Annotated in this window: 61 protein-coding genes and 1 pseudogene (2 of these 62 cut by a window edge); 20 read left to right on the top strand and 42 right to left on the bottom strand. The window is 61.4% G+C overall.

Annotation, left to right across the window (positions count from 1 at the left end; genetic code table 11):
* Together C8J36_RS10275 and C8J36_RS10280 are read left to right on the top strand one after the other, a co-directional pair.
* Positions 1-110: the 3' portion of an acetyl-CoA C-acetyltransferase gene (locus C8J36_RS10275; protein WP_062595171.1), read on the top strand. The gene continues 1,099 nt to the left of window position 1, outside the view; 110 of the gene's 1,209 nt are visible here — the last part of the coding sequence; the start codon falls outside the window, past its left edge; the stop codon is at positions 108-110.
* 13 nt (positions 111-123) lie between these two features.
* Positions 124-2,337, top strand: a complete 2,214-nt coding sequence (locus tag C8J36_RS10280) for an FAD-dependent oxidoreductase (RefSeq protein ID WP_132534545.1) — start codon at positions 124-126, stop codon at positions 2,335-2,337.
* Between the two features lie 180 nt (positions 2,338-2,517).
* On the opposite strand, the gene C8J36_RS10285 is transcribed toward C8J36_RS10280, so the two are convergent.
* The 4 genes from C8J36_RS10285 to C8J36_RS10300 all read right to left on the bottom strand — a co-directional run bounded on the left by C8J36_RS10285 (position 2,518) and on the right by C8J36_RS10300 (position 6,798).
* A complete protein-coding gene (locus tag C8J36_RS10285) occupies positions 2,518-3,576 on the bottom strand; it encodes a Tim44 domain-containing protein (protein WP_132534547.1) in 1,059 nt (352 codons plus the stop codon).
* 186 nt (positions 3,577-3,762) lie between these two features.
* On the bottom strand, positions 3,763-4,794 hold the full coding sequence (locus C8J36_RS10290) for a glycerophosphodiester phosphodiesterase family protein (protein WP_132534549.1): 1,032 nt from the start codon (positions 4,792-4,794) through the stop codon (positions 3,763-3,765).
* A gap of 126 nt (positions 4,795-4,920) precedes the next feature.
* Positions 4,921-5,352, bottom strand: coding sequence for a DUF4174 domain-containing protein (locus tag C8J36_RS10295; RefSeq protein WP_132534551.1), 432 nt, complete (start codon positions 5,350-5,352; stop codon positions 4,921-4,923).
* Positions 5,353-5,430: 78 nt separating this feature from the next.
* On the bottom strand, positions 5,431-6,798 hold the full coding sequence (locus tag C8J36_RS10300; RefSeq protein WP_062595176.1) for an Nramp family divalent metal transporter: 1,368 nt from the start codon (positions 6,796-6,798) through the stop codon (positions 5,431-5,433).
* Between the two features lie 260 nt (positions 6,799-7,058).
* On the opposite strand from C8J36_RS10300, the gene mntR reads away from it, so the two are divergent.
* Positions 7,059-7,508, top strand: coding sequence for a manganese-binding transcriptional regulator MntR (gene mntR / locus C8J36_RS10305; protein ID WP_062595177.1), 450 nt, complete (start codon positions 7,059-7,061; stop codon positions 7,506-7,508).
* 70 nt (positions 7,509-7,578) lie between these two features.
* Here the strand turns inward: mntR and C8J36_RS10310 are convergent, their stop codons facing one another.
* A complete protein-coding gene (locus tag C8J36_RS10310) occupies positions 7,579-8,673 on the bottom strand; it encodes a calcium:proton antiporter (protein WP_245506519.1) in 1,095 nt (364 codons plus the stop codon).
* A gap of 235 nt (positions 8,674-8,908) precedes the next feature.
* Here C8J36_RS10310 and C8J36_RS10315 point away from each other — a divergent pair, with 235 nt between their 5' ends.
* The 3 genes from C8J36_RS10315 to C8J36_RS10325 all read left to right on the top strand — a co-directional run bounded on the left by C8J36_RS10315 (position 8,909) and on the right by C8J36_RS10325 (position 10,867).
* The gene (locus C8J36_RS10315; RefSeq protein WP_062595179.1) at positions 8,909-9,568 is read left to right on the top strand and encodes a helix-turn-helix transcriptional regulator; all 660 of its coding nucleotides are present in this window, start codon (positions 8,909-8,911) and stop codon (positions 9,566-9,568) included.
* Between the two features lie 13 nt (positions 9,569-9,581).
* The gene (locus C8J36_RS10320) at positions 9,582-10,346 is read left to right on the top strand and encodes a hypothetical protein (protein WP_132534554.1); all 765 of its coding nucleotides are present in this window, start codon (positions 9,582-9,584) and stop codon (positions 10,344-10,346) included.
* Positions 10,347-10,456: 110 nt separating this feature from the next.
* Complete coding sequence (locus C8J36_RS10325) at positions 10,457-10,867, top strand: tellurite resistance TerB family protein (RefSeq protein ID WP_132534556.1); 411 nt, start codon at positions 10,457-10,459, stop codon at positions 10,865-10,867.
* Positions 10,868-10,886: 19 nt separating this feature from the next.
* Here the strand turns inward: C8J36_RS10325 and C8J36_RS10330 are convergent, their stop codons facing one another.
* Entirely contained in the window at positions 10,887-11,762 is an 876-nt protein-coding gene (locus C8J36_RS10330; protein WP_132534964.1) for a transporter substrate-binding domain-containing protein, read from the bottom strand.
* Between the two features lie 68 nt (positions 11,763-11,830).
* On the opposite strand from C8J36_RS10330, the gene C8J36_RS10335 reads away from it, so the two are divergent.
* The 4 genes from C8J36_RS10335 (at position 11,831) to C8J36_RS10350 (ending at position 17,909) form a co-directional block, all read left to right on the top strand.
* Positions 11,831-13,753: a glycosyltransferase family 2 protein gene (locus C8J36_RS10335; protein WP_132534558.1), complete on the top strand. Its 1,923-nt coding sequence runs from the start codon at positions 11,831-11,833 to the stop codon at positions 13,751-13,753.
* Between the two features lie 123 nt (positions 13,754-13,876).
* Positions 13,877-15,415 (top strand): FGGY-family carbohydrate kinase, encoded by a 1,539-nt coding sequence (locus C8J36_RS10340; protein ID WP_132534560.1) that lies wholly within the window; start codon positions 13,877-13,879, stop codon positions 15,413-15,415.
* A complete protein-coding gene (locus tag C8J36_RS10345; protein WP_062595185.1) occupies positions 15,412-16,188 on the top strand; it encodes a DeoR/GlpR family DNA-binding transcription regulator in 777 nt (258 codons plus the stop codon). Before C8J36_RS10340 ends, C8J36_RS10345 begins: the two co-directional genes overlap by 4 nt.
* A 17-nt stretch (positions 16,189-16,205) precedes the next feature.
* The gene (locus C8J36_RS10350) at positions 16,206-17,909 is read left to right on the top strand and encodes a glycerol-3-phosphate dehydrogenase/oxidase (protein WP_132534966.1); all 1,704 of its coding nucleotides are present in this window, start codon (positions 16,206-16,208) and stop codon (positions 17,907-17,909) included.
* Between the two features lie 278 nt (positions 17,910-18,187).
* Here the strand turns inward: C8J36_RS10350 and C8J36_RS10355 are convergent, their stop codons facing one another.
* Positions 18,188-18,922 carry a class I SAM-dependent methyltransferase gene (locus tag C8J36_RS10355; RefSeq protein WP_132534562.1) on the bottom strand — a complete coding sequence of 245 codons (735 nt, stop codon included), beginning with the start codon at positions 18,920-18,922 and terminating at the stop codon, positions 18,188-18,190.
* Positions 18,923-19,514: 592 nt separating this feature from the next.
* Here C8J36_RS10355 and C8J36_RS10360 point away from each other — a divergent pair.
* Complete coding sequence (locus C8J36_RS10360) at positions 19,515-20,432, top strand: tyrosine-type recombinase/integrase (RefSeq protein WP_132534565.1); 918 nt, start codon at positions 19,515-19,517, stop codon at positions 20,430-20,432.
* Between the two features lie 46 nt (positions 20,433-20,478).
* Here the strand turns inward: C8J36_RS10360 and C8J36_RS10365 are convergent, their stop codons facing one another.
* From C8J36_RS10365 to C8J36_RS10545, 35 genes are all read right to left on the bottom strand, one after another.
* Complete coding sequence (locus C8J36_RS10365) at positions 20,479-21,291, bottom strand: acyltransferase (RefSeq protein ID WP_132534567.1); 813 nt, start codon at positions 21,289-21,291, stop codon at positions 20,479-20,481.
* A 61-nt stretch (positions 21,292-21,352) separates the two neighbouring features.
* Positions 21,353-23,572 (bottom strand): hypothetical protein, encoded by a 2,220-nt coding sequence (locus C8J36_RS10370; protein WP_132534570.1) that lies wholly within the window; start codon positions 23,570-23,572, stop codon positions 21,353-21,355.
* A 29-nt stretch (positions 23,573-23,601) separates the two neighbouring features.
* Positions 23,602-24,054 carry a hypothetical protein gene (locus C8J36_RS10375; RefSeq protein WP_132534573.1) on the bottom strand — a complete coding sequence of 151 codons (453 nt, stop codon included), beginning with the start codon at positions 24,052-24,054 and terminating at the stop codon, positions 23,602-23,604.
* Positions 24,051-24,332 (bottom strand): hypothetical protein, encoded by a 282-nt coding sequence (locus C8J36_RS10380; protein ID WP_132534575.1) that lies wholly within the window; start codon positions 24,330-24,332, stop codon positions 24,051-24,053. Before C8J36_RS10380 ends, C8J36_RS10375 begins: the two co-directional genes overlap by 4 nt.
* Positions 24,333-24,560: 228 nt before the next feature.
* The gene (locus tag C8J36_RS10390) at positions 24,561-25,001 is read right to left on the bottom strand and encodes a hypothetical protein (RefSeq protein WP_132534577.1); all 441 of its coding nucleotides are present in this window, start codon (positions 24,999-25,001) and stop codon (positions 24,561-24,563) included.
* Entirely contained in the window at positions 24,998-25,288 is a 291-nt protein-coding gene (locus C8J36_RS10395) for a hypothetical protein (RefSeq protein ID WP_132534580.1), read from the bottom strand. The genes C8J36_RS10390 and C8J36_RS10395 overlap by 4 nt, the downstream gene beginning before the upstream one ends.
* Positions 25,288-25,764 carry a M15 family metallopeptidase gene (locus C8J36_RS10400; RefSeq protein ID WP_132534582.1) on the bottom strand — a complete coding sequence of 159 codons (477 nt, stop codon included), beginning with the start codon at positions 25,762-25,764 and terminating at the stop codon, positions 25,288-25,290. Before C8J36_RS10400 ends, C8J36_RS10395 begins: the two co-directional genes overlap by 1 nt.
* A gap of 161 nt (positions 25,765-25,925) precedes the next feature.
* On the bottom strand, positions 25,926-26,684 hold the full coding sequence (locus C8J36_RS10405; protein WP_132534585.1) for a hypothetical protein: 759 nt from the start codon (positions 26,682-26,684) through the stop codon (positions 25,926-25,928).
* 11 nt (positions 26,685-26,695) lie between these two features.
* On the bottom strand, positions 26,696-28,861 hold the full coding sequence (locus C8J36_RS10410) for a sialate O-acetylesterase (protein ID WP_132534587.1): 2,166 nt from the start codon (positions 28,859-28,861) through the stop codon (positions 26,696-26,698).
* Between the two features lie 62 nt (positions 28,862-28,923).
* On the bottom strand, positions 28,924-29,325 hold the full coding sequence (locus tag C8J36_RS10415; RefSeq protein ID WP_132534589.1) for a hypothetical protein: 402 nt from the start codon (positions 29,323-29,325) through the stop codon (positions 28,924-28,926).
* Entirely contained in the window at positions 29,325-31,370 is a 2,046-nt protein-coding gene (locus tag C8J36_RS10420; protein ID WP_132534591.1) for a hypothetical protein, read from the bottom strand. The genes C8J36_RS10415 and C8J36_RS10420 overlap by 1 nt, the downstream gene beginning before the upstream one ends.
* Complete coding sequence (locus C8J36_RS10425; protein WP_132534593.1) at positions 31,370-31,750, bottom strand: hypothetical protein; 381 nt, start codon at positions 31,748-31,750, stop codon at positions 31,370-31,372. Before C8J36_RS10425 ends, C8J36_RS10420 begins: the two co-directional genes overlap by 1 nt.
* Positions 31,750-32,322, bottom strand: a complete 573-nt coding sequence (locus C8J36_RS10430) for a hypothetical protein (RefSeq protein WP_132534595.1) — start codon at positions 32,320-32,322, stop codon at positions 31,750-31,752. The genes C8J36_RS10425 and C8J36_RS10430 overlap by 1 nt, the downstream gene beginning before the upstream one ends.
* Positions 32,312-33,001 carry a hypothetical protein gene (locus C8J36_RS10435; protein WP_132534597.1) on the bottom strand — a complete coding sequence of 230 codons (690 nt, stop codon included), beginning with the start codon at positions 32,999-33,001 and terminating at the stop codon, positions 32,312-32,314. The genes C8J36_RS10430 and C8J36_RS10435 overlap by 11 nt, the downstream gene beginning before the upstream one ends.
* Positions 32,998-35,553: a phage tail tape measure protein gene (locus C8J36_RS10440; RefSeq protein WP_132534599.1), complete on the bottom strand. Its 2,556-nt coding sequence runs from the start codon at positions 35,551-35,553 to the stop codon at positions 32,998-33,000. Before C8J36_RS10440 ends, C8J36_RS10435 begins: the two co-directional genes overlap by 4 nt.
* Before the next feature lie 14 nt (positions 35,554-35,567).
* Complete coding sequence (locus C8J36_RS10445; RefSeq protein ID WP_245506520.1) at positions 35,568-35,738, bottom strand: hypothetical protein; 171 nt, start codon at positions 35,736-35,738, stop codon at positions 35,568-35,570.
* A 134-nt stretch (positions 35,739-35,872) separates the two neighbouring features.
* On the bottom strand, positions 35,873-36,217 hold the full coding sequence (locus C8J36_RS10450) for a hypothetical protein (RefSeq protein WP_132534603.1): 345 nt from the start codon (positions 36,215-36,217) through the stop codon (positions 35,873-35,875).
* A complete protein-coding gene (locus C8J36_RS10455; RefSeq protein WP_132534605.1) occupies positions 36,217-36,645 on the bottom strand; it encodes a phage tail tube protein in 429 nt (142 codons plus the stop codon). The genes C8J36_RS10450 and C8J36_RS10455 overlap by 1 nt, the downstream gene beginning before the upstream one ends.
* Positions 36,642-37,031, bottom strand: a complete 390-nt coding sequence (locus C8J36_RS10460) for a DUF3168 domain-containing protein (RefSeq protein WP_165915020.1) — start codon at positions 37,029-37,031, stop codon at positions 36,642-36,644. The genes C8J36_RS10455 and C8J36_RS10460 overlap by 4 nt, the downstream gene beginning before the upstream one ends.
* Positions 37,031-37,483 carry an HK97 gp10 family phage protein gene (locus C8J36_RS10465; RefSeq protein ID WP_132534609.1) on the bottom strand — a complete coding sequence of 151 codons (453 nt, stop codon included), beginning with the start codon at positions 37,481-37,483 and terminating at the stop codon, positions 37,031-37,033. Before C8J36_RS10465 ends, C8J36_RS10460 begins: the two co-directional genes overlap by 1 nt.
* Positions 37,476-37,829 carry a head-tail adaptor protein gene (locus tag C8J36_RS10470; protein ID WP_132534611.1) on the bottom strand — a complete coding sequence of 118 codons (354 nt, stop codon included), beginning with the start codon at positions 37,827-37,829 and terminating at the stop codon, positions 37,476-37,478. Before C8J36_RS10470 ends, C8J36_RS10465 begins: the two co-directional genes overlap by 8 nt.
* Complete coding sequence (locus C8J36_RS10475) at positions 37,829-38,362, bottom strand: head-tail connector protein (RefSeq protein WP_132534613.1); 534 nt, start codon at positions 38,360-38,362, stop codon at positions 37,829-37,831. Before C8J36_RS10475 ends, C8J36_RS10470 begins: the two co-directional genes overlap by 1 nt.
* 49 nt (positions 38,363-38,411) lie before the next feature.
* The gene (locus C8J36_RS10480) at positions 38,412-38,912 is read right to left on the bottom strand and encodes a hypothetical protein (RefSeq protein WP_132534615.1); all 501 of its coding nucleotides are present in this window, start codon (positions 38,910-38,912) and stop codon (positions 38,412-38,414) included.
* A 52-nt stretch (positions 38,913-38,964) separates the two neighbouring features.
* A complete protein-coding gene (locus tag C8J36_RS10485) occupies positions 38,965-39,357 on the bottom strand; it encodes a hypothetical protein (RefSeq protein WP_132534617.1) in 393 nt (130 codons plus the stop codon).
* Positions 39,358-39,429: 72 nt separating this feature from the next.
* Entirely contained in the window at positions 39,430-40,713 is a 1,284-nt protein-coding gene (locus tag C8J36_RS10490) for a phage major capsid protein (RefSeq protein ID WP_132534619.1), read from the bottom strand.
* 99 nt (positions 40,714-40,812) lie between these two features.
* Entirely contained in the window at positions 40,813-41,721 is a 909-nt protein-coding gene (locus C8J36_RS10495; RefSeq protein ID WP_132534621.1) for a S49 family peptidase, read from the bottom strand.
* A complete protein-coding gene (locus C8J36_RS10500) occupies positions 41,718-43,115 on the bottom strand; it encodes a phage portal protein (protein ID WP_132534623.1) in 1,398 nt (465 codons plus the stop codon). Before C8J36_RS10500 ends, C8J36_RS10495 begins: the two co-directional genes overlap by 4 nt.
* The gene (locus C8J36_RS10505; RefSeq protein ID WP_132534625.1) at positions 43,115-44,875 is read right to left on the bottom strand and encodes a terminase TerL endonuclease subunit; all 1,761 of its coding nucleotides are present in this window, start codon (positions 44,873-44,875) and stop codon (positions 43,115-43,117) included. The genes C8J36_RS10500 and C8J36_RS10505 overlap by 1 nt, the downstream gene beginning before the upstream one ends.
* A gap of 4 nt (positions 44,876-44,879) precedes the next feature.
* Positions 44,880-45,497, bottom strand: a complete 618-nt coding sequence (locus C8J36_RS10510) for a phage terminase small subunit P27 family (protein ID WP_132534627.1) — start codon at positions 45,495-45,497, stop codon at positions 44,880-44,882.
* Between the two features lie 748 nt (positions 45,498-46,245).
* Positions 46,246-46,926 carry a transcription termination/antitermination protein NusG gene (locus tag C8J36_RS10515; protein ID WP_165915021.1) on the bottom strand — a complete coding sequence of 227 codons (681 nt, stop codon included), beginning with the start codon at positions 46,924-46,926 and terminating at the stop codon, positions 46,246-46,248.
* Complete coding sequence (locus tag C8J36_RS10520) at positions 46,910-48,169, bottom strand: hypothetical protein (protein WP_132534633.1); 1,260 nt, start codon at positions 48,167-48,169, stop codon at positions 46,910-46,912. Before C8J36_RS10520 ends, C8J36_RS10515 begins: the two co-directional genes overlap by 17 nt.
* Positions 48,166-48,486, bottom strand: a complete 321-nt coding sequence (locus tag C8J36_RS10525; RefSeq protein ID WP_132534635.1) for a hypothetical protein — start codon at positions 48,484-48,486, stop codon at positions 48,166-48,168. The genes C8J36_RS10520 and C8J36_RS10525 overlap by 4 nt, the downstream gene beginning before the upstream one ends.
* Complete coding sequence (locus tag C8J36_RS10530) at positions 48,483-49,892, bottom strand: MT-A70 family methyltransferase (RefSeq protein WP_132534637.1); 1,410 nt, start codon at positions 49,890-49,892, stop codon at positions 48,483-48,485. Before C8J36_RS10530 ends, C8J36_RS10525 begins: the two co-directional genes overlap by 4 nt.
* The gene (locus C8J36_RS10535) at positions 49,889-50,068 is read right to left on the bottom strand and encodes a hypothetical protein (RefSeq protein WP_132534640.1); all 180 of its coding nucleotides are present in this window, start codon (positions 50,066-50,068) and stop codon (positions 49,889-49,891) included. The genes C8J36_RS10530 and C8J36_RS10535 overlap by 4 nt, the downstream gene beginning before the upstream one ends.
* 229 nt (positions 50,069-50,297) lie before the next feature.
* Positions 50,298-50,783, bottom strand: coding sequence for a hypothetical protein (locus C8J36_RS10545; protein ID WP_132534645.1), 486 nt, complete (start codon positions 50,781-50,783; stop codon positions 50,298-50,300).
* A gap of 145 nt (positions 50,784-50,928) precedes the next feature.
* On the opposite strand from C8J36_RS10545, the gene C8J36_RS10550 reads away from it, so the two are divergent.
* The 9 genes and pseudogenes from C8J36_RS10550 to dnaN form a co-directional block, all read left to right on the top strand.
* Positions 50,929-51,186 (top strand): hypothetical protein, encoded by a 258-nt coding sequence (locus tag C8J36_RS10550; RefSeq protein WP_132534647.1) that lies wholly within the window; start codon positions 50,929-50,931, stop codon positions 51,184-51,186.
* 278 nt (positions 51,187-51,464) lie between these two features.
* Positions 51,465-52,106, top strand: a complete 642-nt coding sequence (locus tag C8J36_RS10560) for a LexA family transcriptional regulator (RefSeq protein WP_132534652.1) — start codon at positions 51,465-51,467, stop codon at positions 52,104-52,106.
* Positions 52,107-52,256: 150 nt separating this feature from the next.
* Positions 52,257-52,511, top strand: a complete 255-nt coding sequence (locus C8J36_RS10565; protein WP_207897486.1) for a hypothetical protein — start codon at positions 52,257-52,259, stop codon at positions 52,509-52,511.
* A gap of 72 nt (positions 52,512-52,583) precedes the next feature.
* A complete protein-coding gene (locus C8J36_RS10570; RefSeq protein ID WP_132534657.1) occupies positions 52,584-52,820 on the top strand; it encodes a hypothetical protein in 237 nt (78 codons plus the stop codon).
* Positions 52,820-52,999, top strand: coding sequence for a hypothetical protein (locus C8J36_RS10575; protein ID WP_132534660.1), 180 nt, complete (start codon positions 52,820-52,822; stop codon positions 52,997-52,999). Before C8J36_RS10570 ends, C8J36_RS10575 begins: the two co-directional genes overlap by 1 nt.
* A gap of 20 nt (positions 53,000-53,019) precedes the next feature.
* Positions 53,020-53,208, top strand: a pseudogene (locus tag C8J36_RS10580) (hypothetical protein); the annotation flags it as partial.
* Positions 53,201-53,374: a hypothetical protein gene (locus tag C8J36_RS24900; RefSeq protein WP_165915022.1), complete on the top strand. Its 174-nt coding sequence runs from the start codon at positions 53,201-53,203 to the stop codon at positions 53,372-53,374. The pseudogene C8J36_RS10580 and the gene C8J36_RS24900, both read left to right, overlap by 8 nt.
* Positions 53,374-53,724 (top strand): hypothetical protein, encoded by a 351-nt coding sequence (locus tag C8J36_RS10585; protein ID WP_132534664.1) that lies wholly within the window; start codon positions 53,374-53,376, stop codon positions 53,722-53,724. The genes C8J36_RS24900 and C8J36_RS10585 overlap by 1 nt, the downstream gene beginning before the upstream one ends.
* Positions 53,717-54,779, top strand: the 5' portion of a protein-coding gene (dnaN, locus tag C8J36_RS10590) for a DNA polymerase III subunit beta (RefSeq protein WP_132534666.1). 116 nt of this gene lie beyond the right edge of the window; only the first 1,063 of its 1,179 coding nucleotides appear in the window; the start codon lies at positions 53,717-53,719; the stop codon falls past the right edge of the window. The genes C8J36_RS10585 and dnaN overlap by 8 nt, the downstream gene beginning before the upstream one ends.

The raw sequence follows: 54,779 nt of genomic DNA on the forward strand, positions 1-54,779 counted from the left end.
TCCTCGGCACGGTGCTCGACGAACTGGAGCGCCGCGACCTCAACACAGCCCTCGTCACGCTCTGCATCGGCGCGGGCATGGGCACCGCCACGATCATCGAACGCGTCTGAGGGGGAGACAATCATGACTTACACCAATTTCACCATCGAAACGGACGCCGACGGCATTGCTCTCGTCACCTGGAACATGCCCGACAAGTCGATGAACGTCTTCACCCCCGAGGTCCTCAGGGAACTGACCGCCGTCAACGAGGAGATCGTCAAGGACGAGGCCGTGAAGGGCGTCGTCTTCACCTCGGGCAAATCGGCCTTTTCGGGCGGCGCCGATCTCTCGATGATCAAGGGCATGTTCACCTTTCAGGCGGAAGAAAGAAAGAAGGACCCCGACACGGCGGCCCGGAAGCTGTTCGACCTCTGCGGCGAGATGTCCGGCCTGTTCCGCACGATCGAAACCTCGGGCAAGCCATGGGTTGCCGCCATCAATGGCACCTGCATGGGCGGCGCCTTCGAGCTGGCGCTCGCCTGCCACGGTCGCGTCGCGTCCAATTCCAAGGCGGTGAAGATCGCCCTGCCCGAGGTCAAGGTCGGGATCTTTCCCGGCGCCGGCGGCACGCAGCGCGTGCCGCGCCTGACGAACGCGCAGGATGCGCTGCAGATGATGACGACCGGGCAGACGCTCACCCCGCAACGTGCCAAGGCGATGGGCCTCGTGCACGAGCTTGCGGACCCCCAGGCGCTGATAGATGCCGCCAAGGCGATGATCAAGAACGGGTTGAAGCCGGTCCAGCCCTGGGACGAAAAGGGGTTCAAGGCGCCGGGCGGCTCCATCTGGAGCCCGGCGGGTGCCCAGCTCTGGCCTGCGGCCTCCGGCATTCTGCGCCGCGAGACCTCCGGCAACTACCCAGGTGCGCTCGCCATCGTGAAATGCGTCTATGAAGGCCTCCAGGTTCCCTTCGACACGGGCCTGAGAATCGAGCAGCGCTACTTCACGCAGATCCTGCAGACCACCGAGGCCTTCTCGATGATCCGCTCGCTGTTCATTTCCACGCAGGAACTCGGCAAGGGCGCACGCCGCCCGGCCGGCGTTCCGAAAGCGGATTTCAAGCATGTGGGTGTCGTCGGCGCAGGCTTCATGGGCGCCTCCATCGCCTATGTCACGGCCGCTGCCGGCATTCCCGTCACGCTGATCGACCGCGATATCGAAGCGGCCACAAAGGGTAAGGCGCATTCCGAAGGTCTCGTGAAGGACGGCGTGGCCAAGGGCCGGATGACGCAGGAAAAGGGAGAGCAGCTTCTGGCGCTGATCACCCCGTCGGCCGATTACGCGGACCTGAAGACCGCCGACTTCGTGGTCGAGGCCGTGTTCGAAGACCGCAAGGTCAAGAAGGACGTGATCGAAGCCGTCGAAGCCGTGCTCTCGCCCGATGCGATCTTCGCATCCAACACCTCGACGCTGCCGATCACAGGTCTGGCCGGCAATTCCAAGCGTCCCGCCCAGTTCATCGGCGTCCACTTCTTCTCGCCGGTCGAGAAGATGATGCTGACCGAGGTCATTCTGGGCAAGGAAACCGGCGATGCGGCGCTTGCCCGGGCACTCGATTACGTCGCGGCGATCAAGAAGACCCCGATCGTCGTCAACGACACGCGCGGCTTCTACGTTAACCGCTGCGTCTTCCGCTATATCCACGAAGCCTATGACATGCTGATCGAAGGCGTTCCGGCCGTGATGATCGAGAACGTTGCCAAGATGGCCGGCATGCCGGTCGGCCCGCTGTCGCTCAACGACGAGGTGGCGATCGACCTATCCCAGAAGATCCTGAAGGCGACCGTTGCCGATCTCGGCGAGCAGGCCGTCGATCCGGCGCATCTGTCGCTCGTCAACAAACTGGTCGACGATCTCGACCGGCGCGGACGCAAGAACGGCAGAGGTTTTTACGATTATCCCGCAAAGCCGGCAAAGAAGCACATCTGGGCCGGGCTGAAGGATCTCTATCCGCAGAAGCCGGCGGACGGTATCGACGTGCAGACCCTGAAAGACCGCTTCCTCGTGACCATCGCGCTCGAAGCCGCTCGTACCGTCGAAGAAGGCATCGTCACCGATCCGCGGGAAGCCGATGTCGGCTCCATCCTCGGCTTCGGCTTTGCGCCCTATACGGGGGGAACGCTGTCCTACATCGACGGCATGGGCGCCAAGGCCTTCGTCGCGCTCTGCGAAAAGCTGGCCGCAACCTACGGCGACCACTTCGCGCCCACAGCCCTGCTCAAGGACATGGCGGCCAAGGGCGAGACGTTCTACGGCCGCTTCGATCCCTATGTGAAGATCGCGGCGGCAGCCTGATCGGGCTGACAGCGACCCTTCGCATCGCGCGCAACGCTATCGAACCCCAGGCATCATTACCTGGGGTTTCATCGTTTAGCTGCCTGCGCCGCCGATGCCTCGCAACAGCAGACGGCATGAAAAAGCCGGCGCATCACCTGCGCCGGCTTTCCCTTTATTCAGTTATTCAGTGGATCAGCCTCAAGCTGCCTGGATGGCCGAGACCTGCCACTGCGTGTTGGGGCGGCGGAAGAAGGTCCAGACTTCCGTGGCTTCGGTCGGGCGATCCGGGTCGCCTTCGACGACCTTGCCTGTGTCGCGGTCGCGCGTGACGTCGATGCTCTCGTAGCGCATCGCAACCGTTGCGAACTCGCCGGCGTCCTCTCTCCAGGATTCGGACAGATCGCCCTGGAGAAGACGAACATCGCGAACCTCGTTGCGCAGACCCTTCGTGGCATTCTCGCTCAGTTCTTCGGCGAGCCAGGACATGGCTTCGGGTGTCGTCAGGCGGCGCAGCGCACCATAGTCTTCCGCACCATAGGCTGTCTGAACCTCCTTGAGCATGGTCTCAAAACGTTCCAGATCGGCCTGACCGATGCCGAGTTCGTCCGAGACGGCGGCGGAGCGGGCCTGCTGCGCCTGCGGTGCGGCACCGCCGCCGATCCGCGGGATGGCAAAACCGGGACCGCGCGCGGCCTGTGCACTGCCGCGCTGCGGATCGTTTGCCGCCTCGCGGGCATAGCCGTTATAGCCGTTGTTGTTCGGATTGCCGCCGGCAGCGCCAGTACCGGCACCAGCACGACCGGTCGCGGGCTGCTGCTGGCGATTGCGCAGGAAACGCATCAGCAGCATCGCGGCACCGGCGATCAGCGCCAGCTGCAACAGCATGCCGAGGAAGCCAGCCGCACCGCCAAAGCCATTGCCCATCATCATGCCGAGCAGACCGCCGAGCGCGAGACCGCCGAGCAGCGAACCACCGAAGCCGCCGAAGAAGCCGCCGGGACGACGCGCCGGCGCGGTCTGGGCAGCACCCGGCTGGTTCTGGGCAGCATTCGGGCGCGTCGCCTGCGGCGTCATGGTGCGGTCGATCGGAGCCGTGGTATTCGGCGCCGTGCGGGTGACGGGCGGTGCAGAGAAGGTGCGCGTGCCGCGGCTACCAAAGCCGCCACCTGCTCGGCGCGCTTCGGCAAAATCCGTCGCCGTGATGACGAGCGTCATCGCGACCGCCGACAAAACCGCAAACTTCTTCAATCCTGACATGCCTCATCCCCATTATCGTTCAACCGGGTCGAGAGACCCGCATGCTGGATATATGGGCATAAGCACCGCGTCTTGAAAGGGTTTTGCGCCGCGTTCACGAAAACGGCATCGCCCGTGAGAGGGTTTCCCGTTACGATCCCGGCGTTCGCACGGGGGGCTGCGCCTTTCGTGCCTCCATGCCTTTTGTCAGTTCGTGAGGTCGTAGGGAACGCGGTAACCGTTCGTCTCCAGCCAGGCGATCAGGGCTTTCGGCTCATCCGTCTGAATGATGGTGGCGCCGCGGTCGATCCAGAAGCCCCAGCTTTCCAGCGGCCTGCCCTCGATCACGGCCCGCTCGTCGCCGCGGCCGCCCGCCTGCATGCCCGGCGCCCGGTTGATGATCGTGTAGGTGTTGACCCATTGGTGCCAGTTTCCCCGGATCGCGGCGGCGCGAGCCTTTGCGGAGAAGAGAACGCCGCCATCGGTCGTCTGCGGTGCGTCGTCGGCGTGCCAGTTGACCAGTTCCGCCGCCGGCGCGCCGAAGCTCGCCGTTGCCTTCGCCATGAAATCCGCATCGTGCACGGCGTCGTCCGCCAGGATCGGCAGGAAGGTCACATCGGGACCGATCGCGGTCATCACCGCTTTTGCCTCGGCGATCCGCTTGTCGTTCCAGAGGTTTTCCTTGACGAGGATCTGCTCCGCCATGCCCAGCCGACGGGCGAGCGTGGCGACCTCGGGCAGGATGTCCGGCGTCAGCTTGTTGTCGATGTTGACGAGGATGCGGCCGCGGGTCGCCAGCAGGGCCTCCTCCAGGGTCGGGACCGTCTCCTCCGTCGCGCGACCGTCGGCTTCGACCACGAGGCGGCAGGCCCGGAGCGTCGCCAGCGGCGTCTTGCGGGTTTCGCCGCGACACGTCGTCGTGCGATCGAGAAAGTCGTCATGCATGAGAACGAGCGTGCCGTCGGATGACTTGCGAATGTCGAGCTCGATCATCTCGGCACCGAGCGCGATGGCGTTGCGAATCGCATCGAGCGAGTTCTCCGCCCGGATCATGCGGCCGTTTTCCTTCCAGCCCGTCCGGTGCGCGACCACCATAATGTGGCTGCGCCAGGCGTTGGCATTCTGCAGCCGGTCGAGGATCTGGATGGTCCGCGTATTATCGACCGCCCGAGCGGGCCAGGTGGCGACGACGGCGACGCAGCAGGCGACTGCGGAAAGAAGGACACCGGTCCAGCGCATCGTGCAAGCCCTTTGGACGGTTGCGGGTCCGCTGGGCTTAGAATCCGGCCGTGACAGCGCCGTGAAGCTGCGATGACGGAAGCATGAAGTCTGCCGGGTTGCTGCAGACCGCGCTTGGGCCTCAGTCTATCGGGACGCCTCGTTTGCGCGCATCGGCATGCTGTCGATCAGGCCGAACAGCTGGTCCGGGGCCACGGGTCTGTCGGCGCGGAGCTTGATGCCGCCGTCCTTGCCGATGAGGATCGCGGCGAAGCGGGTGTCCTCCTGGATGCCGGCGTCCTTGCGCAGCTCTGCCGCCGTCACGGTGCCGGCCGCGCCGAAGATGGGCTTCACCGCGTCGCCGTTGACCTCGATGATGACCATGTCACGTTCCGAGAGGGCGGGTCGATCCTCGAGGAGCAGGCGTCTCTGCTCGGCGGCATCGGAATTTCCCGGGTTTGCGAAGACGATCAGGACACGGTTCTTCCAGCCGAAGGTATCTAGACCGGCAGCGACGGCGGGGAACGGGCCACCGGCAACGAAAATGGCAAGCGCTGTTGCCTTCAGAATGCGGATCATCGGGGGATCTCCTTTAAGCGCGGAAACGCCGCGCAGCCGCACGGCGTTCCGTCACATCCCCGTCAGTCGCGGCCCGATTCAGGCGAGAAACGTCTCGTAGAGCAGCTTGAGATTGAGCACGACGATGATGCTGGCGACGATCCAGGCGAGCGCGCCGACCCAGCGAGAGACGACGAAGGTGCCCATCTTCTCGCGGTCGGTGACGAAGCTGACGAGCGGGATGACGGCGAAGGGCAGTTGCATGGAGAGCACGACCTGGCTCAGCACCAGCAGCTCTGCCGTGCCGCTTTCACCATAGAGATAGGTGATGACGACGACCGGCACGATCGCGATGCCGCGGGTGATCAGACGGCGGGCCCAATTGGGGATGGTCAGCCGCAGAAACCCTTCCATGACGATCTGGCCGGCGAGCGTTGCGGTCACCGTCGAATTGAGGCCAGAGGCGAGAAGTGCCACGGCAAAGAGCGTCGAGGCGATGCCGAGACCGAGCAGCGGCGAGAGAAGCTCATAGGCCTGCTCGATTTCCGCGACATCGGTGCGGCCGTTGGCATGAAAGACGGAGGCCGCGACGATGAGGATGGCGGCATTGATGAACAGTGCCAGCATGAGGGCGATCGTGCTGTCGAGCGTTGCCCACTTGATAGCCTCGCGCTTGCCCGGCTCGGTGCGCTCGAACTTGCGCGTCTGGACGATGGACGAGTGGAGGTAGAGATTGTGCGGCATGACGGTCGCGCCGATGATGCCGATGGCGATGTAGAGCATGGCCGGATTGGTGACGACCTCCGTCGATGGCAGGAAGCCCTGGAGAACGGCCGCGACAGGCGGTGCCGCCGCTGCGATCTGGACGACGAAGCAGAGGGCGATGATGCCGAGCAGTGCCATGACGAAGGCTTCCAGGAAGCGAAAGCCCTTCTGCATCAGATAGAGAAGCAGGATCGCGTCGAGAGCGGTGATCAGCGCGCCGGCGATCAGGGGTATGCCGAACAGAAGCTTCAGCGCGATCGCCGTGCCGATGACCTCGGCAAGATCGCAGGCGATGATGGCAAGTTCGCAGGCGATCCAGAGAACGAAGCCGACGGGCTTCGGATAGGCATCGCGACAGGCCTGTGCCAGATCGCGGCCGGTGGCGATGCCGAGACGCGCGGCCAGCGCCTGCAGCAGGATGGCCATGAGATTGGAAAGAAGAATGACCGTGAGCAGCGTGTAGCCGAACTGGGCGCCACCGGCGATGTCGGTCGCCCAGTTGCCCGGGTCCATATAGCCGACGGACACCATGTAGCCCGGACCGACGAAGGCAAGGAACCGCCGGAACCACGTACCGCCTGTGGGCACTGCTATGGTCGAATGCACGTCGGCGAGGCTCTGCCGCCCCTCCTCTTCCGAATGATTGAAACGCCAGCTGGGGCGGGTTTCGCGCTGGTTCAGAAGAATTTCGGGGGTGGCCATCGGGGCAGTCTCCGGATGCGGATCGGCGTCAATAGGCCAAAACTAGGGCAGGCCCCAACATTATGCAATAGGCTATATTTCATCGACCTTGCTTTTTTCCGCAGTGCAGCGTCAGCCTCCGTCGCCCCTCGTCCGGCCGACCCTCGTCCGATTGTGGAGGCGCGCAGAAAGCCATTCGGCAAATGCCGGCTTGCATGCTAGACACGCGAAAACCGGATGCATGTGACGCTTGACATGCGAACTCGAAGGATGAGGAATACGTGGCGCGCAGAACCATTCCCCGCGCGGATCCCCTTCCCGACGCGGACACGCACTCCGAAGGCTTTCGCCAGACGCGGCAGGCGCTGCGCGGCGCCCTTGTCGAGGATTATGTCGAGCTGATTGCCGACCTGATCGATGACGGCAACGAAGCCCGGCAGGTCGATATCGCCGCCCGCCTCGGCGTGGCGCAGCCGACCGTCGCCAAGATGCTGGCGCGGCTTGCGGCCGATGGTCTCGTCTCGCGAAAGCCCTATCGCGGCGTCTTCCTGACGGAGGCCGGGCAGAAGATGGCCGCCGAAAGCCGCGAGCGGCACCAGACCGTGGAACAGTTTCTGCGTTGTCTCGGGGTCAGCCCGGAAACGGCCCGCGTGGATGCCGAAGGCATCGAGCACCATGTCAGCGACGAGACGCTCGCCGCCTTCCGCCGGCTGATCGCCGACCGGTCCTAGGACATTTCCGCGATCTTTGTTTTTGCCGCATGGTCCGACGCCGAAGCGATCCCGCTTCGGCTGGAAGGCTCTAAAGCCCCAGGCAGGACAGCATGATGAAGGTGGCGAACAGCACGAAATGCGTCATGCCCTCGATGGCATTGGTCTCTCCGTCGTTGAGATTGATCGCGGCGACGATCAGCGTGATGGTGATCATCACCGTCTGCACCGGGGTCATCGCCATGATGAAGGGCTGGCCGGTATAGAGGGCGATCGCCTCCATGACCGGAACCGTGAGGATGACCGTGGAGAGCGAGGCGCCGAGCGCGATGTTGACCACCGACTGCATGTGATTGGCGAGCGCCGAGCGCATGGCCGTCATGATCTCGGGCGCGGCCGAAATGGCGGCAACGACGATGGCGGCCAGCACGGGCGGCGCGCCCGTTCCCTCCAGCCCGGTATTCAGCAGCGTCGACATGATTTCGGCGAGAACGCCGATGACGACGATGCCGAAGACGAGAATGCCGATCGAGAGCGTCGTGCTCTGGGGCTCATCGACATGACCGGCAGCACTTTCGCGGCGTGTCTTCGGATAGCTGTAACTGAAGAAATAGCTGTGCGCGCCGACCTGCATGCGCAGGAACACGGTGTAGAGCATGATCATGGCGACGATGGTGAAGGCGGAATAGAAGTGCCATTTCGCCTGCGGAATGAACTCGGGCACGATCATGGAAATGCCCATGGCCGTGAGGATCATCACGCAATAGGTGCGGCTGGAGTCGTCGTTATAGGGCTGTTCGCCATGCTTCAGTCCACCGAGAAGCGCTGCGATGCCGAGAATGCCGTTGATGTCGAGCATGACGGCGGAATAGATCGTGTCGCGCACCAGCGTCGGCGAGCTTTCCGACGAACTCATCATGATCGCGAGAATGACCACTTCGACCAGCACCGCCGACAGCGTCAGGATCATCGTGCCATAGGGATCTCCGACCTTGGTCGCCAGCCGTTCCGCATGGTGCGCGACCCGCATCGATGCAAGGATGATGGCGGCGATGAGGAACACGGCACCGGCGAGAGAGGCGGCCTGCCCCATGCCGATCAGGCTGTGTTCGGCCGAAAAACCGGCGATACCGGCCGCGATCGCAACGAGGATAAGCCACTCTGAGCGGATGAGGGTGGAGAGCACGGCGCCTCGCTCGTCTGGATGCTGGTGAGGCCGGAACGGCCCTTCAATGGTCTGAAAATGCAAGTATAGGTGCCACGACCTGCATTTCAACGAAACCACCCTGCGCAGAGATCAAGGATTATTTTCCTCGCATTCTTTACTTGATGCTGATTTTTGGCTAGTGTCCTTCCGGATAGAGGAGAGGTTCCGCTTCCCCGGATCGAGCATCCGGACCTTTCACCAGGACATCGGGTCGATGCTGTCACATGAGCGTATCTGGCATGCGATAGACGCCTTGGCGGAGCGGCACCAGATGTCGCCCTCGGGACTTGCCCGCCGTGCCGGCCTTGATCCGACATCGTTCAACAAATCCAAGCGCCAGTCCGCCGATGGACGCGAGCGCTGGCCGTCCACCGAATCCATTGCCAAGGTTCTCGACGCCACCGGCTCGACGATCAGTCAGTTCATGGAATTCCTGCGCCCGGAGGGCGACAAGAGAGTAAACGGCGTGGAGACGCTGGCGCCGTCGAGCGCCATTCCGCTTCTCGGCTTTGCCCAGGCGGGTGCCGGCGGCTTTTTCGACGATGGCGGCTTTCCCGCAGGCCAGGGCTGGGATGTGGTCGATTTTCCCGCAGCCGGCACGAAGGCGGGCGTCTATGCGCTGGAAATCCAGGGCGACAGCATGCAGCCGCTTTATCGGGACGGCGACGTTCTGATCGTGGAGCCTGGCGCGCAGGTCCGTCGCGGAGACCGTGTCGTGGTCAAGACCACCGAAGGCGAGGTCATGGCCAAGGTGCTGATGCGCCAGAGCGCGCGCAGCATCGATCTTCACTCCCTCAACCCCGAGCATCCGAACCGCAGCTTCGACCTTTCCGAGGTGGAGTGGATCGCCCGGATCATCTGGGCGAGCCAGTAGGACCGTTTTCCTCATGCACGCTTCCCTGCTCCGCATCGGCGGCCCTACGCTCTGCGTCATCCTGACCATCGGCCTGCTTCTGGCCGGCAAATCGGCCATCACGGGCGTGGAGAGTGCGGCGGTGCCCGACATGGCGCTGGAAACGCCCGACCTCAGCGACGTTCCCACGATCGGCGAAAAGCCCGCCGGGAGCGCAGACGTGCCCGCCGATCCCGGCATGGAGGCGATGCCGTTTTCGCCCGATGCGCCGACGGTGAACGATGGCGTGACCCCGAAGGTCGCTCCGGAACCACCCGCCGTCGATACCGCACCGCTTGCGCCACCAAGTGCTGCGCCCGCCGATCCGGCGCCTTCCCCAGTGCCTCTCACGGAGGCCATTCTTCGGCATCCCGTGGCGCTGTCGGCAGGCCTGATCCAGTTCGACGGACGGACGATCCAGCTTGCGGGCATCAAGCCGAATTCGGCCGACCGGATCTGCACATCGACAAGAGGCGACTGGCCGTGCGGCACCGTCGCCCGCACCGCCTTCCGCAATTTCATCCGCGCACGCGCCTTTACCTGTCAGGTGCCGGCAGGTGACGCGAGCGACACGGTGACGGCAGGCTGCAGGGTCGGCACCGACGATCCTGCGCTCTGGCTTGCCCGCAACGGGTGGGCGGAGGTGGATGGAAACGATCCCGACCTGACCGCAGCCCTGGAAGCGGCCAAGGCGACGGCCAAGGGTTTTTACCGCGCCGGCTCCGAGCCCATTCCACCCGCGCCCGGTCCGGCACCTTGATCTGACGCGCCGGCACGTCTCCTCTCTTTCGGTCGCGGCAGCTTGAGCCGGTGCCTTGCAACGGTGCGCCTGAGACCATACCTGCGGGACGGATGAACCCCGGAGAACGTATGCCCAAAGCTTTGACCCACCAGGAAGCCCTGATCCATGTGATGGTGATGATGTCGGCCGTGGACCGTGCCATGAGCGACGAGGAGATGGAGCGGATCGGCAAGCTCTCCCGCATTCTGCCCGTTTTCGACGATTTCGATCCGGAGAGCCTCGTGCCCGTGGCACGCAGCAGCGCGACCTTGCTCGCGGCGCCGGAAGGGCTCGATATCCTGCTGGAACTGGTGCGCGAGGCCCTGCCACAGCGCTTGTTCGAGACCGCCTACGCGCTGGCCGTCGATATCGCCGCGGTCGATCGCAGCGTCCGAACCGAAGAACTGAGGCTCCTTGCCCTGCTGCGCGACCGGCTCGGCCTCGACAAGCTCGTCTGCGCCGCCATCGAACGCGGTGCTCAGGCCCGCATGCGCCGCTGAAGGGCGCCAGGACATCGGCTCAGTAGATCCCGGTCGGGAAATATCGCAGGTAAATTTCATTCAGGCGCCCGCTGCGCGTCAACTCCAGAAGGGCGTGATCCAGAGCCTGCGTCAGCGCCGGATCGCCTTTCCGGTTCATGATCGCCAGGCCCTCGCCGAGAAAATGTTCGGAGACATAGGCGCCATCGACCAGCCTGCAGCACGCCGCTGCATCGGGGGAAGCGGCCCAGAAGGAAAGCTGCAGGCCGTCGGAGAACACCGCGTTCACATCGCCGGCCTTCAACGACTGAAGCATCGCCGCGCGATCGGGAAAGACCTGCGCGGTGGCCGCCGGGAAGAACGCCTTCAGCATGGCTTCATGGGTCGTGCCCGCGACGACCCCGATCGATTTTGCGAGGACGGCAGACAGTTCGGCCTTTCCGCCGGCGCCACCGCCGGAACCCTGCGATAGCCTCGTGGCAAAGCGGGCGGGCAGACGCAGGAAGGGCCGCGTGAAGGCAAACCGCTGGCGAAGCTCGTCGGTCATCGCGACGCCTGCGATGACGGCCTCGCCCTGCCCGTCCTCCAATGCCGGCTGCAATTCCTCGAACGTCACGGCCTGGATCTGGCACTTCGCCTCGATGTCCAGAATTCGGCAGATCTCGCGGGCGAGATCGATATGAAAGCCGGAGAGCTTTTGCGACTGGTCGATGAAGTTGAAGGGCGGAAAGTCCACCGTCGTCAGAAATCGCAGCCGTGCGAGACCGCCAAGGTCCGGCTTTGCAATGCGCTCGCGCACATCGAAGGCAAGCGGAAGCTCCCGCACGGGCTCTGCCGCCTGCACCGAAGAACCACCTATCCAAGCCACCGCAAAGATGCTTAAGATATTCCTAATGATCGGCTGGATCGAAAACATCCGTATCGTTCTCATCAGATTTCGAGTTCCGGTCTGCAAGGGCCGACGCTGTTTGCGACGAGGTGTTGATGCGCCAGCCAGACTACCTGTCACCACCCGGATTGGCTACTCGACACGAGCGGACCGTTTCCGAAAAATTGCCTTTGCCAGCCTTTTCCGTCGATCTGTTGCGGGAAGGCCGCCTGCTTCTGAAGCTCGGCATCGGCAAACCGACGATCGCACGGATGATGCTGCAGGCGGACGAAAACGGAACGACGGTCGAGGAGGAACTGCTCGCATCCGGTGAAATCGTCGATCGCCTCTATTTCGAAGCGATGGCCGACCTTCTCGGGCTCCCGTTTCAGGCCGAGATCGACGCGGATCAGGTCCATGATGCCGAGAGGCTGGATACGCAGCTGGTGTTCCCGCAGATGCTGCGCCTCTACCACTCCAGCCGTTCGCCGATCACAGTCATCGTCCCGACGCTCGAGCGCCTTGGCGACATCGCATCGACGCTCGATCAACGGCCCGCACTTCGCCAGATGCTCGCTGTTTCGACGCCGGCGGCCGTGCGAAAGGCGACCTGGGCCGCCGGCCGGCAACGGCGGGTGCGCGACACCCTCGCGCGCCTCTTCGACGCGGCGCCGATACACAGTGCGCGCATCGTCTTCTGGGGCAAGCAAGGGTTTTATACCGGCCTTGGCCTGTCCCTCTTCGTGACCTCCGCCCTCCTCGCACCCTTCGCCTGGCTTCTCGTCACGCATCTCCTCCTGACCGGCCTCTATTTCTGCCAGCTGTTTCTGCGCGCACGCGCGCTCCTGCGCTTGAAGAGACCGGCGATCGCACCGGCCCTGCCTCCACCGCGTGCCGCAGACCCGTCCGCGCCTTTGCCGGTCTATTCGGTCTTCGTCGCGCTCTACCGGGAGGCGGAGGTCGTTTCGCAACTGATCCATGCCCTCGACCGCCTTGACTGGCCCCGGTCGCGCCTCGACATCAAGCTCATCTGCGAGGAAGACGACGGGGAGACGCTTGCGGCGCTCGAAGCGCTGCCGCTCTCATCCGAATACGAGATCGTGCGCGTTCCCGCCGCCTTACCGCGCACCAAGCCCAAGGCGTTGAGCTACGCACTTCCCGGCGCGTGCGGCAGGTTCCTCACGATCTATGACGCGGAAGACCGGCCGGACCCCGGCCAGTTGTGCGAGGCCCATGCCGCCTTCCTGACAGCAGACCCGCGCGTCGCCTGCCTTCAGGCGCCGCTTGTCGTCACCAATGCCGGTGCGGGATGGCTGAGCACGATGTTCGCACTCGAATATTCCAGCCTGTTCCGTGGCCTCCTGCCCTATCTCGCATCGCGCGGCCTGCCACTGCCGCTCGGCGGCACCTCGAACCATTTTCGCGTCGATGTCCTGAACGCCGTCGGCGGCTGGGATCCTTACAACACGACGGAGGATGCGGATCTCGGCATGCGGCTCGCGCGCCTCGGCTACCTGTCGCAGATGATCCAACGGCCAACCTTCGAGGATGCGCCGACGGAGACGCGCGTCTGGTTTGCGCAACGGACGCGATGGTACAAGGGCTGGATGCAGACCTGGCTCGTGCTGATGCGCGAACCGTCGCGTCTCGCGCGGCAGATGGGATGGAAGGCTTTCGCGACCGTCCAGATCCTCGTGGCCGGCCTGATCCTGTCGGCTCTCGGCCATCCGCTGATCATCGCCTTCCTCGCCTATCTCGGCTGGACACTGACAGCGGGAGACCTTTCGACCGGGGATACGGCCCTCGCTTCCGGCCTTCTGCTTCTCGACGTCCTCAACCTCGTCGGCAGCTACGCGATCATGATCCAGCTCGGCTGCAAGCCGATGCAGGCCGATGAGCGGCGCGCCGTGGGCAGCAAGTGGCGCGCCGTGCCTCTCTACTGGTTGATGATCTCGGCTGCCGCTTGGGCGGCCATCATCGAGCTCTACCGCAAGCCTTTCGCCTGGAACAAGACGCCGCACATGCCGACGGCCTGCTGAGCCCGGCGCAACGACACTGCCATCCCCATTCGTCACACCGATTGACGGGAATATCACACAACGGTACGTTACCGACCAACCGATAGCCGCAGGCCTTCGGCGCGAGGATGGGAGGACGAACCGATGGATTGCCTGCTCGGCATCGACAATGGGCTGACGGTGACCAAGGCCGTGGTCTTCCGGCGCGATGGAACGCCGATCTCGGTGGCGCGTCGCCGGGTGGCACAATCCCTTCCACACCCGCGATGGGTGGAGCGTGATATGGACGGCCTTTGGACGGCGACGGCCGAGGCCATTCGGGAAGCGATCACGACGGCCGGCTGCCGCCCTTCCGACATTAAGGCCGTCGCTGCGACGGCTCATGGCGACGGCGTGTACGTGCTCGACCGCGGTGGCCGGCCGCTCGGACCCGGGATCTTGTCGCTCGACAGCCGCGCAGGCGCTTTGTCCGATGCGTGGAACGCGACCGATATTGCCGCAAAGGCGCTGGCGCTCACCGGACAATCCCCCCACGCCTCGGCACCATCGGCCATCCTCGCCTGGATGCGCGACCATCAGCCGGAGCGGTTTGCCCGCATCGGCCATGTGATCGCCTGCAAGGATTGGCTCCGGTTCTGCCTGACGGGCACGATCGGCACCGACCGGACCGAAGCGAGCATCTCTTTCACGAATGTCGCGACGCAGGCCTTCGACCGAGACGCACTGGCGCTTTTCGGCCTGGAGTCCTTGTGGGGCGCGCTCCCCGACATGGCCGCTTCCGCCGCGATCGTTGGTAGTGTTACCGCGTCGGCCTCGGCGCTCACCGGCCTTCTTGAGGGAACGCCGGTTGCGGCCGGCCTGCACGACGTGACAGCCTCCGCTCTGGGAATCGGTGGCCATGAGACCGGCTTGCTGTCGATCGTTGCCGGCACCTATTCGATCAACGAGGTGGTGACGGACAAGCCCGTCACCGATCCGCGATGGCACTGCCGCAGCGGCATCGCGCCCGGACATTGGAACAACATGGCGGTGTCCCCGGCATCGACGGCGAATTACGACTGGTTTCTCGACCAGTTCTGCCGCGCCGAGCAAAGCGAAGCCGCGAGAAGCGGCACGGGCGTCCATGAGCTTCTGAAGCCGGAGCTCGATGCCGCATTCGGCCGGCCGTCCGACATTCTCTTTCACCCCTATCTGTTCGGCTCTCCCTATGGCAGTTCGGCCAGCGCCGGCTTCTTCGGCGTTCACGGATGGCACGATCGCGGCGATATGCTGAAGGCCGTGCTGGAAGGCATCGTCTTCAACCACAAGGCCCATGTGGACGATCTGCGAAGCGTGATGCCGGTGACCGAGGCGCGGATTTCGGGCGGCGGCGCGCGAAACCCCGCGCTGTCGCAGATGTTTGCCGACGCGCTGGACCTGCCGGTGCATGTGACCTCGGCGGACGAGGCCGCCGCCTGGGGCGCGGCGCTGACGGCCGGGGCCGCGATCGGTCTCTACGAGAGCCCGCAGGCCGGCGCCCGGGAAACCACGACGATCCTGCGCAGCCATGTGCCGGACCCGGAGCGGAAAGCGGCGCTTGCGGCGCGCTACGCGCTCTACCGCGACATGGCCGAGGCGATGCAGCCGCATTGGAGGGCGATCGAGCGGCTGGCGGAAGGGTCTCGAGGGGCGATCTCCCCATGAAGGGCGACGCGCGCCGGGACGAGATCGCCGACTACATCATGCAGGCCGGACAGGCGCGCATCGAGGATCTCGTCGCGCATTTCGGCGTGTCGCGCATGACCATCCACCGCCATGTCGATCGGCTCGCCCACCAGGGCGTGCTGCGCAAGCTGCACGGTACTGTGACGGTTCAGCCGTCCGGCCTTTACGAAAGCGCCTTCCGCTACCGCGAGACCGTGGGCAAGGCGGAAAAGGCGGCGCTGGCGCGCGCAGCCCTTGCCCATGTGGAACCGGGACAGGCCGTCATGCTGGACGACAGTACGACCGGCGCTGCCCTTGCCGACCTCCTGGCCGGGGTCCGACCGCTGACGGTGATCACCAACGGGCTGGTTTCCACGAACAGGCTGATCGACATCGACGAGATCGAGGTGCTCTGCCTCGGCGGCACCTATCATCGCACGTTCAATGCCTTTATCGGGCTGACGACCGAGCGTGCCGTTACGGCCTTGCGGGCCAATGTCTTCTTCTGTTCGGCCTCTGCTGTCGAGGGCGGCACCGCGTTCATTCAGGATGCGCAGGTGACCAAGGTCAAGCAGGCGATGATGGCCGCATCCTCGCGCCGTATCCTGCTGCTCGACGCTTCCAAGTTCGGCAAGGTGGCGTTGAACGTCTTTGCCGACCTCACGGCCTTCGATGCCGTCCTGGCCACGGACCGGCTGGCCGACACCGTCCGCGCGGATCTTCTGGCGCGCGGCGTTCCCCTCAGCATCACCAGAACAGGCAGGACATCATGAGCGAGACCGTCAACGAGATGCAGTGGCCGGGCGATATGGCGGAGCGCATGGATGCGATCGCCAGAACCGAGACCGTCGATGTCGTGATTATCGGCGCGGGCGTCAACGGTGCCGGGCTGTTTCGCGATCTCTGCGCACAGGGGCTGACCTGCCTCATCCTCGACAAGTCGGATTACGGCTCCGGTACCAGTGCCGCCCCCTCGCGCCTGATCCATGGCGGTCTGAAATATCTGGAAACGGGCGAGCTTCGGCTGGTGGCGCAATCGACCTATGAGCGGAACCTGCTGCTGCGCAACGCGCCGCATTATGTGAAGCCGCTGGCGACGGTCATTCCCATCTTTTCCTGGACGAAGGGGGTCTTCTCGGCCGTGCGCACGCTGTTCGGCGCCAAGGGAACGCCGCGAAGCCGGGGTGCGCTGCTGATCAAGACCGGGCTTTCGATGTATGATGCCTATGGTGCGCGCCAGCGGGTGATGCCGCGTCACACGATGGCCGGCAAGGCCGCATCGCTGCGCAGCCTGCCGGCGCTGACGCCGCGCATCGTTGCGACCGGCACTTATTACGACGCGACCGTGACGCATCCCGAGCGGCTGGTGGCCGAACTCGTGTGGGACGGCCTTGCGGCAAGCCCGGCCTCGGCCGCCGTCAACCATGCCCGCCTCGAGGGCCGCGACGGCGATACGCTCGTCGTCTCCAGCCTGCTCAACGGGGCGACGTTGCGCGTCAAGCCGCGCATCGTGGTGAATGCCGGCGGTCCGTGGATCGATGCGGTGAACGCGACGCTTGGCGAGACGTCGCGCATGATCGGCGGCACCAAAGGCTCGCATATCCTGCTGCGCCACGATGCGCTGTTGCGGGAACTCGATGGGCGGATGATCTACTTCGAGGCGGACGACGGGCGCATCTGCCTCGTCTTCGACTATCTCGGCCGCGCCATGGTCGGCTCCACCGATATCAAGGCCGACCAGCCGGACAGCGTGCGCTGCGAGGACGACGAAATCGACTACCTTCTGGACAGCCTCAGCAAGCTCCTGCCGAAGATGCAGTTCGACCGCAGCCAGATCGTCTACACCTATAGCGGCATTCGTCCTTTGCCGGCTAACAATGCCAGCGATCCCGGCCTGATCAGCCGCGACCACGTGACGCCGGTTCTTGAACCGACGGTGGACCGCCCCTTCCCCGTCTTGTCGCTGGTCGGCGGCAAATGGACGACGTTTCGCGGCTATGCGGAAGAGGTCGCCGAGACGGTGCTCACGCGTCTCGGCCAGTCCCGCAAGGTGTCGACGGTAGCGATGCCGATCGGTGGTGGCCGGGACTATCCCGGCGATGAGGCCGGCCGCCTGCGGCTGGTGGCCGACCTTGCCGCGACATCAGGACTTACCGAGGCGCAGGCGGCAAGCCTGCTTTCCCGCTATGGAACAACGGCGCGCGCCGTGGCACGCCACATCGGCGCAACGAGCACCGCCCCGCTTCCCGATGCGCCGGACTATTTTGAAGGCGAAATCGATTATCTCGTTCGCAACGAGCAGGTCGGGCGGCTGGGGGATATCGTGCTTCGCCGCACCGCTCTTGCCGTGACGGGAACGCTGACGGTGCGCCTTCTGCGTCGCATCGCGGAGATTGCCGGACAGGCGCTCGGCTGGACCGAGGAGACGATCGAGCGGGAAATCGCAAGCGTGCGCGATGAGCTTTCGCGTCTGCACGGCGTGACCCTGGCGTAGTCGCCAGGGTTCGCGGCGCACGCCGATCCCGTCAGACAAGAAATAAAAAAGGCCGGGGCGAAACCGCACCGACCTTCCTCATTCGCTTTTATCAGTTTGCCAGTACATCCGTGGTCAAATCGACGAAAGCTTGTATCGGACCCGAGAACTTATCTTTTCAGACAGGCTCGACCGGTTGCCGATGAGAGAGATATAGGAGCCGAATGTGACGGCTTCAAGTCGAAGCCGCATTTCTTTTGAGAAATCATTCTGCGCCGATATCGGCTCATCGGAACATCTCAGACGTGGTGCCGTCGATTGTAGATGCCCGTCACCCGGACGGCGACCTGCTGGTGCTTGGGGTGCAGGGCAATGTATTCGTACTGCAGGCCGGTGCTTTCCACGAACTCCCGGAACGCCTTGAACTCGTGCATCTCCCAGCCGGGATAGTTGAAATATTCGTCGAAGAGGATGATCGTTCCCGGCACGAGGCGTTCTCGCAGCTGCGTCAGCACTGTCTGCGTCGAGCTGTAGAGATCGCAATCGACGTGCAGGAACGAGACCGGGCCGGGATGGGCATCCAGAAAGCCGGGCAGCGTCCGGTCGAACCAGCCGACGACCAGCTCGACATTGTCGGCCACCGCCGGAAGATCTTCCCGCGCAAAGGCGCTCTTGTCGTAGCCGTCGCGCCAGCTTTCCGGCAGACCCTCGAAGCTGTCGAACCCGTAAATCGTGTCGGCCGGCCGTGCTGCGGCCGTCCGGTTGATCGAGCGGCCGGAGAAGACGCCAAATTCGAGCGAGAGGCCTTCGACCGTCGCGCAGGAAACCGCGTAATCGAGGACGTCGGCCGAGGTCTCGAAGCGCTTGGCGCCCAGCATGTGCGAGTAGAGATATTGCGACGAGGACACAGCGGCGGACAGTTTCGCGACCTTATCGAGATCAAAAGCATCTCCTCGCGGATTTGCCAGAGCGTGATCATAGACCAGAAGCAGGAATTGCATGAATTCCGGGTTTTCCAATGTCGCCTTATCCATCGAAGTCCTGGCCTTTCGTGGCACGTGTGCTAGAGCGCTATGTCAGATGACGTAAACGGAGTAGCTTGCCCAAGGCGTTCGCAATTCATCTTCGTCGAACAAGCATTGATGATTGGCTCTCCACGATCCGCAGAGATTTCGGCACGCGAATGCTGCGGCGCGGCATGCATGTTGTTCTGAGATTATCCGAGAGGCTCTGCTTTCTCGCAGCCTGCTGTAACGCGATGGCAAAGTTCGTCCGGTCAGCAGGCACAATCTGTTCCGCGCCCGATTTGCTGCCGTCGCACGACGGCCTCAATCGGCTCGCGTGAGCCGCCGACGTATTGGGAACACCGAATTTGCTGGAGCGGGTGAAGGGAATCGAACCCTCGTATTCAGCTTGGGAAGCTTCGAGAACTCTAAAGCTTTTCAAGGCGGCGTGTCACTCAGCCACTATTCAAAAGCGTATCGCCCCATTGGCGTTAACCGTGTTCAAAGCAACTTCTGAGGGACTCTTTTCAGCCCATCGGCACGCTGTAGATTGCAACGAGCCCGCCGAGATCTGGCAGGATCTCCGCGGGCTCTAACCAGTCCAACACGAAAGAGGTGTCAGATGGCTTACGCCAATTTATCGACGATTCACGAGACGAGCAACGTCTACCGGCCGAACGTCTTCCCCATCCGAAACGAGATCCAGCCGCAGGCGATCACTTTTGCCGAGGCTGCCGCCAGCTACATGCAGAACGGCGGATGCGGGCGTTACCTGCCGCGCATCATCGAACACTTCGACGGCCGGCCCCTCGCCTCGATTTTCCCTTTCGACGTGCGCAAAATGGCTGAGGATCTCTATCCCGTTCACAAGGGATCGACGCGCAACAGGCAGGCCATTGCGCCAGCCCGCGCCGTCATTATGCATGCCTATGAACGCGGGTGGTGCAACATCATCCACATCCGCCGCTTCAAGGAAGATCGCGTGCAGCGGGTCAAGCCCGCCTCTCACGTCTGGCTGCACACCTTCATCCGCCAGTGCGAGAAAGACGGACGGCTTGATCACATGGCCGCATGCGTCCTGTTCATGTCACAGACCGGCGCGCGCGTCAGCGAGGCGGTGGCGCTGCGCTGGGCGCAGGTGGACTTCACCACGCGGACCGCGCTGCTGTTGAAGACGAAGACCGGCACCAATTCGATGCGTCACCTCACGGACGAGCTGACCGAGCGGTTAGCGAAACTTAAGGCGACAGCCAGCGCCAACGACCGCGTCTTTCGCTTCACCAATCGCCATAGCGTCAACGAGCGCATCAAGGCCGTCAGCGGCCGCGCTGGCATCAGCTACAAATCTAGCCATGTTTGCGGCCGACACGCATTCGCGACGAATGCGATGGACGCCGGCGCCGACATCCGGACAGCCATGGCCGCCGGCGACTGGAAAAGCTCGTCGATCTTTCTGGAAATCTATGTGCATCCGCGCACGAATGCCGGCCGGCTGGTTGCCGATCGGTTCAACGGCAACCAGTATAACGGCGACATGTGACTAGGTCGAGAACGTAGGAAGGCCCGCAATTCTCGGGCCTTCCGGTTCATTCGGATAGAAAATTGACCTTTTCCCAATTCATCAAACGCGGCTCTCTAGCCCATGCAATTCGCTGTTTAATCATTCGCGCCGGTATCCCAGCGTAAATTGCGTTTGGAATGGTAAGCGACTCAGAAACTAGCGATCCAGTGCCGACAATTGAACCGCTGGCGATCGTCGTTCCTTTAACGACACGGACACCTTCCCCGATCCACACGTGATCTCCTAGAACAACATCTTGCCCGTTATTGATCTCTTCTTTTGTATCCAAGTCGTAGATAGGGTGCTCATCAAAGCATCTGATTTCGATGTTGCGTGATAGCATGCAATCACGGCCAATCGTAATGGATGCCCGTCCGCCAACACTAAATCGTACTGTTTCCGTGGTCGTCTCAGGACCAATTCGGATCAGGGACTTATTCCCGTAAACATAGATCAGACCCCTTAGGCGTGTGTTTTTCCCGACAATGATCAGGTTGCCCGACCCCCTGATCATAATCGCGCAGTCGGATAAGTTGGCGCTTGGGTCTAGCCTTACTTGGTTTCTACTGCCTCGGATGTCCAAACTTTTGATCGGAACTAAACACATCATATGGTTGGTAACGTTGTCGATACCTGCAATATGCATACTTGACGTCGAGGTAATATCAATTTCACTCATGATGCGAGCAGGGCCAGAGAGGAAACTTTGGCAAAAACAGCGAGAGGTTTGGGCTTCACAGGGGCAAAGGTCATTGTTATCTCCGGACAGCGCCCTTGTAATACCTTTCATCGTCCGATTGAAGATGACATCAGCGATGATTGTTGGCGGCGCTGACATTCAATGCCAGCACCGCCGCTTCACCATCGATCCCCCCATCAGATGATGATGGGGTGGCGGGTTAGGCCGCCAGCAGCGCCGGATCGATGCCCTTGGAGATCGATGCAACGACGGACGCGCCGGTTCCATCGCCGCCAACAAGCGCAACGGTGGGCACCGACGAGATATCGGAGCCGCCCCACCAATCGGCCTCTGCAAGCACGACCTGCCCACCAACGATGCGGGCAGTTGCCTGGGGAGGAACGGCGCCTGCATGCGAGACGAGAGCGCCATTGGTGTAGCCTGTGCCACCTGCCGTGACGGTGTAACCCGTGATCCGCTTGTTGGTCAGGATCGCCGTCGCCGTGGCACCAGAGCCTGCGTTGTTGAGCGGCAGAATGGCGATGGTGGGCGGATAGTCGTAATCGATCGCGCCATCGCTGACTGGCGTGATGCCCGTCAGAGCGCCACCAGAAAAGACCGGCGTTGCGACCGGAACGCCGTGGCCGGAGAACACCACCTGCGGCGCGACCGTCCAGCCGGAGCCACCAACAACCGCCAGAGCTGAGACCGTGCCTCTGACCTTCGCATGGTAGACATCAGTCGGATGGATGCCGTCTGCGGACAAACCCTGTCTCACGTTGGTCGTTCCCCACGCCATCGGCGCATGCTTCGTCGGGTCGGACTTGCTCTCAAGCTGTGCAGCAACGTCGAAGACGCCCGTAAGGAGGTGCCCCGCCTGACCGGCGCGAACCGTTCCCGCAGCATTCGACCCCGTCGCGACCGCAACACCCGCGTTGATCGGCGCGCCGTCGCGAAGCCACGCGTTCATCAATGCTCGAACACCGCCTGCCGCGTAGGCTGCGGAGAACGCGGTCTGGTTGACAATCGTGACCCATCCGTCCGTTGACGTCGTGTAGGTCGTGATGGTGGACTGGTAGACAGCAGCCACCAGAGCCTTGAACGACGTCCATTCCGCGATCATGCTGGCTTGCACCGTCGCGAGGCTGTCGCCCCGTGTGATGTCATTTATGCCCATCTGGCAAAGCGCAAAATCAAGGCCCGGCAAAGCTTGGATCATGGCCGTCTGCGCGGCGTGGTTGGCATTGTAGCCGCTGACGTAATGGCCGGGCAGAGTGTGCTTCAGGACGCCGATGTTCGCACGGCCAAGGATACGCGCCGGCCAGCCGAAGTTGCCCCAAGCATCGCCCGAGATTTCACCGCCGCCCGCCCCCCCGTTGCCGATGCTGTCGCCATCAACAACGCCTGAGCGCCCATCGACTGCACTCGCCAGGAGCGCGGGAGCTGCCGAGGGATGACCGGTCGTCAGGGGGTTACCATCCTGGCGCTTGTCGCCAAGCAGAGGCATGAGGACAACAGGTCGCTCGATGGCGAACTGGAGAACGGCCTGCTGGGTGCCAGCGGTGTAGTTGCCACCTGCCGTGACGTCTACCCTGACGACACTCCCCTGGTAGGTGTAGGCGCGCGCAGTCGCGCCGGAGCCCGTACCGCCGGTAATCGTCAGGTCGTACCAAGGCGCCCAAAGGCCGGAACCTCCATTTGCGACGTCGATGCTCGTGATGGCCGTGCCGGGGCGATTGACCACGAAGGTGGGTGCCGTCCCCAGCGTGGCCGTCGTTCGAATGCCGAACTCAGCCCCGACCGGAACCTCGACTGCAAGTTCGGCGTCGGTGAGGTCGAGGCGCGTGCCGCGCGGGATCGTCTTCGTCGGCACAACGTTCTGATAGACGTTCAGCGGGTATTCGATATCGATCGAAACCGATTGATCGTAGTTGAAAGAGGCCTCTCCGATGCCGTCGAAGCGATCCACCACGGCCGTAGCGCCTGCGCCGTCGCCGGTAATCGTCAGCGTCGGAATTGGCCCAGCGCCCCATGCGCCGATATTGTAAATCAGGATGGCGATGATCTGACCGCCAACGATTACCGGCCGAAAGTCATAGCCGGCACCCCCCCCAGAAGCGGAGACGGTCGCGGTGGCGTAACCGGACCCGACGTTGGTGACGCGGATTTCCTTGACGCCATTGGTCGTGCCGCTGATCTTCGTGCCGGAAAGGCCGGTGCGAAGCCGTTTCAACGCCGCACCCGTTCTGTTGATCTGGTGAACCGTGCCACCACGACCAGTGATGGACGCCCCGTTGACGAATGTGTCCACGTAGCTGTTGTTGGCCATGGATAAACGGCTCCCAATGGGGGAGTAGCGAACCCCACCGCCCTGCGATGGAATGATGCCGGCGCCGATATAGCTCGCGATCTGTCGAGCACGCTGCGTGCGTGATGCCATGTTGATGATCCTTTGAAGTGAAGGGGTGATCAGGAAGAAGCGGGTACGATCGAGAAGCGAACCGGCGGAGATACGACGGTGGTCGGCCCCAGAAGTTGCTGAAGCGGATTGCAGGTGTATTCGAGCACAACCTCATACCAGGCCGGACCGACTGCAGCCGCCGATGGGATTGTGATGCTGCGACGATAGGTTTCCCGGCCAGCCAGAAGATCAGCGCCAACGGTGAACTGTGGCACCGAATGCCGCACGCCATTCGCATCATATAGCCAGCGCTTGGCGACGACAGGACAAATCCGGCTGCGAAAGACTTTGTATTCGACCTCGATCGTGCCGCCCTGCTCGACGCGCATCGCGAGAGGCCTTGCGCTTTGATATGTGATCGGCGCCTCGCGATCGACGATCATCACGGCGATGTTGAAAGAGCTGACGAAAACGAGCGTGGCGACGGCGCCAGCCGTGAACCCCCAGAAGATGCGCTTCATGGCGTAGGCCCTCCCTTGATCCAGCCGATGACTTTCAAGGCGTTTTCGTAGAGGCCGACCGTGGCGATGAAGATCGCAACGGCTCCGATGATCAGGTACTTGAAGAACCGTGTGACAGTGCGTAGGTCGCGCACCATCTTGAAGCCGTCTCGCACATCGTCGGCCGGCATCGTGACGACTTCCTGCAGGGTCTCAAGTTCATTTGGGCGAAGGCCTGCCAACCAAACCCGTGTGCCTTCCGGCAATTCGATCAGGCGCTCGGGTGATCCTTCCGTCACTTCTGACCTCCCATCAGGGCACGGAGGTTATCCCGGTCAGCCGCACAGCGACCCACACGCGCGTTCGCCCGGTCGAGTGCTCCACGCTCGCGCCGAAGCACGGAACGAAGCTCCACGCCAACCGTGACAGGCGCGTGCGGCTCCAGCTTCCGGCAGTCGTCTGGCTGGTCGGGGATATCGATGCCCGCCTTTGCCTTGCCCGTCGTCTGGCCCGCAGTATTGATGCGGCTAAGGCTTGAGCAGCCAGTCCCGGTCAGCATCATCAATGACAGAGCAAGAGCGGCCGAGCGCCTTGAGTTTACGTTCATGGGCGGCAATCTCCTGTTCAAGCCTGTCGGTGGTGGCCGCTTCGGCTGCTCGCGCTGCCTCCAGACGGCGGCGGTAGTCTTCGGCGGCAATGGCTGCCGCTTTCTGCTGGCGCTCGCGCTCGGCCTTCTCTGCGGCAAGGGCGGTCTTTTCTGCGAGATCGACGAACTGGCGCCGGGCGTTTGCCGCGGCCTCCGCGCTCTTGATCGCGACACGGCCGGCGGTCAGATCACCAATGACGGGGATCGACGTGAGAAATGGGATGCGGCTCGCGCCGGGCACGCCCTCGTAGAAGAAGAGCATGCCGAGGAAGATGCAGGCGGGCAGCCCTAGCAGGCGGAGGGTGGAGGCAACGATCGTCATTGCTCCACCGTCACGTTGGTCGTTGTGGCAGGACTTTCGACGGCCGCTTGAGCGACCTCTGCCTTCATCTCGTTCTTGCGATCCCAGACAGCGCCAAACACGTAGGATCCGACGATGCCGCCAAAGAGGAAAATGAGGTTCATGGCAATGGTGTCGCTAAGGGCAATCGGACGCCCAAAGACGGCAAGGTAGGTGACCATCCCCGCGCACCAGAGAAGCGACAAAATGATGATGCGCCGCCGCACCGCCCAGTCCGGCGAAGCCTTGTGGTCCATGAAGAATTTCATCAGACCCTCGCGAACTGAAAGTGCATCCAGTCGTAGTTTTTCGCACGGCCAAGCGACAGCGCACCCTCGCCTTCAACGATCTTCCAGAAAGCCTCATATTCCGGCTTGGCGAAGCGAGCGCGGTCGCGGCCCCACTTCAGCTGATTGTTCTCGGGGTCTAGATCAACAGCGATACCGTAGGCATGCATTGACCAGGTCTTCGCGCCGCGCATTGGTCGGAAGTTGTAGCAACCGCCGAAGATATCGAGACCGAGCTTTGCGACGCCGTCAGCACCGTAGTGCGCCAAGGTCTTCTGAAAAATGCGCTGGATCGGCGCCTGCACTTTTGCATGACAGCGGAAACGCTTGATGATCTGCTTTTTGTCCCAAGCGATTTTCATGGGGTAGGCAAGCTCAACGATCCCGGCGGTGGCTTGCGCGCTCCCAGGCTCGCCGAAATAGCTCCGCACGCCGGCTTGTGATGGCCAGTCGGTCATGTGTTTCTCCAATGTGGTGGTTAGGCAGCGCTATGCAGCTCGGATTGAACATCCAAGGTGGTCTTCATAACGATGTCCTTATGGTGGGTATCTAGGCGCGCAGCGATTGCTGGCAGGCGCGGTCAAAAGCGCTCAATATTGCGCCCGACTTCAGGTCGTCGTCAGATCGAGATCGTGCGCGGTGCGAGGTAGGACTGCACCCGGGCATAGATCGACTGGACTTCCGCGTCGGTCAGGAACCGACTGTAGATCGAGGCGAAGGCCATATCGCTCTTGCCATTGTTCAGCGTATTGAGCGCGGCGCCGATGCGCATTTTCGCAAGCGCCGGATCGCGCGGGTTTGAGGACGCAGCATCTGCTCGCTGGCTGGAGCTGAGCGACCACAAGCTTTTCTGCGTGTTGCTCACGCGCCCGCAGACGAACGACCAGTTCGAGAAGTTGTGCGTGATGCCGATCGTCTCGACCGCCGTGGCGCTGCCCGTCCAGCGCGCGGCCTGCATGCTGAGCGCCGTCGTGCTCGCAGCGTAGAGCGAAAAGCCGGGCGATTTGCGCGACGGAGTTCCTGCAGAGAAACCCGTGTTGTTGTTGGTGATGAAGAACGGCTTCGTCAGGGTGCCATCGAGGCTGTCTGTTGACCGGATAACGCCAAGCACGGTCATTTCGGCCGTCTCGTCGATCGCCGTGGCGAGATAGTCGCCGCGGTTGACCGGGTCGAAGGAGAAGAAGCGGTTTGACGTGGCCGGCGCGCCGCCAAAGACACCGTCGGACTTGTCCTCCCCTGCCCAGTTTCGTGCCGCCTTGACGAGCGTTTCGTTGATGAAGAACCAACCTTCGAGATTGTCCACGACCGGCGGGACATAACCCACGGCGAAGGATTCGAAGGCAGCGTTCTTGATGAGGATCTGAGTTCCCGTTGCCATGTGAGGAGCCTTTAATCGACGACCGCGATGCGCGAGAACGCAACCGACCAGTTGTTGAGGGGATAGGGCGAGCCGACCAGTGCAGGAATGTTGGCCTCCGGATAGGAGCCGTCGTCGTTTGCATATTGGTAGGGATAGAAGGCCTCGGAGCCGTCACTGTCGCAGAGCGAGCCGTTGCCGTTGTGCGTCGTCTTGTCGGCATACCAGATGCGCAAGGGGCCGTTCGGCTCGCGTGACAGCGTCAGCTTGACCACGGCGTCACCGGCAATCGTGGCCGACAGGGTAATGTCGCCGGTGTCGTCGGTTGCGCGAAAGCCCTGCTGATCCTGGACAGACGCGACGAACTGCACATAGGGCGCCCGGAACTGCAGCGGCGGCTTGGGCACATGGTACTGGATGAGCACCGTCCGGCCCCTCGCGGTCACGCCGATCGGCTGCAGCGGCTTCCATCCGAGCCCCTGGTTGAGGACGCGGTGCATGACCTGACCGATCTTGCAGCCGAGCCAGCGGTAGCCGTTCGGGTCGAGGTGGCCGCCCTTGTCGGTGACCGGATAGTAAGGGCCAACCAGGATCCAGTTCCGGTCGTCTTCCGCCAGATCGATATGCGCGTTCCCGATCTGCAGGAACTTGTCGTCCCGCGTGAAGCTGGCGCCCGGCTGCACCGCAAACACCACAGGCGGCTCGGACTGCCCGGCCACGCCGGTTACCACGTCCGCCTTGATATCGGCGTAGAGCTGGCGGGTGCGTGTTTTAAAGACTTCGCCATCCGTGCTCGCGACGTAGTCCTCTTCTCCCTGGGCGTAGATGATCGCCGTCACCCCGTAAGGGTTGCTGCCGGCCGCCGCCTTGGCTTGTGTCGCGGCGCTCGGAAGGCGGGCGAAGAACTCCGGTGAAGCGCCCTTCGACAACTCCGCGATGGTCTTGCCGCCAATCCCACAGGAGGTGACGATGATCGTCCGATCGGTATCGTCCACGACGCCGCGCAGTTGGTTCCACAGGCGTTTGAACGTGTTGACCGCGGCCACGCTGAAGGTTTCGCCGGGCGTGTTGGCATCGGGCGCCATTCCCGCCACCGTGGCGTCGGTCAGAACATCGGTCGTCGACGTCACAGTCGCCACGAGGTTCTGCAGGCCGGTGGGTGCAAACGGCGCGAACGTTGTCGTGCCGCCCCCACCCTGCCCGCGCACGCTCCCGCCCAGCATCTTGACCGAGGAATAAAGCGAGGCCTTGGTCAGTCGAGGCCACCCGCCTGCACCAACGCTCAGGCTCTGGCCATACTCGATGATGTGGTTGAAGCCGGGCAGAAGGCGCCGCGCCGTATTGGTGCGATCGCCGTTGATTTGCGCACTGTAGGCGAGCGCCCGCGCGTTGCGGGATGCGATCTCCTCATCGGAATAGTCAGAGGAGGACGAAGAGCCAGATGGACCAGAAACCTGCCGGCCATCGTTGGTGATCCGGAAGCCAACAAAGCCAAAGTCGTCAATCAGCGAGAACCCTCCAATATCGCTCGGCCGCAGATGGGCGAACGGAGCCCGATAAGATCCATCATCACCTATTTCGGCAACTGTGAACCCATCTTTGTCGGCAAAAGGAACGGCGGTTCGGCTCGTCACGGTCTTTGCAATTCCCGGCTCTACCGCCGCCTGCAGCGCGGTCAGGTTGGCGTTCAATGCAGACTGGTCGCTGAGAACGGTGAACGTAAGGTTCGTCGTCCCCAGGACGATCGGCGCTGGCGTCTGGCAAACATACTGCTTGCCGCCGTTGATCGTCCCCTCGCGCACGAAGACCGCCAAGCCGACGAGCTCGGCAGCCGCGTCGGCGTCGGTGGCCCTTGTCGCAGCGCCACTCGCGTTGACAACATAGAGGCCGTTGGCTGACGGGCTGGAGCTTGCGATGAGCAGCACACGGTCGCCTGTCGCCAGGGTCGCCCCATCGACTACGGCGCCCGGGATCAGAGATGCCGGCGCAACGCTCGTGGGCGACGCTACCCGAGCTGGCGCTTTCCACTGATAGCCCGCAGCGGCAATGCTTGCGGCGTCTTGGACTTTCAAAGCGAGAGCATCATAATGCCGCTGGATGACGCCGCCGACGGAATTCCGGATCAGCGATTTGAGTGGGTGGGAGGCCGACCCATCAACATAGACGGCATCGAACGCGTCCTTGATTTCGTTTGCCATGATGTCTCCATGCAGAAACGCCCCGCCGCAGGCAGGGTGAGAGGTTCAGATTGTTGAGTTGGTCAGACGGCCGGCGGGCGGAAGCCGCGGAGGCGAAGCGGAACGGACAGAGTACCGATTGCACTGATCGGAGGAAGCACGCAGTTCACATCGACAGCGCCGTCGACGAACACGAACCCGGTTGACTGCACGAAAATGAATCCAAGCGTAAGCGCGCCAACTTTTGGCCGGTCGGCCGGGTGAATAAACACGAGATCCCCGACTTTTGCCTTAGCGGCCGGAGCTGAAAGCCGAAGGCCGGATAGCGCGAGCGACACAGGCAGAGCCTGCGTGATCGTGTAGTAATATTCCCAGACCAGAGCCCCGGCCTTCATTGAGGTGTCGATCGTGTCGGCAAGATCCTTCGCCGCCTTTGCCATTGCATCAGCCGAAGCGACATCATCGCGATAATCTTTGATCGGCATCAGGTCACCACGACGCTTGCTGTCGGGCCAGCCGGCGTTGTCGCCAAGAGACCGGAGGGGTTCTTCGCCGAGCACCAATAGCGCCACGTTCCGGGACCGGGCGTATCGGCGTACTCGATGACTTGGTTTGCTGTGACACGAATGTTTCCAGAAATGTCGGTCGCCTGCGCGAACGTCTGGCTTGCCGTCCCCCGTTTGAACACGAGGTATGCGCTGTTGTCGTTCGCCGCCCGCGCGCTGACAGTGACCGTGGCGCCGGCGAGAACTGTCTTCAGCTGCAGGGGCGTTGCCGGCTTGTCCGGATCTGCAAGCGCCGGGATGTTTTCAACGATCGCCCAGGTCGACGGCGTTCCGCCCGGCTTCACCCAGCGGATGCGAACATCATAGAGCTGGCCGTCGGCGAGCCCGATTGCTTCGGCTCGCGTCTGGCTGTCATCGACCGTAATCGCCGACCACTTCTCCTGATCTGCCGGCGATATTTGCACCTCGGCATTCAGGTCGTCGCGATCCGGATAGGGTGCCCAGGTCGCTGTTATGAGCGCAACCTTGCCCTGCCCCGAAACAACGCGCTGGCTACCGACGACAAGCACGCCCGTTGGCATATCGAGATCTTCTTCGCTGAAGGTCGGAGGGACAACGGGCGGCGTCCCTTCCTCGGAACTCGGCAACTGGTACATATCGGCTGTCCGACTGGCGATCGTCATCTTGATCGTCATCGTGTCGTCGTCTTCCTCGAAGCTCTCCACCTCGAACGCCTCGAAGTCGATGCCGAGATCCAGAACCTGCACGCGGATGAAGCGCTCATTGCGCGCCTTCAGGCCGTAGAGATCCGTGATGATGGACCCACGCCAGCGTGCAGAGGCGCGGCAGAACTTCAGCTTCGCGACACGGCGCGCGTGATGATGGTTCTGGATCTCGTAAGCCTCGATCGGGATCGCACGGACACGGCCGGTCTGGCTGATATCGTCCTCGTCGCGCCAAGGGTCGCTGGTCGCCTCGGTGTAGGCTGCAAGCGGATTGGTGTATTTGACCGTGACCTCGTTGGCTTCGCGAAGCGGGCCGCTTGAGTCCGACAACTCGTAATCGATAAGGTGACCATCCGCGATCGAGACCGTCGGCTCCACCCACCTCCCAGGCTGAATGCCGATCTTGCCATTCGGCTTCAGGATCAGTCTGCCATCTGTTGCCGTCTCCAGCCGATCAATGATGTCGACGGGCTCGGTTTCGAGCGTGTAAGACAGCTGACCATGACAGCGCCGAACCGTGCCGCCGCCGTTGGTCGGCAGGATCTCATCGCCGAGCGTCGCAGCGGCTGCAAAGTCCGCATCGTCGATGTAGGCCGCCGAGATCCCGGCGCCATCATTGCTGATCAGATAGTCCCGAAAGATCAGGTAGAGGTTCGCCGTCCAGCCATTCGTTGCCGAGCGCGGATCATAGACAACGCCGTCACGGCGCACGCTCTCATAGGCGGGGATGCGGTTCGGATAGACCGAGTTGAATTTCTCCTGCTTGACGCCCCGAGCATGGATGAAGGCAGACACGCAACCATCGCCACGATGCGCCGCCGTCCAGACTTCCGGGAAGTTCTCGATCAGTTCGCTATACGCGGTTTCGACCGGCAGGCCCCGACGATTTACAACGCGGACTTTGCCTTCATATTGCTTGTTGCGAATCCATCCATCCGGATCAGGCGTGACAGGCCGACCGTCGATATAGTGTTCCTCGAACGCATCGCACCGGCCTTCGCCGATGTAGATGACCTGAAACAGATTGCCCTGCTTCGTCCGGAACAGGACATACGAGCCGCCCGTACGAACTCGGCCATAATGCTTGCGCCGCGGTGCAACGGACTGGCGCAACGTGCCCTTTCCGTCCTGCGGCTTGACCGTGGACGGCTTGGCGCCGAACAAGGCATTCGCGGCATAGGACAGGCCGAGACCGATACCTCCAGCTACGATAGAGCCGATCGTCGTCAGCGCACCGGTTGCCGTCACCAGGCCGGGTACGCCGATCGCGGCGATGAACCCAACAATCGCTGCAGGCATCAGACGCTCCAAGCTTTCAGATGGCCGCAACGGTAGCCGGCCATTCCACGAACTGCCTTCACCATCCACCGCCCCGTTGGCGCCATGATCGCAGCAAATTGCTGGCCGTGGACTTCGATGACGCCAATGTCACCAGCAACAGGATAGGCCACGGGCTTGGCGCCGGCGCCGGCGGCTATCTGGTCGACCAAGGCAAGAATGCCGCCGCTCTTTTCGACCAGCTTCAGGCACTCGCGCTCGGTCGAGTAGACGCCGCGAAGATGAAAAGCAGGATCAACGCCGTGGCGATGCATCCACCAATTCGCGAGCATCATGGCGCAGTCATTGACGCCCCAGATCAGCGGGGATCTGGAGGCTTCCGCGAGAAATGTTTCGAGCATCAGTAATCCGGGAATGTGTAAGGGCGCTCGATGCCGGCGACATCCGAAGCGAAGAGATCGCCAGGATGTCGAAGCTGCTGGTCGCGATCGGTCATGTATGAGAACCGGGCGCGCTTTTTGCCCGCGAACGGGGTTTCTGCCGAAATGGAAACGGTGCGCGTAAAACCGGTATCGTCCGATGATCGCGCAGAGGTCAGCTTGCGCATCAGGCCGAACGATGTGGCGTAAGGAAGATCGAGCGGCTGCCACTGCTCGTCGAAAAACTGGTCATAGACGATAGCCGCTCGGTCATAGTATTCGGCCGCTTCGCTCTTGGCCTTTGCAGCGAACGTCTCATCCACGCCCGAAAGTGTGAATTTCAGTTCTGGCGCACTCCCCTTGATCGATTGGGAAACACCATTGATGCGTCCGGCACCCCCCACACCAAGCCACATTTTTCCGTCCTGAGTCCGAAGCTTGCCAAAGCCATTCCACAAGCCAATGCGGCCCGACGCGAACAGCAGTTCAAGAAGGCGTGACTTTCTCACAACCCGGCTTTGAATCTGCGCCTCGATGGTCTGGCTAAAGTCCATTCCAGCTCTCCTCAAGCTCGATCGACGGGCGAGACCAGCGCCCCATCTCCAGAGCCAAGTCTCCGCTTTCCGGGCTCGCCAAATTCATCAGCAACTTAGGATCTGCGAAATCTACATCGGAGCCTGCCGGCACGTCGAAGCGCAGCGGCGGGAGAAATGTGACGTCGACGAAGTTCCCAGTTTTCTCAGGCGTCTGCGTGATCATATGCATGGAAGGTCGTCCGCCGTCACGAACTGTGAAGTACATGCCCCTCTTGATTTCGCCGGCTCGCTCGATGCGGAAACGCGCCGATGTTCGACGAAGATCGAGATCTGCTGAAGACGAAACCAGAATGGTTGACTGGCTGTAACCGGACCCGTCAGAGAAAAGCGCGCCGTCCGAATGGGGAATACCTGTGATGATCGGCGGCAAGCCCGCGAGGGTAGGCGCTTGAAACTCGTCGAATGGACCAATCAATAGATCTTCAAGGCCACCCTGCAGAGCTCCGATAATGCCCCGCCACTCAAGGATTTTTTCAGGCGAAAGAACAGGAAACCCAGACATCGTGGCCGTCCAGAAGCCTGCATCCGTTCCGATTTTCTGACGCTTGCCCGAAAAGCTCACCGGTCCCATCGTGAGCATCGGCTTGATGCGAAACATGACCTCTGCTGGAATGAGCAGCGATGACCAGACAATCATGTCTCGCTCCGTCTCCATGTCGAGGCCTGCCGCTCCATGGCCATCGCATCATACTGCTGAAGCGCCCCGCGGATCAGACGAACCGTATTCTCCGAGGCGTCCCCCTGAATAACGATGTCGCCACCACGATAGCTGTCACCGCCGCCGCTGCGCTCCTGCCCAGGCTTGGTGATGGAGACGCGCTCGTTTGGAGATGCCTTGAATGCGACCAACTGGCTGTCGATGCCACCGGCGCCGCCGACCTCGAAGGAACCGCCGTTTGCAAAACCGAAGAGCCCTTTGAAGGCGCTCCCCAGAAGCGAGCCTATACCCACCCCCGCACTGCCAGCCGTACCACCCGTCCCGCCCGACGCGCTTCCACCACCAAAGGCGCCGAGCAGAGCCTTCAGTCCCTCGTTAAAGGCAGCTTCTCCCAATTGCGAAAGCATGTCTTTCAGCGAATCCTTCAGGCTTTTGGAACCGTCAATAAGACCGGAAAAGGCGCTTCCGAGCGTGCTGGAAAGCTCCTGCCCCGCCTTCTGCATTGCGGTCAGCTCCTGTGTGGCGCCTGACGTCGCAACCTTCAGGCCCGAGAGAGGATTGGCTTTCGTTTTCCCAATAGCACCAAGCGCCGCCGAAACTTCGTTCGCGGCGCGTCCGGCTGCGGCTTTCGCGCTCGGTGTGCCCGCCGCGATGCCGTTTGCAAGGCCCTGCGTAACGAATGTGCCAACCTCATGCATGACACGCGATGGCGAGTTGATGTCGAAGATACCGGTGATTTTGTTATAAGCCTGCGTTGCAACAGTGGATGCCGCATCGACGACGCGACTTGCGCCAGCCGCAATGCCATCGGCCAAACCCGCAATGATTTGCCCGCCGATTTCGAGCATCCGGGCGGGCAGCGCTGCGAACACCGCGATGATCTGCTCTCCGATCGCGCGCATCTGCTCCGGGATTGCCTGAAACGTCGCCAGCATCGATTGGCCAAAGCCGACAAGGCTCGAAACGAGTTCGCCAATCTTTGCCTTGATCGCGTCAAGCGCGCCGGGAAAGACGACATTGGCGATGTTCGTAAACATCACCCCGAGGTTTTCGAAGATCAGGCGCGCAGTATCGCCGGCCCCCTTCAGATCGCCCGTCAGGAACTGGCCGAGGTACTGCCCGACCAGGCCAAGCTGCGTGGCGAGGCCGACAACCGTTGTCTGGATAACAGCGATCGCGCCTTCGACGACAGCAGCCGTTGCCGGGAACGAAACTTTGATCAAGTCCCAGCTTTGATAAAGAGCAGCCGCGCCGGCAGCAAGCGCGGCGAAGGCTGCGATGCCGGCCGCAACTGGAGCACCGACAGCCGCAATCCCGGTCGCGACAAGCCCAAGGGTAACGAGAAGCGGTCCCAGCGCTGCAGCGACGGCGGCAACCACAACTCCCCAGTTGAGAAGCTGCGGATTGGTTTCCGACAGACCAGATACGAGATCCGCCAGCTTGGAGACGATGCCGGTCACGAAAGCCAGCAAACCGCTGTTGGCGATGTTGATCGCCAGTGTTTCGAGCGCCCCGCCAAGCTTCTCAAGTTCGCCGTTGAACCCCTTCATGCGCGCCGCCGCTTGCGCATCTGCCGAACCCTTGCGCTCGATGGCGATAGCCAGCTTGTCAATGCCAGCGGCGCCCTGGTCAGCCAGAGCAAGAGCGGTCCGCATGGCGTCGGAGCCGAAGATGGTGGTTACCGCATCCGTTTTCGCTTCGTCGCTGAGGCCAGACAGGCTCGTTTTCAATTCCTCCGCAACAGCAGCCATGGACTTCATGGAGCCATCGGCGTTGAAGAACTCCAGACCCAATTCCTTCATCGCATGCGCCGCCGCCTTGCTCTTCGGCGACAGCGTGGTCAGGAAGGTTTTGAAGGACGTGCCAGCGTCCGAGCCGCTGTTGAAGACAGACGATGTGCCGGCGATCGCCGCATTGAAGTCTTCGAACGTCACGCCGAGCGCGCCGGCAACGCCACCAGCCTGCGCGATCGCGTCCTTGTAGTCGCTAAATCCAAACTGCGATGCGAGCGTGACGTTCGTGATGCCATCCACGACGCGCCCAAGGTCCTTTGCCTCGATCTTGAACTGCGCCATGACGTTCGTCGCAACGTCCGCCGATGTGGACAGATCACCGCCGGTTGCCTCGGACAACTTGATTGACGCCGCGGCAGCCCCGTCGAGGATCTGCGTGGCCGTCAAACCGTTCTTCGCCAGCATCTCCATCATGTCGGCAGACTCGGATGCCGACTTCGAGGTGTTGGCACCGAGATCGAGTGCCATCTTCTGCATGGCGTCAAATTCGGATGTCGAAGCATTGGTTGCCGCCTGCACCCGGTTCATGGATGCTTCAAAATCGCCGGCAGTTTTCAACGTCAGCGCGCCCATCGCCGCAAGCGGAGCCGACACATATGTCGACATATCCCGCCCAGCCGACTTCAGGGAATTACCGACCTTGCCCAGCGCGCGCTGCGCTTTGTCGAGGCCATCCCAGAACTCAGCAGTGTCGATGCCGAGGTTGACCCTCAATGCACCAATGACAGCACTTGCCATATCCAGATCCTATTTTAGGCCGGCTTTTCCGCTTTTCGCGAACGACTGCCGAGCCACGACCGCGTCACCGCCTCAATCTCTTCGGGCGTCTGTTTCACGCGTGTTTTCTTGACGGTGAGCAGGTCTTTCAGAGGCGGCATTTTCTTCAGCCGATCGAGCTTGGCGATGTGCCATGCGAGGCTCATCCGCTCGTTTCGCTCTCTTGTCTGGCGCTCGTGTTCGCCCGCGAGGATGACGCTAATTTCGCGAAGGGTGAGCTGCCAGAACAATTCGTAGGGCTGACCGATGGCGACCCATTCGGAAACCCGCGACGGCCAGCCTAAGCTGCCGCCGCCTTCCGAGGGCGCGCGCCCTGCTCTTTCTTGGGGAATGCAGCCTGAAACGCCTTTCCGATCAGCGGGCCGGCCGCGGCGACACCGATGTCGTCGATGATGTCCTCGCATTCCTGGAGCGTGGTGCCGGCATGATGCCGCTTCAGGGACGCCCAGAAGATCGTCCGCAAAAGGGAAAGCTTCACGGACTTGCCGGACAGTTCCTGGCTGATTTCGGAGATGCCCTTGCCCAGGGCATCCTCCATCTCACACATGGCACCTGTTCCGATCTTCATCGTCCAGGACTTGCCCATCGCCTCGAACGAGACCTCGCCGCGCTCCTGGTTTGCCATCAGGCCGCCTCATCCCACGTTTCGGTTCCCGAGACCGAGACGGATACGGTAGCGGTCATTCGATCATCGACAGGAATGTCCTTCTCGTAGCCGGTGATCTGAGCCTCGTACGTGACGCGCGCTTTGTTGGGGAACGTGATGCGATGGCGAACGGTCTCGCCGGTTTCAAACACGCGGCGAATGAGCTCGTCGGTCGGGCTGCCCGGAACCCAGTTGATCTCGAACGATGCTTCGCCACTGTCGATCAGGCCTGCGATGTATTCGCGACGCCGGCCCGGGCTTTTCATGTGCGTGGCTTCCACCCGGTCGGCAGTTGCCGAGCCAGGCGCGACCATCGTCACTTCGCCAACGGCGACGAAGGCAGGTACGGTCAGGGTGCTGTCCCAGATTTCATAGCCGGTATCATAACCCAGCATGGCTTCGGTCATTGCGGTTCTCCATAGTGAACTGTGATGTCGAGGGATGTGCGGAACTTCGTCGTTACCGTGCCTGCGTCCGCTGCGGGCAAGTCTCGGTGATCTTCGAGAAAGATTGCCTTGAAGGCGCCATCCTTGTAGCCGCTGAGGCGCGCCTCGATGATCCTGGCGATAGCCTTCGCCTGAGCAAAGCTATCGGCATAGGCATCGATCTGAATGCGGCTCCGGACCAAACCCGAATGACCTTTCATCGTGTAGGCTCGGCTCTTGTCGATAACCTGCACAACAACGAACGGAGCAATGTCCGTTTGACTGGCGCGACCCGGCCGGACTTTCGTGCCGACCAACTCGACCAGCTCGGCATGGGCCAGGAGCAGAGCGATCAGCGCTTCCTCCACTATCGCCCCCTTTTGGCTTTACGGGCCAACCGCTGGGCAGCGCGCTCGATCTCACCCCAAAGAGCATTCGAGATCCGATCAAGCGTGGCATCTTTCTTTCCGTCCCACGCAGGCCGCAACCACGGTTCGGCCGCCTGATGCTCGTTGCCGAATTCGTCCTGCATGCCTGCCGGGTCGCTTGTGCCGACAAAGACTTCGGAGAAAGCGCGGGCGTCCTTCGATTGACTCTTGTGCAATGAGGCCTGCCTGCGGGTGAGCTTCGTGCCGACATCCGTCGTTTCGACGAGATTGAGCGTAAGCCGCGGCGCGTTTGCACGAGCCGCCTGGGCAACCGGCTCACCGGCCTCCATAAGCACTTTTCGCAAAACGGCCCTGCCTGTCGCCTTCGGCAGCTGGCCGAGTGCCTGGTCAAGCTCTTTCAGACCTGTGATTTTGACCGTGACCCTAGCCATTGTCAGCATCTCGCGAGGCTGTGATCTCGATGAAGCGATGACGGCCTTCGTCGAGCTCCTTCACACCATTGATCTGCCAGATCACACCATCGTGCAGAACACGATCAACGGGCGTAATGGATCGCGTAAGGGAGGATGAACGCACCGTGAAACGGCTGACCCTGAACGAACCGACCTGACCCGCAGCCATCATCTCTATTTTCTGGCTGTCTGAGGCATCGCGTCGACGAGCCCAGAGATCTGAAATTTTACTCCAAGTAAGCTCTTCTTCATTGAACTCATTCCTAATGAATGTCGCTCTTTGAATTGTAATCCGCCGATCCAGGAGGGCCGTATTTAAAGCCATCAGAAGACCCTCAGCGGGTTTAGGAGAGCATCGATCACCCGCCTTAGCCTGTCTCCGAAATCACCATCGTCGAAGTGCATTTTGCAGTGAAACAAGATCGCAGCGCGAACCTGCTCCAGTCGAGGATCACCTGACTCCATACCGGCAGATATGGTGATCCTCGCGGCTGATGCTTCTGGCCACTTTTGTCCCCCCGAAAGGCGAACGACGTCGCCATCACATTCATAAACGGCGCGATCAACCAAACTCCACCCAGCACTAGTTCGCGTTTCAATCGAAGTTAGATCGAGTACCTCAGCAAACGGGAGCTTGAAACATGCAGGAAAATACCAATGCAAGTGCTCATATTGTATGCTCTGCCGACCAAAGCAGCGGCCAACCCATCCATTCGGTCCGTCAAATTCAGTCTGCGCTGCAATGAGTAGCGAGGTGATAAGCGCGTCGAAATCGCCGCTTTCGTCGACACGCAGAAAAACTTTCGCCTCTTCGAGAGTCACCAGCGGTTCTGGCCCGGACAAAACAAAAAGCGACATTACAAACTCCTATAGAGGCGGACGGGGCGCTTGCGCCCCGTCCAGATGGTCAGTCCGTGGATTTGCTTGGCTTTTTTATTGCCTTGGCGGTTTCGACAGATGCATTCATCTCGTCGATTTCCACCTGAGATGAGACCCGGCGATCGTCGACCGTCTTGTTGATTGCGGCAATCTGCGCATCGGCTTCGGCGCGCGCCTTGGTGATGGCTGCCTGCAGATCGGTGTTGACGGCATCAAGTTCGCTCGCGACTTCCGTCCGGCGTGTCGCAAGGCGGTCATCGATCGCCGACAGTTCGAGATCCGCAGCCTGGCGAGCCTCTGCAACGCGCGCCTGTTCGGCATTCACGTCGGCATTGACGGCCTCCCGCTGAAGAGCCGCGCCGTTGTCGACGGGCACACGGGAATTGCCAATTTCGTCAGCCTCGACGACACCAGCCGCAACGAGACGGGAAAGCGTATGGCTGTCGACGGTAACGATCTGGCCAGCACGCACGGGTTTGCCGGCGAGCTGGAATTCGGACTTGGCTGTCCGTTCAATCAGATTGGTCATGATAAACTCCGATGGTTTCAGCGAGAGGCGTCACCCCGAGGGGCTTGGCCCATCAGGGATTGAAGCGATTGCCGCCGAGGAGCAGCATGGCAGAGCCGTACACCGCCGACGCGTTGTCGCTGACGAGTGTAACTGACACGAACGAGTAGTTCGGATCGAGCTGCTCGGATTTTGCGTCCACCGTGAGGTCGAGCGCTGCACCGCCTGCCGGGGCAACCTTGTCGACAGGGCTGCCGAGGTTTTTCGCCCCGTTTCCAGCAGCGTCCTGCGCCTGGCGGAACTGGACGGTAATTTTCTTCGTCGCAGCGACGGTGGCGACGGTGATTGCAGCAAGGATGCGCTGCGCTCCGGACACGTCGACGAACGTGCCGGTGCGAAGCGTGGTGATGTCCTGCGGAACGATGCTGGCGCGCGCGCGCAGGCCCTGCGAAAGAGCACGGCTCATGTTGGATTTCCTTCAAGGTTGGGATCGATGACTTCAGGACGCAGCCGATTGCTCGGCTGCGAATTGAGAGGATCAGACGCTCGGGACGTCGAGGGCGACGAAAGGCGACGTCAGGTAGCCATTTTCGAGCTGGAACGGCGCTGTCAGCCAAGGCGAACCGTCAACGTTCCAGAAGATCTTGATCATCGTCTTGTTCTGCTGGAACAGCACATGCTCCGATGCTGCGACAAACGGGCCGGAGCCATCCTTGATCAGGTACTGCGACAGGTCGCCATACCAGATATCTCCGAGCGAACCGAGAAGCGGGTTGCGATCGGAAAGGATCGCCGGACGTCCCATCAGCGTCGACGGCTCGCCTTCGCGCATGGACGGCACCCAGATCGGATTGCCGCCGAGATCCTTCAGCTTGAGCAGAAAGACAAGGGCGCTGCGCGAGTAGACGAAGACGCCGTTGCCATAGCCACGGCCGACCATATTCGCCACGTCATCATAGGAAATCTGGTTGGCGACGGCCCGGTTGACCTTGAGCGTGGCGCCGGCCTTGAGAATGCCGAGCGGCTTGCCCACGCCGTTGCCCTGCAGGTACGCGTAGTCTTCCGACTGAGCCACCGCGCCGCGCAGCTGCGCCTCCAAGAGCGAGTTTGCGGCCGGCCAGTTGCGCAGCAGCTTGTCGGTCACGACCATCGTGCCGGCGATCTCGTGCGGTGTCAGCGTGATCTCACGAAGCCTGAGATCCGTGTTCGGCTTGGTGTCGCCTTCACCGATCCACTTCACCTCGACGCCGCCGAACATATTGGCGGGAGCCGCTCCCGATTGGTCGAGGGCCGGCATCGTCACAGCCGCGTCGGGCGGACTGCCGGCCTCGATCACGGTTGCTCGCGGACGAATAATCGACTGCTGAGGCGTCAGGGTCAGCAGCGTCGAGCGCAGCTGTGTCGGGACCATGAACCCGCCCGAAGCGCCGTCATCCATGCGCATTTCCGAACGAACCTCGCCGTTATCCGAGGCGCCGGCATTCTCGACGTAGTTCAAACGCTGGTCGTTCGGACGGAAGCGAACCGCATGGAGAAATTCGCCCATGCTTTCGAACTCGCGGGAAGCTTCAGCGCCGCCGGCGCGCTGGATGCCCTGACCGCGTGCTGCGGCAGGAACGACGGCATCGAGAGCGGCGGTTGTCGCGTCGAGGTTTTCGAGGCGGGCAATCCGCTGGTCGAGACCCGCCTTTTCTGCCTCAAGGGCATCATAGGAGGTCATTTCCTCCGCCGAGAAATCACGATCTTCGGTCTCGGCGGCGGTGACCATGCCGCGCATATCCGCGACAAGCTTGGCGCGCTTTTCACGCAACTGCTTCAGCATGTGGTTTTCTCCTGTTCAGCTGAATGCCCCGGTCAGGCAGAAGCGCGTCCGCGCCGGGGTGACGCGAACGAACTGACGTTTCCGATGATCGGAAAGGGTTTAGAGAGCGGCGGCGCGCTTCATGCGCTCGGTGGCCATGGCTCGCTTGCGTTCAGGCGGCGCACCGGCGCCAGCGCCGAAGCGCTGCAGAGTTTCTTGCATGGTGCCGACGCGGTCGGCCATGCCGAGAGAGACGGCATCCTTGGCGAGAACCATCCGGCCCTTACCGAAGGTCTCGCGGACAGTCTCCGACGAGACGTTTCGGCCTCTGGCAACGCGATCGACAAACATTCCATAGAAAGCATCGATCTGAGCTTGGCGATAAGACAACGCCTCTTCGCTGAGAGGCCCAAACGGATTTGCTTCGGTCTTGAACGGGCCGGCGCTGATCAGCGTCTTCTCGATACCGGCTTTTTCCAGAGCCAGTCTGATGTTGTCATGCTCGGAATAGACGCCAATCGAACCGACCCATCCGGACGGTGTCACAACGATCTCGTCGGCGTTCGAAACCATCCAGTAAGCGGCACTGGCGGCCGTCGAGTTGACCTGAGCGACAATCGGCTTGATGCCCTTAAAGCTGGCAATGATTTCGGCCGCCTCATCGGTCCCCGACACGGCGCCGCCTGGGCTGTCCGTATCGACGATAACAGCTTTGACGGAATCGTCGTCACGAACCTGCAAGAGCTGCTGACCAAACTGCTCGGTGCTCGTGCCGCCACCTCCCGAGATGTTGCCCATCATGTTCATCCGGTTCGAGATCACTCCGCGCATGGAGACAACCGCAACAGCGCCCTCGCGGCGCGCGACAGCCTTAGCGGTCTGCGGGGCGATCCTCGCCTCGATCTCTTCGGCGGTAAACTTGATGTCGGCGGCCTGCGTGGCGAGAAACTCGATGACGGCGTGCATCTTTTCAGGCTGCATTGCCCAGTATTCGGATGCGACCGCAGCAAGGATATGAATGTATTTCATTCTTCGTCTTCCTCTGTTGCCCGGCCGCCGTTACGGACAATGGACACTGTCTCTGGCGGGTTGATTGCACGCTCGACGGTCTGGACATTGTTCGACACGAAGTTGACGTCGCCATTCGCGCCAATGCCGTTCATGTCTTCGAGCGCCAGGATCTGGTTCATTGTCATGCCCAGCTCGAACATGGCCTTGTAGAAGGCAGATCGAGCGGCCATATCGCCACGCAGCAAGGCGTTCATGTTAAATTTGACGTGGTATCCGAGCGACTGCTCTTCCTCCGTAAAGAGTTTCCAGTTGAACTCTTCCTCCCAGGCACCCACCCAGGGCGCGATCGTCTGCTGATAGAATCCGATCATCAGCTGCTCGATCCCTGTGCCCCAGGACGTCGATTTTTCGTGGCTCTGCACCAGGATCAGCGGAACGTCATAGATCCGCGCGACCTCGGCAATCTGCATCTCACGAGAGCCGAGAAACTGTGCATCCTCCGGAGGGATCGTCGTGGTGATCCACTTCATGCCCTCTTCGAGCACCTTGACGCGATGCGCGTTATCGAGCCCGCCCTGCCGTTCGAGGGCGGCGGCCGGGCTTTCCGGCGCCGTTTGACGCTCGCCGTTCGGGCCTCGCAGATTGGTCTTCGCCGACCCCGTCAACTTCCCCGGATGCATCAGGAAGCCGCCGGATTTTGCATCATTGGCGAAGAACTTCGCGCCGAACTCCTCCATCGCCAGGCCCATGCCGATCGCCTGACGGGCAAGCCCGACCTGCGAGAGACCGACATAGCCGTCCTGGCTTTGATCCATGATGTGGATCACATCGCCGTGGTCGATTTCGAACCGCTTGCCGTTGATCTTCGTCTCGAAGAAGAACCGGCCGCCGGCTTTCTTTGGTCGCGTCACTTCCGGCATGAGAGGCCAAAGACCGACAGCCTGGCCACGCCCGTTGCGCTCAATCTCGGCGTAACCGTTGCCCCACAGCAAAGCGTGGGACTGGATTGTCTTGCGGAAGGTGCGCGAACTCATCAGATCATTCGGCCGCATCTTCAAACGGCGCGACAGCGGATGATCCGAGGCCTCTTCGGAGCTTAGGCCGTCCTTTGCACGCCTCATGATCCGCAGCGGGAAGTGCGCGATCGGATTCGAGATCCGGTTGACGCAGGCGTAAACGATCGGGAAGTTTCGAGCGGTATGCTCACCCACGAACACGCCGGCATTGGTTTTCCCGTGGCCAATCATCCGCACGAAAAACCCGTCTTGGCTCACAGACTGTGATGGTCCGAACGACCCTTGTGGAGTGTTTTCGCCATCAGATAATGCACCGGTGTCAACCAAACCGGGAACGTCCGCAGATCGATTGCTGATTGCTTTAACTCGATGTCTTGGCTTCTCGGCAGCGATCATCAGACTTCGATCTCCAGAATGCCGCGGGTCTCATAGACGGACGGGCCTTCGATGTCCTCGGCGATGGATTGGCCGACCGCCATGACAGCGCCGACAATCCCATCGATCTTCTCCGCGCTCTTTTTCTTGGTCGGCGCGTAATTCAGGTTTTCGTCAAACCGGATGGCTGTATTGCCGGCCATCCAGCGCATGACCGGGTGGCCACCATGATCAAGCTTTCCAGCCATGACCAACCGCTCCAGCAGCTTCGTCGGCTCGCCGAGCGTCGGGATGCCCTGCCGCATGATCTGAAAGAGGCTCTCGTCGACGCCGTCTTTCTGCATGTCGGTGACGAGCTTGGTGGCGTTCCAAGGGTCGAACCCGATAGACGCCAGATCATAGGTCTCCAGGTCATCGTAAAGCGCTTGCCGCACGTAGTCCTGATCGACGAAATCGCCCGGCGTTGCTTCGATCGCACCCATCGTCTGCCACCGATCGTAGAGAACACGATCCTGACGCGAGCGGCGTGCGATCGTCTCTTCCGGAACCCAGAAACGACAGGACAAAATCCAGCGGTCGACATCCTCGTCGGGAGGAAAGGCCAGGATGCGCGCTGTGATGTCCTCGTTCGACGACACGTCGATCGCCGCATAGCATCGGCGGCCTTCCAAGCCCTGCCCGCTCTTCCAAAGCCGCCAGGCTTCTTTGTCAGGCGCGCAGGCATCCCACTTCTTCAACGAAAGCCAGCGGGTGACGGCGTCGATCCACTGGTTTGCGTGGTAGCAGCGGAAATGCTGCTCGGCCCTTGGATTGTCGGCCGCAATTGCTGCCTCACGGCGTAGGAACTGTACGGTCGGCGACACTCCCAGGGAGGGGTTCGCTTTCTTCCAGTTTTGCTCGTCCGCCCAATCGTCATCCGGATCGAGCGCAAAGATGACAACCAGCGTGGTCGGGTCATCAATCGTTCCGTCGAGAATAGAGCGACTTTCCTCCCAGAGATCCCAGCCGGTTCGGTTCGACTTGAGACCGGCCGTCGATGCGTAAAGCTCGATCGGCTCAAGACGGGCGCCTGTGCCCTGACGCAGGAAGTTTGCCAGATCCGGCGTTTCCCATTCGTGCATCTCGTCGCCAGCTATGACCGTCGGCGACTTTCCGTGCTTACCTTCGGGAGTGCCGGACAGAAGCTCGAACAAGGCCCGGATCTTCGGCAGGTAGATCGACTTTTTGTACATCTGCGCGTCGCCGAGCCCCGGCGCCATGCTGATCATTGCCTTCATCTTGTTGAAGATGATTTTGGCTTGGTTCTCGTCGCGGGCAAATACGAAGCCCTGGCCGCCAACGACGCCGTCGAGGATGAAGAACAGCAGTGCCAGCGCCGCCAGGAACTCCGACTTTCCGTTCTTACGCGGAACCCACAGCATAAGGCGGCGAAAGATCCGCACGTGCACGATGATCGGCTCGTCGGTCTGTTCGTCCACGATCTCGGCTGGGGCCTTCCATCCGATCAGGAGGCGGACGATGCATTCCTGCCAGAACGCCAACTTGAACGGCTTGCCCGCGAACCTGTCTTCCGTCAGCCGGAAGACAGCCGGGAATAGCTTTACCGCGGCGTCAGCCTTGGCGGCATCGAACCAAGCACCGGCAACGCGCGAGCATCGCGCCCACGCGGTCCGCACCCATTCCCAACCGCGATTGTCTGCGGCATCTTTAACCCATTCTGGTTCCGGCCAGAGCAGATGACCGGCAGAGGCCTGAATGGCCGCCCTGGAAACCTCTTCCATGGCATCAGTTCAAGAGGTCAGGCGGCGACGAGTTGAAAGCGCCGAGCGCACCGATGACGTCATGATGGTCGCCGTCTTCAGGCTCGGACGGCTTTGCGTCTCCGCTCGACTGAACGCTCTGCCCTCCGAACAAGGGCAACGATCCGAACCCGTGTGCGGCGGCCTGGTCACGCATGATCTTGTATCGCGCGTCAGGACGCATGCCGAATGTCGCTTCCATTTCGCGCAGCATCTTCTCGATGTCCTGCATGGCCTGCCAGGCCGGATGCCGCTTCTTCGTCGCCTCGCCGTTCGTGCCGACAGCGTTGAACCACGTGCCCTCTTTGCGAACGACCTGGTCGGCGATGATCCACTCTGCCACGTATCGGCAGTAGCGCGCGAAAGCCTGTGCATCGAGATCGGTGAGCAGGTTCAGTCGCTGCAGCAGCGGCGCAATTTCATTCCAGATCTTCGTAGCCGAGCTGCTGCGCTTCAGCCATTTCGGCGGCTGTGTCTTTCCGACCGAAACCGCTTTCGGTTTTTCGCCTTGAGCGGCGCGGCGCTCTGCCTGCGACATCCGATTTCCCGGAGCGCCTTTGGCGTCCTGTTGCTCTGCCGTTTCGGGTTTGCGACCACGGGTCATGTCGCCTCCTATCGGCGTGAGAAAAAAAAGATTTCACCAATTTCGCGGCGATGTGAGAGAGCACACCCACCGGTCTAGGCCCTCAGCCCCCTCGACTTTGACCCCACCCCCCTTTCGGGGCACATTCGACGATGCTAAATGAGCTATAAGGGGTGCCTCGGGCGACCCCGCGACCGCTCCTCGGCCTGCGCCTCGCTGTCGTGATGGTCGGGGCAAATCGGCTCCCACTTCGATCGGTCCCAGAACAGCTCGGGGTGCCCGTAGTGCCGCTCGGTATGGTGAACCACCATGTGGATGCGCTTGACGTTCGTCTGCATGCTGCCGTCCAAGCAGTAGATGCCAGGGTTCAACAGCCCATTCGCCTTGCAGCGTAAGCAGAACTGGTTTTCAGGCAGAGACAGAAACTCCGCCCTTGCCTTCTGCCATCGGTACGTCTTGTAGAAGTCCCGTCCGGCTTGATCACGGTCCCGTCGTCGATCGTAGTCTCGCTCTCGCTCCGCAGCAGGCGGCGTGCCTTGCGGCCGGTATGACTTCGGCTTGCTTGCCATACTCTAAGAACGCAAAAGGCGACCTCTCGGCCGCCTCATCGTCTGGTCATAGCTTTCGCACTGGCCCTGAATCGGTGCCTCGCTTGAGGCGCTCAGGGCTGGGTCCGACCGGCGTACCGACCCCAGACTTTCGTCCCGCATGCTACTGCGTTCTCAGGGGCTCACTTCAGGATCATCGGATAATCCGTTAAGATTGATACTCACACTTTCTCGACTTGCGCAACGTCCAAATCAATCGGCGTCTTGCGACCGAAGATCTCGATTTCCACGACGATCCTGTTGGCCGCAGCATCGAACGAAGCCACCACACCGATGAAGGAAACGAACGGCCCATCAACGATCCTTGCCTGCTCGCCGAGCGCATAAGCAATCGGCGATGGCGGCCTGAAGTCATAAGCTCCGCTTTCTGCTTTCTCGATGAAACGGTTAATGAATTTCGGGTTCACCCGATGAAATGCGACACCATTCCCAAGCACTCCGAGAACCCTCTTCTCACGGTCAAATCGAAGGATGCCCTGCACGGCTTCGTTGCTTGGAACGCATCTGACAAGCACATAACCAGGCAGAACTGGCAGCATAGGAGCAGGTATAATTCGATGCCGACGCTTGATCTCTTCACCCTTGCGACGAGGAATAAGCGCATGAACATTCTGCGCCGTCAGGGCCTCCTCCACAGAAAATTCACAACGAGGCCGAACGCTGAAGCACAGCCAGGCTGCCAGTTCAGGGTAATCATCAGCGATTCGGCGGCTCGCCATCCCCAGCTGCGAGATCCTGATTCGGTTCTCACGCCGCGCCTTCTCTTGCTTGAACTCTGCATAGGGCCGGATCTCAATCGCTTGCGCATGCTCAAACTCACCATTCCTATGCTGCATGTTCATCGCCCTGTCTCCGAGTGGTGAGGTAATTCGAAATCGCATCAGCGAAGCGAGCTATGGCCACAGCAGGCGTTTCACCCTCATGGACAGGCGGAAACCATATCCACTCGTGCTGCCCGCTCAGCATCAACGGCGGCCAACCACGACGCTCACATTCGTCATTCCAAGCCCCTAACTGGACGGTATCCGTGCGCTGGATCTGCCGGAAATCCCCGGTTGCCTCCTTGAGAGCGATAGGGCAGAGCCAGCCTTTTGCTGCTGGCTTCTCTAGTGCCCGGCCTTGCATCTCGTTAACTGATGGCCATCCAAATCTCTTACGTTTCTCGCTGCGCACATCGTCTATCGACAGCTTTCCCTCGCGGATTTGCGCCTGCTCGAAGCTTGTTGGACCGGGAATGTTGACTGACGGCCCCAAGAGCAATTCTGCGAGCCTTGTCGCCATCCAAAGCTTTCCAAAGGGAGCCGCCATCGCGTTGGTCGGCTTGACCACTTCGGCTACATCCGCATGGGCCAAGCGCTCCCACTGCCGTTCGGTGAGATAGGTGGATGCCGCCTTGGCCTTGGTGCGTCCCATCTTGTCCCGCGCCGCCAGATAGACCGGCGTCAGATCCTCGCAGGCCTTCCTCTGCTCAGGCGTCAACGCCTGCCAGCAGCGAACAGCGTTCATCTCGCTGTCGTCGAGATATCCCGGCCATGCGTGCCACCATTTCTTGAACCGGCGCTCGATAGAGCGCGGATTTTCTTCCTCATCCCGAAGGTCGCGCGCCCGCGCTCTCTCTCCCAGTTGATCAGGGGTCGTTAGATAAGGGTCGTTAATAGGTGCCGATGCAGGGTCGGCAGGGGGTGCCGACTCTGGGTCGGCAGGGGGTGCCGATATACCGGCAGGGGGGGTGCCTTCGACGGCGCCCAAAATAGGATCAAATTCCTCGGATTCCCACTCTTCGAAGTCCTGTTCGGCGACCTTCTGGTCGAAAATCACCCGATACCAGTGCGCGGAGTCCCGGCCATCCTTGCTCGGCTCAAGGTGCTTTTCGACGACGCCCATGACCGACAATCGGTCAAGCGACGCCTGGACGGTCGAGCGCGCGCATTCGAGCTGGCCCGCCATCTTGACCTGCGAGCGCCGGCACCAACCATGCTTGTCCGTATGTCGCCCGAGGAGGCACAATACCTGCAAGTCACGGCCCTTCAGCCGCGTGTCCGTAACGATCCATCCGGGGATGATTGCAAAGCGCGCCATCTTCATTCGGAGGCCTCGCGGCGGCAAATCACGGGCGGTAATACGCCGTCCGCTATAGCCATCAGCACATGCCGCATCTCGCGCCGGGCTTCCAAGAGCGCCTGTGGCAGCTCACCTGTCCTCGGATCGCGACGGGCGTAGGCGCATGATACTTCGATATCGAGCGCATCTACTCCCCACTGGCAGCCCGCCTTACGCAAGACAACGCGGATTGACATCGCCTCACGCAAAAGGGCACTGATAGGCTGGGCCAGAAGCCACGACGCCCTGCCGGCATCGTCCTGCTTGTCGGCCAAGATCTCGACGGTGGGAAGGTAGCTCATGCTGCCACCTCGTCGTCGCTGCTGCCAGCCTCGTACCCCCACGCCGTCCATCCCGGACGGGCATCACGGCAGAACATCTCAAGACGGGGCATGTCGGGATAAAGCCGCTCGATCGTTTCGGCGTAGAAAGCCGGCTTGACGGAATGCGCGCCTTTGCGCTCGCAGTGCACCGTTTCCGGCTGCTGCCCTGGTAAAGGTGAAGCGACATCTCCGCGCCGGCCGATCAGCAGCAGCTCGTGGCGGTCGCGCCCCCAATAGCCCGTTCCCGCGACACCTTTGTCCCATATCCAATGATGGACGTAGGCAAAACCCCACGCGTCCATCACGCGCAGCGCATCGGGCAGCATGGGATTCGTCGCCCAGAGAAACAGGACCGCATCCCGCTTGCCGGGCGCCCCTATGGCCTCCCACAACGCGCAGATCTCGTCGGTCGTCATCGTCGGATAATGGTTTTCCGCACTCTTCTCGCGCCCCGTCACTTCCGAATGAACGCCAAATCTCCACGGCGGGTCGGCATAGATGACAGGAAACTTCTGCCCCACCTGCCCCGCCGTCGCCCGGCCGTTTTCCACCTTGTGCGCCATGTGCGCCAGGCGCACCACGTGCCGCATCTGCTGGCTTTTCGCCCGCTCGTCCTTGGCGCGCTGCATAATCTCGCGCTTATCCAGCTTCAGGATGTGCTCCTGAGCCTGATCTTCCAGATGAGATAGCGTCTCCGCCACATGCAGCGTCAGCCGCCCCTCGCGAACCGCCTCCGACAATGCCTTGACGCCGTGCTGGTCGATCCTCTTTGCCGTAAAAACGGAGCGCTCCGAAACTGAGAGCCGCCGAGCCGCTGTTCGGGTCTGCAAATTTGCAGACCCGACCGTTGTCTGGTTGATGCCCCGCTGCCAGATCGCGATCTTGGCAGCAACCATGGCCCGCTGGCTTTCGCTCAGGTGCCTGCGGTGAAGGTTCAGCGACAGAACAAACTCCAGCGGGTCGCCCCCGTCGAAGACGCGCAACCGGGGCGCAACCCCTGCGATCTTGCAGGCCGCAAAACGGTTCCGTCCATCAAGGATTTGCCCGTCCAGAAGCCATATCGGCTCGCGCTGCCCGTTGGCGGCGATATCAGCGGCAAGCGCCTGAAGGTCAGGCTCCGAGAACAGTGGAAAAAGCCCCGCCAGCAGATGATGCGGCAGATCATCCGCGGCATCCGGCAAGACGAGATCCGGGTAAAGCTCGCGCGCGCGCTCCGTAGGTGCCCAGCGGTTCGGCGCACCCGGCAAGCGCGCCAGAAGCCCACGCCCGTTCATGCTAAGCGCCGCCTTTTGCGCGCTGGCATCAACCGTAGAAACCGCGCCCTCGACAAGCGCCGTGCGCATAACCTGTAGCATCGTCGGTCCGAGTTTCGGTGCCCCGCTCATCGGCTCGCCCTCCGCTCGATTGTCGCAATCTGCCGCGCGATCTTTTCCACCGGAACGCCGCGCGTCAGCCGCGCCTCGATCGCGCGCGGATCGAGCCCGAGCGGTTCACGCGTCAAAAGATCCCGCAGCACGGGCGGCAGCCTGTCGAACGCTGACATGGTCGCGATTGCCGTCATCAGTGTGCTCCCCGCCAGCGCGCAAGATAGGCCCTGCCTTTGTTGGTAATTTCGATGCTGCGAGAATCGCCGCCGCCAGGCCCGACCAGGCCGTGCGGCAAAAGCGTGCGGACATGGTCACAGTCCGCCAGTGTCTCGATAAAAAGCCGACCGCCCGCGCCTTCGAGCTTTCGCAGGAAGGCGCGGGCGGCAGGGAGAAGCGATATGTCGAGGGTTGACGGTAGGGGCATCATGCACCTCCCAGACGTCTGACCATGTCGCGCACCAGGCGCTTCAGGCGATGACACTTGTCGATGATGGTCCGCTTCTCCAGCGCGTCGATCACATTGTCTTCCAGCGCCGCAAAGATCTCCTCCGCCAGCCCCATGGCCTTGCGGGCGATCTTGTGCGCATCAGCCTCCGTCACCGCGCCTTCCGGCTCATCCGTCGGCACAGCTGCAACAATCTGGAAACCCAGAATTTCGGCATAGGCTGTCAGAATGGCCGGAGACCCAGCCGCCCGGTCAACTTCGATCGCGACATCCAGCGGAATAAGCGCATCATCATATTCCGGGCTGATGGACGCGTACTTGCAGAGCGTAGAGGTCGAAACGCGCGTGCGCGTCGCCACAACACTGATGCCTCCGCCCAGACGATAGGCCTGCTCGGTAGCCTTCTTGATGACGCGAATTTCCGCTGGCGAAATGCCTCGGAGCTTGTCAATTTTTAGATGCACAAAAACACCCCGCGAAAAAGCAAGGAAAAAATTCGGAAAAGATTTTCGGTGAAAGACGCTCAGACCTGCCTTAGCGTCAGAGAGTCCTAATCATGGCGGGCCGCAACAAACGGGCCACGCGCCACACCCCAAAGGAGCAACGGGCATGACCAACAAACTCGACGTGAGAGAAGACGGCAACATCAGGTTGAACCCTCTCCTCGGATGGAGCACCCACATTGTCGGCGGCACTGTCGCCATTCTTCGTCTGGGCTATGCAACCAGTGCGGAGGAACTGAAAACGGGACGTACCCCGGATCTCCAGCTGGCGGTAACCGCGGCCCAGCTTCGAGAGCTGGCTGAGACCCTGTTGCAAGCCGAAAAAGCGCTTCTGGAGAAGTCGATCGACGCTCCAAAAAACTGACATCCGCAGGCAAAATGGCGGGAAATAGGTTGGTCATTGGACTGCCTCGCGAAAACCGCGCGCCATCTGATTCGCCCTGAAAAGATCGTCGGCTGTCACCTGCGTAAGAGACATGAGGATGGGCCAGTGCCTGTCGGGAACTCCGATTGCAGGCCATTTGTAAACCGCGTCAGGCGTCAGACTTCCGTTGGAGGCGCAGGCCACCGCACGCGGCCCTCCAGCAGACTTAATAATTTCTCCAACTGTCTTCATATGGCACCCATACGGAATTAAATTCCATGCATCAAGCCGCGAATTCCTTAACGTTGAATTATTTTCCAAAATACAGTTGCGGTATGTCATGGAAAAAACGACTTAAAGAAACTTTCGAAGCAAAAGGCTGGACTATTGCTGAGCTCGCTCGGCGATCGTCAGTCTCTTATGATAGTGTTACGAAGTATCTTTCCGGAAAGGTAGATAAACCGAGAGGCCAGACACTAAGTTTGCTTGCTCATGCGCTAGAGGTCGATGATCTTTGGCTAGAGACAGGAATAGATCGCAATGCACCGTCAAGAATGGTTCCACTCAAAGGATATGTTGGCGCGGGCCAGTACGTCGAAGCCGTTGAGAGTGATCAAGACGATGAGGTCGAAGCTCCTGCAGATGCGCGACCTGGCACAGTTGCAGCTGAAGTGCGCGGACCATCAATGCTACCGATGTTTCAAGAGGGATGGGTGATCTACTGGTCTCGACACCTTCCTGCAAAGGAGATGATAAACAAGCTCGCAGTCGTGCAGTTGGCAAATGGGCAGATACTTGTCAAAACCGTCAAAAAAGGCACTACGGAGGGCTACTTCACTCTGACCAGCACCAACGCGCTCGACATGGAAGACCAGCTTGTTGAATGGGCTGCCCCTATCGATTGGATAAAACCCCGATAACATTCGAATTTATTTCTAACATCGATTGACTTGGAATTAATTTCCGTACATCTGTTTCCTTGCCTCCCGAGCTGGAGTGGCGCGGAAACAGGTTTAGCGTCCCGCGCCACTCCGTCGTCGAGGCATTGCCAACGACATCAGATGGAGCGCATGATGCAAACGAGCACGAACACCACTTTCGGAAATAAGAGCAGCAACACCGTCCAGCAGTGCATCGACGCCGGCAAGGTGTCGGCCATTGCTGACATGATGCTTCACCTTGGTGAAGGCTGCACCGAGAACCAGCTTCTCGCGCATTTCGACCGTGCCGACCTCGAACAGTTCGGCGAACGGGCCCGTTCGGAGGCGCGCAAGCGCCAGGAACGATCGACCGTCTCGCGCGTCCCGGCCCGTCGCGCTGCCTAATCCAAGATCCGCTTTCGGTGACCGCCCGGCACGCATGCGGGCGGCATCCGAAACGGATGAAGGATCTCCAATATGTCCCGATTGCCTGACAATGCGACCGCGCTGCGGTTTCGCAACAGCATAGCCGCGCCTGCAAAGCGTCTCTCACACTACCGCGTCACATGCCGCGACAAGGCGGTGCATGACGTGTTGGCGCATGACGCGGAAGCGGCGCGACATTACGTCGCCAAGCGCAATCCCGGCGCCAAGATCATCAATGTCCAGTTGGTGGCAGAGAGTGTTGCGGCTGATCTCCGGAGGGTTGGCTGATGGTCAAGCTTCCCTGCATCACCGGCACCAACCACCCATGTCGCAATCATGCGCCCTGCCGCGGCGTGCTCGTCGCGCTGCTCGGCGTTTTCTTCTTGGCCCTTATGGCAGCTGTGCCGCTGGCAACTGCCGGCATGGCACGTAGCGCTGCATTCGAACGCGCGGAGGCTCGGATATGACGCACGTCGATCCGCGCATGCAGGCCGCGCTGCTCTCTTGCTATGCCACGCCGAATGTCGAGTTTCGAGAGATTGCCGCCATGCACGGCGTCGATCGCGAGCAGCTTCAGGAAGAGTGGTTCGATCTTGAAAATCTGCGCCAGCCCTATCGGGCGCGGCCAAGCTTCTCGCTGCCATCGGCGCCGATGAGGATGGCCGCCCATGCGTGAGCCTGCGCCCCGGGCCGTCCTGCCCTTCCGCGTCCATTTCGAGGACGAGACAATCACACCCGTCGATATCGCCGCGTGCGATCCCGACGAGGCACGCAAACGCGTGGCTCTCACTCACCCCGGCAAGCCTGTGAACAAGGTGAAGATCGTAAGGGAGAAAATCTGATGTCGCTGGTCAATACCGATGTGACCGTCGATCTCGCTGAGATCGAGAATGAAGATCTCGATCGCTGGTGTTTCGCCAACGGCATCGCGCGTGAGAAGCTTCCCGAGATCAGTTTCAGCGCTGATGTCGAAATCGATGCATCCAGCCTTGATGACGAAGAAATAGTCGATCGCTATGAGGAAATGACGCGGTCACAAGGAGAGTGGTTCGAGCGCGTCTATCGCCTGCTGGCCGAGAACGACTGCAAGGCCGCCATGGATGAAATGCAGCGGGAGTTCGGTCTTGCGTCGCCGTCCCATGAGCGGGCGATAGCCGATCTCCTCTCTCCCTTGGGAGGCGCGCGTGGCTGAGGAAATCTTCAGCGTTCACCGCACGCAGATCTTTGCAGCGATGCAGCACGTGAGCCGCGCTGTAAGCGGCAGGGATACGATCCCGATTCTGTCGCATGTGCTTTTGACCGCGGAGGGCGAGAAGCTCCGCATACGTGGAACCAATCTGGACCTCCAGATCGAGGCCGAGTGCGAAGCGCTGCACGTGGCGTCGGAAACAGCGATTGCCATACCGGCAGCTCGACTTGGCGATATCCTTCGGCAGCTTCCAGAAAGCGCCGATGTCCATTTCGAAAAGGGTCGATTGAACCACCAGGTCGCCATCCGTGCAGGTCGGTCCGTGTTCAATATTTCCTACCTCCCGGCGACCGACATGCCGGATATGGCCCCTCGACAAGGTTTCCAGTGGACGGAGGTCAACGGCGCTGCGGTTGCCGAAGCAATCACGAAGTCAAGCTACGCCGTCAGCAAATTGAAGGATCGACCCTCGCTTGAGGGGCTTTGCATGCGCTCAGGTGATGGCGATTCGGGCATCGAGATTTGCTGCCTTGATGGGTTGGCCCTGGCTCGCATCCGCCTTCCCGATGCCGGCTCCCCTGTGTTTCCAGCGAGATCCGACAGCTACCCACACATCATCCTTCCGATGAACACGGTCGTCGCTGTGCAGAAGCTCTTCGATGATGCGAAACGGCCTGCCGAAATGGCGACCACCGAAAGCATGGCGTCGTTCCGTTTCGACGGCGTCGAGATCCGGTCCAAGCTGCTCGACTACATTTATCCGCTCTACGAGAAGGCAATCCCTCCGCGGACCGAGACAACGTTGGTGGTATCGAGGGAGGTTTTGCTTGGCGCCGTGAAGCGCGTCTGTGCTGTCGGCATCAATATGACCGGTCAGAAGCATCGCGACGGAATTCGAATGAAAGTTCAAGGCGGGCAGATCCGCGTCGACCTGCTGAACGAAGAGGGCGGCTACGCTGAGGACTATGTGCCTGCGGCGATCACCGCGCCTGAGGGCTTCACGATCGCCTGTGACGCTGCACTGTTTGAGCGAACGATGTCGGCCATCAAGGCAACCG

The sequence above is a fragment of the Rhizobium sp. PP-F2F-G48 genome, assembly GCF_004342335.1.
GTDB lineage: Bacteria > Pseudomonadota > Alphaproteobacteria > Rhizobiales > Rhizobiaceae > Ferranicluibacter.

Excerpts from the sequence above, each read along its gene's own strand:
- C8J36_RS10370 (WP_132534570.1), bottom strand. The coding sequence starts at position 23,572 with ATGGCATCACGCACGCAGCGTGCTCGACAGATCGCGAGCTATATCGGC.
- C8J36_RS10465 (WP_132534609.1), bottom strand. The coding sequence starts at position 37,483 with ATGGCTAGGGTCACGGTCAAAATCACAGGTCTGAAAGAGCTTGACCAG.
- C8J36_RS10280 (WP_132534545.1), top strand. The coding sequence starts at position 124 with ATGACTTACACCAATTTCACCATCGAAACGGACGCCGACGGCATTGCT.
- C8J36_RS10445 (WP_245506520.1), bottom strand. The coding sequence starts at position 35,738 with ATGAGCCTCGCATGGCACATCGCCAAGCTCGATCGGCTGAAGAAAATG.
- C8J36_RS10340 (WP_132534560.1), top strand. The coding sequence starts at position 13,877 with ATGGATTGCCTGCTCGGCATCGACAATGGGCTGACGGTGACCAAGGCC.
- C8J36_RS10510 (WP_132534627.1), bottom strand. The coding sequence starts at position 45,497 with ATGACCCGTGGTCGCAAACCCGAAACGGCAGAGCAACAGGACGCCAAA.
- C8J36_RS10345 (WP_062595185.1), top strand. The coding sequence starts at position 15,412 with ATGAAGGGCGACGCGCGCCGGGACGAGATCGCCGACTACATCATGCAG.
- C8J36_RS10400 (WP_132534582.1), bottom strand. The coding sequence starts at position 25,764 with ATGACCGACTGGCCATCACAAGCCGGCGTGCGGAGCTATTTCGGCGAG.
- C8J36_RS10570 (WP_132534657.1), top strand. The coding sequence starts at position 52,584 with ATGTCCCGATTGCCTGACAATGCGACCGCGCTGCGGTTTCGCAACAGC.
- C8J36_RS10505 (WP_132534625.1), bottom strand. The coding sequence starts at position 44,875 with ATGGAAGAGGTTTCCAGGGCGGCCATTCAGGCCTCTGCCGGTCATCTG.
- C8J36_RS10395 (WP_132534580.1), bottom strand. The coding sequence starts at position 25,288 with ATGAAATTCTTCATGGACCACAAGGCTTCGCCGGACTGGGCGGTGCGG.
- C8J36_RS10320 (WP_132534554.1), top strand. The coding sequence starts at position 9,582 with ATGCACGCTTCCCTGCTCCGCATCGGCGGCCCTACGCTCTGCGTCATC.
- C8J36_RS24900 (WP_165915022.1), top strand. The coding sequence starts at position 53,201 with ATGCGTGAGCCTGCGCCCCGGGCCGTCCTGCCCTTCCGCGTCCATTTC.
- C8J36_RS10485 (WP_132534617.1), bottom strand. The coding sequence starts at position 39,357 with ATGAGCCGTGCTCTTTCGCAGGGCCTGCGCGCGCGCGCCAGCATCGTT.
- C8J36_RS10585 (WP_132534664.1), top strand. The coding sequence starts at position 53,374 with ATGTCGCTGGTCAATACCGATGTGACCGTCGATCTCGCTGAGATCGAG.
- C8J36_RS10550 (WP_132534647.1), top strand. The coding sequence starts at position 50,929 with ATGACCAACAAACTCGACGTGAGAGAAGACGGCAACATCAGGTTGAAC.
- C8J36_RS10575 (WP_132534660.1), top strand. The coding sequence starts at position 52,820 with ATGGTCAAGCTTCCCTGCATCACCGGCACCAACCACCCATGTCGCAAT.
- C8J36_RS10455 (WP_132534605.1), bottom strand. The coding sequence starts at position 36,645 with ATGACCGAAGCCATGCTGGGTTATGATACCGGCTATGAAATCTGGGAC.
- C8J36_RS10475 (WP_132534613.1), bottom strand. The coding sequence starts at position 38,362 with ATGTCGCTTTTTGTTTTGTCCGGGCCAGAACCGCTGGTGACTCTCGAA.
- C8J36_RS10365 (WP_132534567.1), bottom strand. The coding sequence starts at position 21,291 with ATGTCAGCGCCGCCAACAATCATCGCTGATGTCATCTTCAATCGGACG.
- C8J36_RS10405 (WP_132534585.1), bottom strand. The coding sequence starts at position 26,684 with ATGGCAACGGGAACTCAGATCCTCATCAAGAACGCTGCCTTCGAATCC.
- C8J36_RS10560 (WP_132534652.1), top strand. The coding sequence starts at position 51,465 with ATGCATCAAGCCGCGAATTCCTTAACGTTGAATTATTTTCCAAAATAC.
- C8J36_RS10315 (WP_062595179.1), top strand. The coding sequence starts at position 8,909 with ATGCTGTCACATGAGCGTATCTGGCATGCGATAGACGCCTTGGCGGAG.
- C8J36_RS10435 (WP_132534597.1), bottom strand. The coding sequence starts at position 33,001 with ATGATTGTCTGGTCATCGCTGCTCATTCCAGCAGAGGTCATGTTTCGC.
- C8J36_RS10300 (WP_062595176.1), bottom strand. The coding sequence starts at position 6,798 with ATGGCCACCCCCGAAATTCTTCTGAACCAGCGCGAAACCCGCCCCAGC.
- C8J36_RS10425 (WP_132534593.1), bottom strand. The coding sequence starts at position 31,750 with ATGCTCGAAACATTTCTCGCGGAAGCCTCCAGATCCCCGCTGATCTGG.
- C8J36_RS10375 (WP_132534573.1), bottom strand. The coding sequence starts at position 24,054 with ATGAAGCGCATCTTCTGGGGGTTCACGGCTGGCGCCGTCGCCACGCTC.
- C8J36_RS10500 (WP_132534623.1), bottom strand. The coding sequence starts at position 43,115 with ATGATCGCTGCCGAGAAGCCAAGACATCGAGTTAAAGCAATCAGCAAT.
- C8J36_RS10415 (WP_132534589.1), bottom strand. The coding sequence starts at position 29,325 with ATGCCGATCAAAGATTATCGCGATGATGTCGCTTCGGCTGATGCAATG.
- C8J36_RS10490 (WP_132534619.1), bottom strand. The coding sequence starts at position 40,713 with ATGCTGAAGCAGTTGCGTGAAAAGCGCGCCAAGCTTGTCGCGGATATG.
- C8J36_RS10565 (WP_207897486.1), top strand. The coding sequence starts at position 52,257 with ATGATGCAAACGAGCACGAACACCACTTTCGGAAATAAGAGCAGCAAC.
- C8J36_RS10290 (WP_132534549.1), bottom strand. The coding sequence starts at position 4,794 with ATGCGCTGGACCGGTGTCCTTCTTTCCGCAGTCGCCTGCTGCGTCGCC.
- C8J36_RS10495 (WP_132534621.1), bottom strand. The coding sequence starts at position 41,721 with ATGAAATACATTCATATCCTTGCTGCGGTCGCATCCGAATACTGGGCA.
- C8J36_RS10355 (WP_132534562.1), bottom strand. The coding sequence starts at position 18,922 with ATGGATAAGGCGACATTGGAAAACCCGGAATTCATGCAATTCCTGCTT.
- C8J36_RS10520 (WP_132534633.1), bottom strand. The coding sequence starts at position 48,169 with ATGAAGATGGCGCGCTTTGCAATCATCCCCGGATGGATCGTTACGGAC.
- C8J36_RS10450 (WP_132534603.1), bottom strand. The coding sequence starts at position 36,217 with ATGGCAAACCAGGAGCGCGGCGAGGTCTCGTTCGAGGCGATGGGCAAG.
- C8J36_RS10480 (WP_132534615.1), bottom strand. The coding sequence starts at position 38,912 with ATGACCAATCTGATTGAACGGACAGCCAAGTCCGAATTCCAGCTCGCC.
- C8J36_RS10470 (WP_132534611.1), bottom strand. The coding sequence starts at position 37,829 with ATGGCTTTAAATACGGCCCTCCTGGATCGGCGGATTACAATTCAAAGA.
- C8J36_RS10420 (WP_132534591.1), bottom strand. The coding sequence starts at position 31,370 with ATGCCTGCAGCGATTGTTGGGTTCATCGCCGCGATCGGCGTACCCGGC.
- C8J36_RS10335 (WP_132534558.1), top strand. The coding sequence starts at position 11,831 with ATGCGCCAGCCAGACTACCTGTCACCACCCGGATTGGCTACTCGACAC.
- C8J36_RS10535 (WP_132534640.1), bottom strand. The coding sequence starts at position 50,068 with ATGACGGCAATCGCGACCATGTCAGCGTTCGACAGGCTGCCGCCCGTG.
- C8J36_RS10530 (WP_132534637.1), bottom strand. The coding sequence starts at position 49,892 with ATGAGCGGGGCACCGAAACTCGGACCGACGATGCTACAGGTTATGCGC.
- C8J36_RS10410 (WP_132534587.1), bottom strand. The coding sequence starts at position 28,861 with ATGGCAAACGAAATCAAGGACGCGTTCGATGCCGTCTATGTTGATGGG.
- C8J36_RS10325 (WP_132534556.1), top strand. The coding sequence starts at position 10,457 with ATGCCCAAAGCTTTGACCCACCAGGAAGCCCTGATCCATGTGATGGTG.
- C8J36_RS10295 (WP_132534551.1), bottom strand. The coding sequence starts at position 5,352 with ATGATCCGCATTCTGAAGGCAACAGCGCTTGCCATTTTCGTTGCCGGT.
- C8J36_RS10360 (WP_132534565.1), top strand. The coding sequence starts at position 19,515 with ATGGCTTACGCCAATTTATCGACGATTCACGAGACGAGCAACGTCTAC.
- C8J36_RS10440 (WP_132534599.1), bottom strand. The coding sequence starts at position 35,553 with ATGGCAAGTGCTGTCATTGGTGCATTGAGGGTCAACCTCGGCATCGAC.
- C8J36_RS10390 (WP_132534577.1), bottom strand. The coding sequence starts at position 25,001 with ATGACGATCGTTGCCTCCACCCTCCGCCTGCTAGGGCTGCCCGCCTGC.
- C8J36_RS10515 (WP_165915021.1), bottom strand. The coding sequence starts at position 46,926 with ATGAACATGCAGCATAGGAATGGTGAGTTTGAGCATGCGCAAGCGATT.
- C8J36_RS10285 (WP_132534547.1), bottom strand. The coding sequence starts at position 3,576 with ATGTCAGGATTGAAGAAGTTTGCGGTTTTGTCGGCGGTCGCGATGACG.
- C8J36_RS10430 (WP_132534595.1), bottom strand. The coding sequence starts at position 32,322 with ATGGACTTTAGCCAGACCATCGAGGCGCAGATTCAAAGCCGGGTTGTG.
- C8J36_RS10525 (WP_132534635.1), bottom strand. The coding sequence starts at position 48,486 with ATGAGCTACCTTCCCACCGTCGAGATCTTGGCCGACAAGCAGGACGAT.
- C8J36_RS10350 (WP_132534966.1), top strand. The coding sequence starts at position 16,206 with ATGCAGTGGCCGGGCGATATGGCGGAGCGCATGGATGCGATCGCCAGA.
- C8J36_RS10330 (WP_132534964.1), bottom strand. The coding sequence starts at position 11,762 with ATGTTTTCGATCCAGCCGATCATTAGGAATATCTTAAGCATCTTTGCG.